We start from the raw sequence: 57671 nt of genomic DNA, 5'->3' as shown, positions 1-57671 counted from the left end.
TCGTCTATTTTGTTGTTCTTTCTACCCATTCCAGTCAGTGATGGAGTTGGTTTCATAGCAAGCTTACTGGAAGCGAAAAACCGATTATTTTATTAGGTATCGAGTAGGGTACGAATCGTACATTTTTTTAAATTCGATAAGTTAAGTAGGAAAAGAGGCACTGATATGTTAAAAGAGGATCGATTTCAAGCAATCATGTCATTATTAGAGACGAGCGGAACTGTTCGGGTCAGCGATATTATGGAAAAATTGTCGGTTTCTGATATGACTGTGCGGCGTGATTTAGATGAATTAGAAAAACAGGGGCTATTGGAACGAGTTCATGGCGGGGCCAAACTGAAGGATTTTTATCGTCATGTAGAGCTTTCTCATACGGAAAAGCAAATCATGCTGCAAGAGGAAAAGCAGCGGATCGTGAAAAAAGCCAATGAGTTGATCAATGATGGGGATACGATTTTTCTTGGTCCGGGCACAACGATCGAGCTGTTATCGGAAATCATTACGGCGGATTCGTTACGGATCGTTACGAATTGTTTGCCGGTGTTTGAAGAGCTGAATAAGCATAAGGGCAACCGAAAAACGTATTTATTGGGCGGTGAGATGCGGGAAACGACGCAGTGCTTCGTTGGTGAAATTACGAATAAATCATTGAATGATATGAATTTCCATAAGGCATTTTTTAGCTGCAATGCGTTAAATGAACAAAAAATCATGACCTCTACTTTTGAAGAAGGGCAAACGCAGCAGATTGCTCTTAATAATTCGATCGAGCGTTTCTTATTGATCGATAGTTCAAAGATCGGTAAACGGGATTTTTCTGTTTATTATAGTTTGAACGACGTCACAGCGGTGATCACAGATAAAGATGAACAGAAGCATTATGAGAAGATCGAAAAAGAAGAGAAATACCTTGTCTAAGTTTGTTGAACAATCCTAAGCTGGAGGCTTTATAATAAGCCTTCAGTTCTTTTATGTCTTCAAAAATAGCGAATTCCACGAACATTTACCCATTTTGAATATTTTCGATAAAAAGATAGAGTTATTTTTAGCGAAATTATGAGGTAAAATAGAGGGGTAGATTTTTTCGTAAATCATAAATCGTGTGCGAACAAGAAGGAGAGGAAACATATGCCAACCAAGCCAGTGACTCAACGAACCCTTTTTACCATGGGGAAGGACAATCTCGAAAAACGTATTCTAAAATCTTACGAGGATTCGCAAGATGCGGATACCGTTCTTCAGTATCTCGTCGCTGTGCTGATTCGTCATTGTTTGTGTGTCAGTGACTTTTCTGGTATTTGTCGCGATCTTGTTAGAGAGATCCTGCTAGCTTCAGAGCCGACAGAGGTGTTGCGTAAATTGGCACCTCTTTTTCATGATGCCTTCAAAGGCGGCAAAGAGTGGGAGCAAGTGATTCATCGCCTGTATAAAAATAAAAAAGAGTATCACCGATATAACAATCGTTTGAGTGACTGTAAGAAATATTTGTTTGATCAAACAACGCCAGTTGAGGATTTGATGGGGCAGCAGTATAAAATTGTTTCAACATTTGAGGATGCTGTTGGGAAGAGTCACACATGGAGTTTAAGGGATGTCGATCCGAATTTATCTACGATGAAATTGGACGCGGTAATGGAGCTGTTATCTTCTTTAACGATTTTTGAAAAAGAGGATATTCGACGGTTTGTGAAGCTGGAAAACGCGGAGATCGCTAATTGTACGCGTCAAGTATTGGTGAAAAAGGGGGAGCACGTGTCAGCGTCTGCCCAAATCGCAGTTGTTCCAGCAGAACAGGCGGAAATGACCTTACATGGAATGAGCGAAGAGGAGAGAGTGGCATTTGTTGCTAGTCTGTTACCTGAAGGGGTCATTTTGACAGACACCCGCGAGTCTGAGGGGCAGGACACAGAAGTCATAGACGAAGTAATTTCAGAGGATTCGCACCAAGCTGTGGCCTCGGCGGAAAAGACAGCAGCGCCCGCTGGATCGGTGCAATCAAAGGAAAGCAGTAATCAATCTGATCCCCAAAAGCAATCGACGTCCACAGAGAAAGAGACTCTCGGACAGCCAGAAAAGAAAAACGGGACTAAAAAGAAGGGAAAGAAAAAGGACCGTAAACGAAAGCGCAGAAAATAGTGTTAAATTGTCTTCCTTGAGATAGGAAAAACATTTCTTTTTCAGGGGTTATTTAGCTTACCCTAAACGAGAATAATGAAATAGCCGTTGAATTCTTTTTTAGAATTCAACGGCTTCTTTTGCGTGATGCAACCTTTTTCTATTTTGCTTCCGCAGCGTAGGCGACGTTGCCTTTTGCAGCGGCTGGTGCAGCTTTTTGTTCTTTTTCCGCAGCATAAGCGGCATTACGTTTCTTCATTTGGCGTGCGTACCAGATAAAGATCAATAGATAAGCAGCTAATGCCAATGCAGCATAGATGACAAATTCGATTTGTCCTTGCGAAGCGTTACCAACTAAGTAGCCCAAGAATTTTTCGATGGGACCTTCCATTGTTGTATGAGAGATCAAGGCAGAGTCGCTCAATCCAGCAGGGAAAGCACCAACGGCTTTTGCTGTTTGAGTAACGAATGGAGCGATCAATGTACCTGACCACAAGAACAGCGGCAATTCGATGGCGCCGATAACGATCATACGGATCAATTTTCCGCGGGTCACGACCAACAAGGCTGGAGTGACACCCATTGCGATGATCCCGCCTAAAGGCAATAATTTGTTTCCTGGTAAAATGATCGCTTCTAATAACATGATCGGTGCTAATACGTTTGCGGCAGCCCAAATTTCTGCGCGGCCGGCTAAGAAAGGCCAGTCCAAACCAATGTTGATCGTGCGACCTTTAAGACGTTTGTTGGCAAAGTCTGTGATTCCTTGAGAGAGTGGTTCGACCGCGGCGATAAACCATGCGCCGATCAAAGAGAACAACTCTAAACAGACGGCAGCAGTAAAGGCCAATGAAAAGATTTGTGTAGGAGTTTGTCCGGCTAACAGCCCAACGAAGATCCCTAAGTAAATCCCGATCGCAAATTTAGATCCCCAGAAGCCGATCTTGCTGTTCAATTTGGCAGCATCGAAATCGTACTTGTCTAACCAAGGGAAAACTTTGTCAAAAATTTTATCAAAGACCATGATGACTGGATTCATCATGTAGTTCATGTGCGTCGTGGTCATCGGGTTGCTGTCCGGTGCATTCAACAGGTCATTGAAGGTTGGTTTCATCAAGTCGGAGTTCCAAATTTTCAACACACCGATGAAGATGACTAAAACAGTCGCAACGAACAAGTTCGCGCCAGAGAAGATAGCGAACAATCCTACGATCGCTAAATGCCAAATATCAAAAATGTCGACATCCAACGTGTTGGTTTTTTTCATCGCCAACATGATGATGTTGACCACGACCATTACTAATAAGAAGTAAAGGGTGTAGGGTGAGCCCCAAGTGATCGTTGCTAATGGCGCCCAGCCGACATCTGTGATGTTTAATGAAATTCCTGTACGTTCAACAAAAGCGGTCATTGCGTCTGAGAAGGCCGTCGTTAAAATACCAATAATAGCTCCGATACCGGTCAAAGCGATCCCTAATTTGATCCCGCCTTCTAGGGCACGGGTAGGTTTTACTTTGAAGAATAAAGCGATAACAGTCAATACGATGGTCATTAATGGTGCCGCCCCTAAGTTGATTAGAGGAGTAAATAGTTGATTGGCGATATCAATAATTGTACTCATTAGCTTTTCCTTTCTTGGTGCTGACTAAATGAATTTTTTTGATTTCTCTGAGTCTGACTTTACGAATGAGCAGCGGCTCTTATAAGAGGCCTCATTCATTCGTAAAGTCTGTCATTTTTTATTTGTTTAAAGATTGGATAGCGCTTTCCATATTTTCGTAAACAGGTTCAGCCATTGCCGGGATACGATAGAGGATGGCACCTGCATCGATGATCGGGATGTTCACATTGAATCCTAAGTCAGTATTGGCGATCTGCGCAAAAATATCGTAGTTAGAAAGCATTTCTTCATTGATGTCTTTGATCATGACCGCGTCACAAGTTACTTGGTAGCCGCGATTGCTCAATTCGGTTTCTAAAGCGCTCTTGATTTGATGACTTGAATTTACCCCTGCGCCACATGCTGCTAAAATTTTGATCATTCGTATTCTCTCCTTAAAAGATTATTTTTTCTCCTGCACTTAGGCAGAAACTTCCATAGTAAAGTGTTTCTCTAAAAACTGATAAATGTCCTCGGTGTTTTCAAGTTCGAAAAACGAACAAAGGTCCTTTTTATCCACTGAATTAATGAAATCCATGATGTCTGCCAGCATTCCTGCTTGGGCTTCCCCATTTTCATTCAAGATCATAAACAGAAAATGAACGGAAATTTGATCACTGGGCGAAATCATATTATGAAACGTAATCGCCTGTTTCAATTTGATCGGAATGATTCGCGTGGTTCGCACATAGTCACTTTCCGTATGGGGAATCGCGATATCTGGCAACAGCTCCGATACAGGGGATAGGTCTAAGCCTGTCGGGTAATTTCGTTCGCGTTCTAATAAACTTCCCAAGAAATCATCAGTAACCAATTTTTTGCTTAATAGATCTAAGTAAACTTCTTCAAAAACTTCTTCTTGTGTGGCCTTTCCCGAAACGTAGGTCGTTTCTTTGAAAAAAAGCTTTTTCAAACAGAACAGCTCCTCTCTAAGTTTGTTTGTGTTTGTTTATATGTTGAGTATAATCGCTTACATCGCCTTTGTCAACATAAAACAAAAATAAATAAACATATTTGTGTTGATTAATGTTTGATAATGTTTTATTATAAGTGTGTGGAGGGACAACATATGCTGAAAACGGAGCGTCAACAATCAATCTTGGCTATGTGCGATCGCTATGGGACGATCACCGTGAAGTTTATTCAAGAGGTATTAGCTGTTTCTGATATGACGATTCGACGGGATCTCGAGGAGCTTTCGCAGAAGAAACAACTGCTGCGGATTCACGGTGGGGCACAACGAATCAACAGTCTGGAAGAAGATCGACTTTCTTCTATAGAAACAAATGAACTTTCCCATAACGAAAAGAAAAAGCTGCATACCGAGGAGAAGGAATACATCGCCAAGCATGCGGCCGCGTATATCAACAAAGAGGATGACACGATCTTTCTCGGATCGGGAACCACGATTGAGTTGATGACGCAATATATAGAACCGTCTTCATTGCGGATCGTGACGAATAGTTTGCCGGTTTTTAACCTATTAAGTGAAGCAAACAGGTTTGAATTGTATTTGATCGGCGGACTCTATCGAGAAAAGACAGGGGCCTTTGTTGGATCGATCGCGAATGAGGCTGTCCAGAAAATCGGAATCAAAAAGGCGTTTGTCGGGGTCAATGGACTAAAGGGCACGGAGGTTTCCAATTTCAGTATTGAGGAAGGGACCTTGCAGAAAATAGTTCTAGACAATGCCGCCGTTAAATGTTTGGTTTCCGATGCCAACAAATTTGATCGCAGTGATTTTTACAATTTTTATGACCTGCGAAAGATCGATGCACTATTTACGGATGCTACTCTTTCAGCCGAGCTGAAGAGTTATTATCAACAATACACAGAGATCATTCAATAACAAATGATTGAAACAATCATAAGGAGGAAATAGCAATGCGTGTAGTAATTGGTTCAGACAGTGATGGCATGAGATTGAAAGAAGTGATCAAGAAAGACTTGATCGACAAGGGAATAACCGTAGTAGACAAAAGTGAGACCGCTTCGGAGGATTTCGTTGAATCGACGTTGGCGGTGGCTAACGATTTGAACGAAAACGAAGGAAGTCTGGGGGTAGCGATCGATGGCTACGGCGCCGGCAGCTTTATCACGGCAGTGAAGGTCAAAGGGATGGTGGCCGCGGAAGTTTCTGATGAACGCAGCGCTTATATGACCCGCGAGCACAATAATTCTCGCATGATCACACTTGGTTCAGAGATCGTCGGAGATGAATTGGCCTTAAATATCGTTCGAGAATTTCTTCAAGCGAATTACGATGGCGGCCGTCATCAAGTTCGGGTAGATATGCTGAATAAAATGGCGTAATAAAAAAACGAGAAGGGATGAATAAAATGAAAATCGCAATTGGCTGTGACCACATCGTCACAGATACAAAAATGGCTGTATCAGATTTCTTAAAATCAAAAGGACATGAAGTGTTGGATATGGGGACGTATGATTTCACACGGACGCATTACCCGATCTATGGAAAAAAAGTTGGCGAAGCTGTGACCAGCGGTGAAGCAGACCTCGGTGTTTGTCTATGTGGGACAGGTGTCGGCATCAACAACGCCGTCAACAAAGTACCCGGCGTGCGCAGTGCGCTGGTTCGAGACATGACGACCGCGATTTATTCAAAAGAACAGTTGAACGCCAATGTGATCGGTTTCGGTGCTCGAATCACAGGGGAATTCTTGATCTGTGATATTTTAGAGGCCTTTATTAACGCGGAATATCAAGAAACCGAAGAAAACAAAAAATTGATCGCTAAAATCGATCACGTGGAAAAAGCCAGTGACGGCCAGTCCGATCCGCATTTCTTTGATGAATTCATCGAAAAATGGGATCGCGGCGAGTACCACGATTAAGAGGGCGATGGCATGATTTTAACCATTACGATGAATCCCTCGATCGATATTTCCTATCCGTTGACGACATTTCAATTGGATACGGTCAACCGCGTGACGAATGTTCGCAAAACTGCTGGCGGAAAAGGGCTGAATGTGACGCGGATCTTAAAGCAATTAGACACTGAGGTGGTTGCTAGCGGGTTGATCGGCGGATTTCTTGGAGAAGAAATCAAAAAAAACCTGGACGAAAACCAGATTCCCCATGACTTTCAACCAATCAGCGGTGAAACACGAAATTGTATCGCGGTGCTGCATGAAGGCAAGCAGACGGAGATTCTAGAGAGCGGCCCAGTAATTTCACCGAAGGAAGCAACGCAATTCTTGCAGCATTTTCAACAATTAGCAGAAAAAGCCGATATTCTCTCCATTTCAGGCAGCTTGCCAGCCGGTCTGCCTGTGGACTTTTATAGTCAAATGCTGACGGTTTGTAAAGAGAAGCCAGTCATATTGGATTGCTCGGGAGACGCGCTGAAGGCAGTATTGAAAGGGAAAGTGAAGCCGAAGCTGATCAAACCCAACACAGAAGAACTGGCGGATTTGTTAGGCAGAAAAGTTTCTTCCAATCTTGACGAGCTGATGGCTGCATTGAAGGAACCTCTTTTTGAAGGCATTGAGTGGATTGTGGTCTCAATGGGGGCGCAAGGGGCTTTTGCGAAGCACTTTGACACCTTTTACCGGGTGACGATCCCTAAAATCGAGGTAGTGAATCCAGTCGGGTCAGGCGATGCCACGGTTGCAGGATTGACCGCTGCGATTGAAGCGGGGCTGTCGGATGAGGCTATTTTAACGCAAGGCAATGTCTTAGGAATGCTAAATGCACAGGAAGCGACAACAGGGCGTGTTGCATTGGCGCATTATCAAAAACTAGCAGACAAAATTCAGGTAGAGAAAGTAGGAGGAACTGGAAATGAACGAAAAAAATCACTATATCAAACAACTGTGTAATGAAGACGGCGTGATCGGCGCGTTGGCGATTGATCAACGAGGCGCATTGAAAAAAATGATCACTAAATTTAAAGGCAGTGAAGCCGAGGACGCGGAGATCATCGCGTTTAAAGAAATCGTTTCTTCACAATTGACGAAGTATGCGTCTTCTATTTTGCTGGACCCTGAATATGGGTTGCCAGCAGCGGATGTTCGGGCAGAAAATGCCGGTCTAATATTGGCTTACGAAAAAACTGGCTACGATGCCTCTACACCGGGTCGTTTACCCGATTTATTGTCCATTTGGTCTGTCAAACGTCTTAAAGAAGCGGGGGCGGACGCTTGCAAGTTCCTGCTTTACTACGATGTCGATGAAGCTGAAGAAATCAACAATCAAAAACACGCGTTTATTGAACGGATCGGCTCTGAATGCCAAGCGGAAAATCTGCCTTTCTTCCTGGAATTAGTATCTTATGACGCAACGATCGCTGATGCGTCCTCCAAGGAATATGCCATCAAAAAACCGCATAAGGTCATCGAGATGATGAAGGAATTTTCCGATCCTCGCTACGGCGTCGATGTACTGAAGGTAGAAGTCCCCGTGAATATGAACTTTGTCAAAGGCTATGCCAGCGGAGAAGTGATCCATACGAAAGCGGAGGCAGCAAACTTCTTCAAAGAACAATCTGAGGCAACCGACTTGCCTTTCATTTTCTTGAGTGCCGGCGTGAAAGCAGAACTTTTCCAAGAGACGCTGCGCTTTGCAAAAGAGGCAGGCTCTACCTTTAATGGCGTGCTTTGCGGTCGTGCGACTTGGGCAGATGGTGTGGAAAGCTACATCACTGAAGGAAAAGAAGCAACGATTGCTTGGATGAACACCCAAGGACGTAAAAACATCGAAGAATTGAATGCCGTATTGAAAGAAACTGCGACCCCCGTTGCTGAATTGGCAGCGACACTATCGTAAAAAAAGGGAGACTATGGGCTGTAAATGGCTCATAGTCTCTTTTTCGCATAGATATCCGCTAAAAATGATACAATGAAATGTAAGGGCATACAAAATAAGAAAGTGAGGGAATACGATGATTTTAGTCACTTCAGCAGCAGGAAATACTGGGCGCGTGATGGTGAAAAAGCTGGTAGAAGCGGGTCTGGATGTATTGGCGGCAGATATCAATCCAAAAGTAAACGAATTACCGGGAATCAAGAAGGCGATGGTAGGTGATTTGACAGACCTTTCCTATATTGATGCACTGATGGAGGAGGCGACGATGGTGGTGCATATCCCACCGCTCTTCTCAGCACAAGAAGCGTTGATCGGTCAGCGGATGGTAGACAAGGCGATCCAGCACAAGATTCAGCATTTTGTCTTCATTTCAGTGACCCATCCGATCCTCACCAGCTTGCTGCAGCATACGGCAAAACGAGATGTAGAAGAATATTTGATCTACAAAGGCATGGAAAAACAATGTTCGTATACGATCCTGCAGCCGATGCATTATATGCACAACTTCAATCCGAAGATGGTAGGAGAGACAGGGGAGTATCAGATATTTTACGACGTGGACAGTAAAATCAGCTATGTCGCGACGGAGGATGTAGGCGAGGTCGTGGTCAAGGTATTGACCGATCCAGCGAAACACGACAAGGCGACCTATGAATTGGTCGGCACAGAAGCCTATTCACCAAAGGAATTAGTCCAAACCTTCAATCAGATCACTGGGAAAAACGCAACAGCCGTTTATATGGAGGTAGAAGAATTTTTGGATCAGATTCATGCAACAGATCTCTATTTCAGAGAGGGCTTCAAACAATTGGCGTATTCCTATTCGACTTGGGGCCTCGATGGCAATACCAATGTGTTAGAGTGGCTGTTAGGTCATGAACCAACGAGCTTTACCGATTACGTGAAGAAAAAAATGAATGAAGACTAGTAGAAAGGCTGAGACGAACACGCGTCTCAGCCTTTTTTGCAGTCAATGCCACTCATCGTATCGTGACGAAGCATTGGGAAAGTTTCTCCACAAAGGTTTCAAAGGAATCTAACTGACTCAAGCGATGGACATTTTGCTCGTCCGTACAGATCATCGCCAGGTCATCGAAAATCTCTCGGAAAATATGACGGTTGTGGTAATTGATCGAAATCAGAAAGACCAAGGTGACGAGTTGTTCGCCCCATTGAATCCCATCCGGTGCAACGACGATAAAGATTCCTGTCTGGTGGGCATCCATCGTTAACGTGTGGGGCAGCGCTACAGGCCCAAAAGCAGTGGAGGAGAGTGCTTCACGTTCCATGATTTGTGTGAAAAAATCCGTGTCTACAAAACCGTCCTGCTGCATTTGCTGACAGATGCGCTTCAAAAGAGCCGTACTTGTGGTCTTCTTCTTCAAATGGAGAAAATGGTCGCTATTGACGAGAGACAAGAGATTTTTGCTGAATTGTTCCTCTCGTTTTTTTTCTTTGATGTCAAAGATTTTTTCGGAGACGTGCTGCCGATCCTCTAAGGTGAAGAAGGGGTTGATCATGACATAGGGAGTAGTGGTCACTTGCTTCAATTTTACGGCTGAAATAATTAGCTCGGTCGACACGTGCCGTAATTCTTTTTCATTCGTCAAGATGTTTTTGATGTCCAAGTCGTCGCCAAAATGCTTCTGCAATTTTTCCATGACTTGGATGTTCATATTGTAATAGAGAGGCACCAGCAGCGCACAATTGATCTTGGTGGTGCGCTGTTTTTGCACTTCTAAGGCATAGCCTAAGTGAAAGGCGATATAGGCGATCTCGTCTTCGTTGATCGTCTGATCGAGTTCTTTTTGAATAATATGTGAGACTTGAACGGCGCAATCGTAGATCAGGGGGCACTCTTTTTTCAAAGTCTCGGTCATCGGGTTTCTACAGGAATACCCGTTGTCTAAACGGAACAACAGGTTTTTGATATGGAGCGTAAAACGGATCAGAAATTCTGGTTCGTTGTTATCAATAAAGTAGATTTCTGAGACCTTGGCTAAGATCGTCGACACGAGATCAATGCAGCGTTGATCGGCGACTTCAGCTAATTCTTCTTTCGAGATTTGGGTAAAATTGACATTCGTCCCGTTGGCGGAGATCAATAAAGCCAGATCCCGAATTTCCTCCTGCGGAAAGTGCAGGTCATAATGAACGGCCAGTTTGCCGGCGATGTCTTCAGCAATCTGATTGATCAGCGGCGGGACCGAGCTGGGGGCAGATGCTCTGCTCCAGAAAATTGAAAATTGCTTTTCATACGGTCGATTGAAATCGCCAAATGAATAATGATATTGGTCAGGGCATAATCGTTGGTGAAAAAATTGTAGTTCGCGAAAATCTCAGCCACGATCTCCTTGATGTAATCCAAATCAAAATCCGTAAAGCTCTCCTGCAGCTTTGAGATGTCGACAAAGTTTTGGTCCAATTCAGAAAGCAAAATCGTATGGATCAGTTGGCGTTTGGCTTTTTCAGTGCCGATCAAACGTAGAGAATCGTTGGATTGCACCAGCTCAAGAGACTGTTCTGCACATTTCTTCTTCACTTTCTTGATGTCCTTCATTAGCGTCGACTCGCTGACGTACAATTCTGCGACTAAGTCTTCGATGGAAAGCGCCTCTTCTGCGGCCGTCAGTTTTAACAGGAGATAGGCGACCCGTTCCGCGGGTGTCTCAGGGATGCCCACTTGGATGCCTTCTTGGACGGCCTTCAAACGAAGAGTGTCCACGCGATAGCCTTTGTTGGAGGAAAGAATCAATCCAGGCTCATTTTGCTGAATCTCAGAAATATAGGATTTAATGGTTCGTTTGGATAGGGAAAACTTCTCAGCCAACTGACTTGAGGGCGTCCACGTTTCCTGTTCGTTCAAATAGCGCAAAAAGGGTAAATATTTAACCTTCAAAAGAAAACCTCCTTCACCGCTGCGGTGCAAATAAATAGTTGTTTCACCGTGGGGATTTTCCTATAGTATACCTATAGATGGTAGCGCTATCAACAAAGCTTTTTAGAAACAAACAGCAAGGAAAACATGAATGGAAATGGGAGGAATCAACGTGGAAAAGTTAAATGTACTACTAGTGTGCGGGTCTGGGGCAAGCTCAGGGTTTATGGCGGCGAATATTAGAAAGGCGGCGTCAGCGAAGGGCATTGAGTTGAAGATCACGGCACGAGGCGAAAGTGAGATCGAAAACTATATTGACGAGATCGATGCCTTGATGGTGGGGCCGCATTTAGCCTACATCTTAGACGAGGTGGAGGAATTTGTTGGGGATGCGCCAGTGAAGGTCATTTTGATGAAGCCGGAATACTATGCGACGTTGGATGGCGAACAAGCGTTGACGCATTTGTTGGAAGAGATGGGCTAGTTCTACAATAGGAGGGTATAAAAATGAATTCTTTGATCCATTGGCTAGAAACAAGCTTTACCCCAAGGATGAACAAAATCAACAACAATGTTTGGATCGTGACATTGAAGGATTCCATCATGCAGGCACTGCCGTTGATTTTCTTAGGGTCGATCTTTTGTATGTTGGCGATATTGAACGACTACTTCCCTTGGCTGCCGAATTTCTGGACGCCATTTGGGTGGACGATGGGGATGATCTCGTTAGTGATCTCTTTCTTGATCCCCTTTAACTTAATGGAAAAGAAACGGTTGCGGAAGCAGCGGATCAACGCGGGGATGGCAGGCATTATTTTATTTCTGATCATTATTACTCCGCAGGTCATCACGGATGGGCAACCGGGGTTCAACCACAGCGCATTAGGCGCTGGCGGGATGTTCGTGGCCATCGTGGCAGGGCTGTTTGCCGGCTTCGTGCTGAATCTATTCGGAAAATTCTCTTTCTTTAGTGAGGAATCCGTGATCCCGGATTTTGTACGCTCGTGGTTTGACGCGATGCTGCCGATCGGGATCGTGGTCGTTGTTGGATGGGTCGTTGTCGATATCGTCGGGTTCGATGTGTACAATTTTGTGTTGGCGCTCTTCATGCCGCTGCAAAATATCGTCGAAACGCCGTGGGGCTTCTCTTTGATGCTGTTTGTGGTGTGCTTCCTTTATTCGCTGGGCATCTCGACGTGGGTATTGACGCCGGTATTGAATCCCGTTTTATTGGCGGCGATCCAAGCGAACATTGACGGAACGGCGACAAATCTAGTGACGGACCCAACGATTTACTCTGCGTATCTGTGGATTGGCGGGATCGGCTGTACGATGCCGTTGGTCTTCATGCTGATGCGCTCCAAATCGAAAAAATTAAAAGCGCTGGGGACGGCATCGGTGGCACCGACTGTGTTTAATATCAATGAACCGATCGTGTTTGGCTGCATTGCGTGGAATCCGCTGTTGATGATTCCGATGTGGCTGCAGGGCATTATTTTACCGCTGATTGTTTGGCTGCTGACTAAGGTGATCGCGTTTGCGCCGATCCCGATGGAGATGTTCCAGATGTGGTACTGTCCGTTTCCGATCGCTACGTGGCTGACAACCCGCTCGGTGTCCGGCTTATTATTGATGGTGTTGATTTTCGTGGTGGCTTCTGCGATTTGGTACCCGTTCTTTAAGGCCTACGAAAAGCAGGAGATGGAAAAAGAGGCAGAGGCTGTGAAAAAGGCCTAAGTTAAATTTGGAAGAAGGGTTGATAAAGAATGAACGAGCAGACAGTTCAAGACGCGATGCAGATCATCTTGCGCGCTGGCGATGCGCGGAAATATTGTATGGAAGCATTAAAGGCGATCGAGACCAGTGATTTTGAGACCGCAGAGAAAAAAATGGTTTTAGCAAACGAAGAGATCGTGCAGGCGCACCATATCCAGACGGATGCGATCACGGCAGAAACTTCCGGCGAGGAAGGTCATTATTCGGTGCTCTTTGCCCATGCGCAGGATACGCTCATGACGATCTATAGTGAATTGAATATTGCCAAACGCATGCTGGCTATTTTTAAAACCTACGATCAGCGAATCCAACAGATCGAACAGCAGATACAAGGGGGAAGCGAAGATGAATAAAGCGCCAAAGGGTTTTCCAAAGGACTTTCTATGGGGCGGTGCGATCGCAGCAAATCAGGCAGAAGGAGCTTGGGATGTGGACGGCAAAGGCTGGTGTGTGGCGGACATCAATGAATTTCGTGACGATGTCGCCTTAGAGAAAAAATCAAACATGGAAACGACGATCGCCTATGTGAAAGACGCGATGGCTAGCGAGGATCGGATCTTTCCCAAACGATGGGGCATCGATTTTTACCATACGTATCAGGATGACCTGAAATTGCTGGCGGAATTAGGCTTAAAAACCTTCCGTACCTCGATCAACTGGTCGCGGATTTTTCCAAACGGCGACGAAACAGAACCCAATGAGGCGGGCTTGAAATTTTATGACGATCTCTTTGATGCCATCTTGGAAAATGGGATGGAGCCGATGATCACGATGTCTCACTACGAGATTCCGCTTCATTTGACGACAGCATACAAGGGCTGGTATTCACGGGAAGTCATTGATTTCTTTGTTCGCTATGGTCAGGTGATCTTAGATCGTTACCATACTAAAGTTAAAAAATGGATCGTGGTCAATCAGATCAATTTGATCATCCATGAATCGTTCAACCACTTAGGGATCGGAGAGGATGTCGTAGACGATTTGCTGTCTGCGAAATACCAAGGCGTTCATAATGAGATGGTCGCAAGCGCTCTGATTACGAAATACGCCCATGAAAATTATCCAGACAACGAGATCGGGATGATGCTGTGCAGCGGACCTTCCTATGCCGCAACCTGTAAGGCGGAGGATGTGTTGGCGACCGTCAAGCTCAATCAAATGGAATATTTTTACGCGGATGTTTTGCTGCGGGGGTATTATCCAGGCTACGCCTTCCGTTATTTTGAAGACAAGGGAATCACGGTCGTCTTTGGAGAGGGCGACGAAGAAGCACTGAAGCATACGGCAGATTTCATGTCCTTCTCTTATTATTATACGCAGATCTGCGATGAGGATTCTTACGCGAAGGACTTAGGACCCCATCGCAACAAGGAGCTCGACGCGAACCCCTGGGGCTGGACGATCGATCCCGTTGGCCTGCGGATCGCATTGAACGAGTTTTATGATCGCTACCAATGCCCGATCTATATCACCGAAAACGGCATCGGCTATTTCGATAAGCTGGAAGAAGGGGCGATCCACGATTCCTATCGCATCGACTATTACCGCGACCACTTGAAGGCGATGAAAGAAGCCATCAAAGACGGCGTAGACCTGCGGGGGTATTATGCTTGGGGTCCGATCGATATTATTAGCTGCTCTTCTAGCGAGATGAGCAAACGGTACGGCTTCATTTATGTGGACCTGGATGATTATGGAAAAGGCAGCGGAAAACGATTGAAGAAAGACAGCTTCGCTTGGTACCAGCAGGTGATCCAAAGCAACGGCGACTCGCTGAACTGATTATTTAAGAGAACTTAACGAGGAGACTCGTTAAGTTTTTTTGTTTCCAACTCCATCTGAAATATGTTGAAAAATGTTTATTATTTACGGATTTGAAAGCAGAATGATTTACTGTAGAAAAGGCATAAAAGCTTCCTAGCAGCACTTAAGGATAGTGGGCTAAGGGCAGTATGAACCAAACGATAACTAGAAAAATGGAAATAAAGGCTATAAACGTATTCGTATAATCGAAACATAAGTATATTTATATCTGCGATAAAATAATTATTTGCATTATAACGATAACTATATTAATATTAAAACAATAGAAAATATCATTTATTTGTATTTTGCAAATGGGGGTTTTTAGCAATGGATGGAACAACTGAGGAACAGGATAAAATTCGCCGAGCGACGTTGATGATCTCGCTCATACTGCTGCTAGTTAGCTGCGTAAGTTTTTTTCTTTACCAATATGCCTATCAGACCAGATTGAATGTGACAGTTACCAGTAAAAAACTACTTCCAGAAACTGAAAAGGTGAAAAAGAATTCAGTGAAGTCCTCTAAGAAACCCGACGAAGACCAAACGGTGACAAATAAGCAAACAACAAATGAAGGGATCAAGGAACTGGAGCAAGACCCGTTAAAGCAATTGCCGGAGACAGCCAACGATCCTTTGCAAAAGAAAAGAGCAGTGATCCCTTCTTCGAAAATTTTTAAGTTAGGGGATACGACGGAATATCTGCCGTAAGCTTTACGGACGATTATCGCTTCAGCTTTTCTAAAGGACAAGAAAATTTAAATAACGAATAAAGTGAAAAAATACGGATTATCCTATGAGGATAAACGCTCAACGCACTAAGAAATGATTGTTCATTTCTTAGTGCGTTGAGTTTTTTTATGGGTTTAAAAACGATATTTCGCTAAGGAGCTGAAACAAAAAGCAATAAATTAAATAACGACTGTTTTTATTTCGATGAAAAGAAATGAAAACGTTTGTATTAAAGAATACTATTAATAAAACGCAAAAACTTATACATTTTACAGTTAGAATTTGATTTGATAAAGGTTTTTTACTTATTTATAGAAAGAAAATTCTAATAAGAGTGACTATTTTATTATTATTTCGGAAAATAAAATTTTGAAAGCACTTCATATGCATCGATAAAGAACATAATGTTCTATAACTGAATAAAAACCCCGTAGCTATCCTGTTTGAACATATTATTTGTGTTATTCACGAGCATATAATAATATTAAATTAACGAATAAAGCTCATTAAGAAAGAGTCATTCTAAAATAATAAAAAAGAAATGAAGTTGAAGGGGGTGGGTGAATTCATGGTATTTGTTAAAAAAGCAACTGGGATCGTCCTTGTGTCTCTGTTATTTATTTGCAACGGCAGCTCGCTAGTAGGCGTTCATGCAGAAGGAACGCCAGAAGGATCGAACCATAATGAAACAACAGCTTCTAATGAACAAAGCTTAAAGACGCTTACCAGTTCTGATGAATTTTTAGAGGACCTGTCCGCGGATGATGACGCTACCAAAAAAACGACCACGTCTACGGAGGCGTCAGCGACCACCGAGTCTGCAGCTGCAAAAAATGAATCGGGAGAGGAGCAGGAGGCAACTGCTTACAGTTCTGAAGCGACAGAGGCATCGACGGAAGAAACGACAGGTTCTTCTGTTGAACAGGCGGAGACTTTCGCAATTGGTGTACAGGCAGCGGGCGAAGGAACAGCAGAAAGCCCGCGTATCGTCGAAAATGAAAGTGAATTAAAAACAGCGATCGAAGTGGATAAGGTCAGTCATATAAAGCTGGCTCCTGCAAGCGAGCCTAATCAAGTGTTTGCTCTCACAAGCAGTGGCAGGATCGGAATCACAAATGACATGACGATCGATGGCAACGGACGAACGGTCTCCTATACGTCTTCACGAGCATTTGAAGTGAATACGGCGGGGATCTACGTGACATTTAAAAATATCACTTTCGGTTCAACCGATTTTACTGTTCCTGCAGACGAATATTATGGCTTTTGCCGAATTTATGGACGAACGAATGTCACGTTGGAAGTTGAGAATGTGAACTATTATTCGAACAGAGGGGCGCAGCCTTTCTTTAATCGAAACACTGGCGGAAAAATTATTTTTTCAGGAACCAACGAATTCATAGTCAGTAATGGTACTTCGGCACAAGAATTTTCGGAGGCGAACAGCTATCTTTTTAGAAAGGATAGTCAGACAACGGTGCGCCACAGCACAGGTTACGCTCGTGCGGTCAGAGCGAATGGCGAACTTATTTTTGAATTAGAAGAAAACGCGCAGGTTGATTTTACGACCAACTCGCCTGATTTTGCTGAAATATCAGCAGACGGTGCAAGGTTCACCGTAGGAAAAAACGCCAATTTAAAAATCAATGGGGAGACGGAGTTTTCCAATAATAACAGTCGAGATGTTTCCTTTGACATCCAAGATCAGGCAAACGTGGCAATGACCTTTGGAAATGCGATCAATATCAGCAGCGATTCCACAATCAAAGTAGGGAAAGGGGCAACGCTCGATTTGAAATCGACGAATGACAGCAGGATTTTTCGCAGTACCATCCCGCCGGAAAACTTTGTCGTGGACAATGCCCTTCGAATGACCTTCAATGTGTCGGGTACTAGAAATGGCGAGCCGTTAAATACCGGTTTTACATTCAGTGACTTTATGGAGGATGTTACAAGCTATGGGATCACAGCGAGTGGCGAGCCGATCGCGAGTACGGTCCAAGCAAGGGACAAGATTACTTCGAATGGCACAAATCTTACATTGTCGAACGCTTCTACTCGAGCGGACTTTACCACAGAGGAAAAAACCGCGATCCGAGGAGCGACCAGCATGATTTTCCAACGACTGCCGAACCCGTCGGTCGTGTTGAATGTGAGAAGTGTCATCAGAGATACGACGGCGACGTTTACTATAAGCGACTACCTCTCAAATAGCAATGCAATAACAAAGGCTATTTTTCGTGTGTACGACAAGGAAAAATCTCCAGATGATTTAAAGCAGGACAGTGATCCGGATTTGGTGGAGGAAAAGACACTCGCAAGCGACGCTCTTACGTCGAAACTCGAATTTACCGATTTGGATGCTGAAACAGATTATTGGCTGTATGTTCAATTAAAAACCAATTTTGATTCCACGGATAGTGAGTGGTACAGCGTGCCATTTGTCACAAAATCCAGTCTGTTGTCCGTGTCGATCCCAACGTCGATGTTTTTCACGACGGAGATGGACGAGTCAGGCAATTTGTATGTGCAATCACCTAGCTATGCCGTAAAAAATAACAGTGCTTATTTTGTCGATGTGTCAATGGCAAGCTTTGAAGAGGAAAGCAATGGAAATGTTGAACTGGTGGACGGTCCTCAAACAAACAATACGAAAGATCTTTGGTTGGAGCTGACTAGAAACAGGGAGCAACTGACGACACTAAAAACGGACCTATCCAATGTTCCCATCAGTAAATTGGATACAGATGAACGCAGCGAGCTCCGATTCGCCGGTGAGTATTACGGACCGGGGGGAAGAGAGGTCAACGTGGCCTATAAAATGACATTGAAATTTGAAAGAGCGGAGGATTAACGCATGGAGGAACTCAATAAACAGCCAGAAAATAAGCGGAAACGACTGCTGTTACTTTTGCTTCTGTTGTTATTGTTGAGTGTTGGCGGCTATTTCGTCTATCAGCACTTTAACCAACCAGATACACCTGTGACCGTGGTCAGCGGTGAATTTTTACCAGACGGGAAAGACGCTTCAAAAATCTCGGAAAAAGAACTTCAAAACATGGCTCAGAAAAAAGTCGACGCGAGTCAATTCAATATGGTGATCGCGCCAACCGCAACAGTCGATCAAGACATGACAAGCGATCTATTTATTCAGAATCCGGCGCATAATGGGCATCCCATCAATGTCGAAATTCGTTTAAAAGGGTCAAATGATTTGGTTTATACCTCGGGGGCGATGCAACCGGGTTATGAAATAAAAGGAGCAACCTTAGAAAAAAAATTGGAGAAGGGGGAACATCAGGCAACTGCACTCTTTAGTATTTATGACGATACTACCAAGGAAAAACGCGGTCAAGTCGCGGCAGCAATCACATTTCATGTAGAATAATACCATTTGGAAGGAAGATGAGAGATGAAAAAATTTATCAGTTTAGTAGCGTTATCAAGTTTGATGTTTTTAGCAGTACCAGTAGGAGCGACGGATATTGTTGGAGAAGAATCCGGCGAAATTCCGATCAACGGAACTTTAGGGATGGACAATACAGATGAAGAGGCAAAAATCGTGGAAGGCGAAGATTCATGGATCAATGTCACATTGCCGACAGAAACGATTTTCTATAGTACGAATACTAAAGCAAATGCGCCGATCAAATCACCAGACTACACGATCACTAATAATTCAGGACGTCCAGTGGACATCAAATTCAGTAAATTGACTAAAGACGCGGGTTCAAGCACTACTGATGTAGATTACGACGTGTCATTACGAGGATTTACTACAAATCCTGCTATCATCACTGGTGGTGAAGAGGTTGATCAATCAGGTTCCCCTACGACGATTCATCGATTAGCCAACAGTAAAGGAAAATTATTAGAAGGAGATACGGACGATTCAAGTCCGAAAACAGTGACTTACGGTTATGAAGGAACGGTCAATGAAGACTTAGCTGCTACCGTCAATCATAACTTTGATATGACACTTGAATTTGAGTCTGTTGGCTGGTAATCAAAGGATAATTTCGGGAGGCCATGCAGATGAATGATACGATCAAAGTTACAGGGACCTTGAACATGCCTGTTGAATCGTCTGTTCCAGAGCCTGAGGCTGCTTCCCCCAGTTCAAAGCCTAAAGAAGTGATCCACGCGACTACGCGAAATGAGTATTACCCTCAAACAGGCGAAAGAATGGAAAATGAGTTTTTGATCTTAGGAATTCTGCTGATCTTACTCGCAATCGTTATTTATATGAGACAGCAGTTGAAGATGGAAGCTCAATAGATAAATTAATAAAAAAACAGCTGGGCCAATGAGTGGCTCAGCTGTTTTTGTCATTCTTATCGTAAATTCGAGAAAGCACCGAATTTGGTCAAGAGTTCATCAAAGCCTGGGACGGTTTCTTCGCGGTTCCAATCTCGTTGCAATTCGCAGGCGAGCTGCGCGATCGAAGTCAGTTGTGCACCGGCTTGTTCGACACGGCGCAACGCCGTTTCGTGGGCAATTGAGGAAGTTCCGCCAACGGCATCAACGATTGGATAGACTTCGTAGCCTTCCTTTAAAGCGTCTAATGTCGGGAACGTCAAGCAAGCTTCTGTCCATAGGGCTAAGATCAAGATTTTTTTGCGGCCGGTCGCTTTGATGGCTTCGTTGTATTCTTTGTCTTCCCATGCGTTGATTGAGCTGCGGTCGTAAGAAGGAACGTCTTCTCCCACGGCTTTTTTCAGTACAGGGATCGTATCTGTGTTCCAGCCTTTTTCAACGTTGACGGTTGAAAGGACGATCGGAATATGATAAAGTTTCGCCAGTTCGATCGCGATCTCCGTGTTGCGGATCAGCTCTGAACGGTTCATCGAATTAATGGAATTAATTTGGGTCGGTTGATAGTCGATCACGGTCAATACTGTATTATCAGGTGAGAGTAGCTCGTCTTCTGTTCGTTTCGCATAACTTGTCATTCTATCCACTCCTAATTTTTATTGAGGCCGTCATTTTTCCTTGCAGAAAATGAGGCACAGCCTGTTTTTGACACACCCATTGTAACGCGGAATGGTGAAAAGCACGAAGATTTCGTTTTGTTAGGAAGTGGGCAAAGCGTCTAGAAAACGTCTTGCGGCATTGGAGAACACCTGCTTCTTTTTCCAAATAATACTGATTTTTGCCGTCAGTTCAGGCGCCAGAGGAACAAATACCAAGCCGTTGTTTTCTGTTGGAATGATCCCATCGAGGCAAAAAGCGGCCGTCGTACCTTCTTTTACGAACAACGACGCGTTATACAGCAAATTGTAGCTGCCGGCGATCTTAAATTGACTCAAATTGCCGCCGAGCCATTCGGAAAGCTGGTGGTTCACCATGGTTTGACTAGAAACCAGTAAGGAGTGATCCTTCAAGTCACTGGGGGATACCCTTTCTTTTTTTGCCAGCGGATGGAAGTCATTGACCAGTACGCCCCAGCGGTCTGAAACAGGAAGAGCAAGGTATTCGTATTTTTGCTTTTCCACCGGATCGATCACCAAGCCAAAATCCAGCAGTCCTTTGTCGAGTTTATCCTTCACATCGTCTGCATTGCCGCTGTACATCTCAACTGTGATGTCAGGATACGTGACCATCAGCTCGTTTAAGGTCTTGGCCAAGTAGCGAAAGGCGGGCGTCTCGCCGCCGCCGATTCGGATGGTTCCGCCGATCACGTCATTTTTCTTCAGGTTTGAGGTGGTCGTGTCCACGAGGGAGAGGATCTCTTGCCCGCGGTTTCGCAAGTAGATGCCGTCTTCCGTGAGCGAAATCTCGCGATTGCCGCGGATAAATAATTGGACGCCTAATTCCTCCTCCAGTTCTTTTAATTGTTTGGAAAGGGTGGGTTGGGATAAATGCAGCACCTCTGCGGCCTTACTGATTGTTTTTTCCCTCGCGACAGTCATAAAATAGGTCAAAACACGAATATCCATTTATTTCCTCCTATAGCTAAAAGCGATAGTTAGCTATTCTATATAAGTATTAGTCATCGCTAGTATAGCGAAGTATACTGGACTCAGCAAGTAAAGGGAGGATGATTCGGATGGAACAGGCATTTTTGGCGAAAATCCAAGGCATGGAGATTTTACCTGGCTCCGAAGTGTATGAGGACATTCATAAATTAAAAGCCGATAATGAGCGGCTCGTCATGGAGATGAACGGCGCTTACCATACGCAGAGGGAGCTGCGAGAGTGTTTAGAAAGGATCACTGGAGACACCATTCATGAATCGGTCACCATTTCTCAACCGTTTTACACGGATTTCGGCAAGCATATCTCCTTTGGGAAGGATATTTTTATCAATCAGAATGTGATGTTTGTCGATTTAGGCGGGATCGTGATTGAGGACCATGTGCTGATCGGTCCCATGTGTCGGATCATTTCGGTGAATCATCTCACGGACCCGAAAAAACGCCGCGGCTTGTCTGTTGCGTCAGTAAAGATCGAAGAAAATGCTTGGCTGGGCGTCAATGTGACGGTTTTACCCGGTGTGACCGTGGGAAAAAACGCGATCGTGGCGGCGGATTCGACAGTCACAAAGGATGTGCCGGAGAATGTGATCGTTGCAGGATCACCAGCCAGAATCATCAAAGAAATAGCTTTTCAGTGAGTTTCCCACAAAATTTAAAAGGAAGGTGGGGAATATCGGATGTCTATTTTGCGAGTGATTTTGTTATTTTATATAACACTGGCAGCCCTGACTGCTTGCGCAAAACCTTCTGTCGATACTGCCTCGATCTCCAGCAATGACACTCAGTGGACAATGAATGGGCATCCGCTACAAATAGAACTGGAGGATACGGCTGCTGGCCGGCAGTTGTCAGAGGTTTTGCCCGATCGATTCGTGATGCAGGATTTGAACGGGAATGAGAAGTATTATACACTCCCGAAACGTTTGCCGACGAGTGAAACGCAAGTCGAAAGGATTGAAGCAGGAGACGTGATGTTGTACGGTAATAGGACCCTCGTTGTCTTTTACCGCTCCTTTTCAACCAATTATTCCTACACACGAATCGGTCGAGTGAAAAATAACGAAAAGTTAGCGGATCAGCTAGGCGAGGGGGACACAATGGTGGAACCACGCAGTGATGAAAGGAAGGAATAAGCATGTTAAAAGAGACGTATACATTAACGAATGGAGTAGAAATTCCTAAGATTGGGTATGGGACCTGGAAAATCGCGAACGACCAGGCGACTGAAAAAGTGCTGGAAGCAATTGAAGCAGGCTATCGCCACATTGATACGGCACAGGCTTATGGCAATGAAGCAGGCGTTGGCGCAGCGATCAAAAAAACAACGGTACCAAGAGAAGAGCTGTTCCTCACCACCAAGCTTGCGGCAGAAATCAAAGAGTATGACGGTGCGGTGAAGGCCATCGATGACTCACTGAAAAAATTAGGCGTAGATGTTATTGATCTAATGATCATTCACAGTCCGAAACCATGGGCAGAATTTCATGGCGAGGAGCACTATTTTGAAGGAAATCTCGCGGCTTGGCGTGCACTTGAAGAAGCCTATCAAGCAGGGAAATTGCGTGCCATCGGCGTCTCCAACTTTGAGATTGTCGACTTGGAAAATCTATTGAAACATTCTAAAACCAAGCCCGCGGTAAATCAGGTGCTTGCCCATATTGGTCAAACCCCATTTGATGTCATCGAGTTTTCCCAGAAGCAGGAGATTCTCGTCGAAGCCTATTCACCCATCGCCCATGGTGCGATGCTGAAAAGCAAGACCATCACTGCCTTAGCGGACAAATACAAGGTCTCCATTCCGCAATTGGCGATTCGCTACTGCTTACAGCTGGGTCTGTTGCCGTTACCAAAAACGGAAAATCCAGCGCACATGAAGAACAACGCCGAGGTAGATTTCGAAATTTCTGCTGAGGACATGGAAAAATTAGCTCGTGTAACAAGCGATTTTGATTATGGCAAGAATAACGACATGCCTGTCTTTCGCAGAGTTTTAGGATAACAAAAAAGCGTCTGTCTCTTACGCGAGGCAGACGATTTTTTTGTTATTTAATGAGTCTTAGGCGGTAGGCAAAACGATCCGTTGATTCGTCACAGGATCAATAATGTCCTCCAATTGAAAACGATCATTTTCGTAGGTCAAGTCGAAAATCGTGCAATTCGGGAAGGGGCGCACCAACACGTGCTCGTCTCCAGACCAGACGGATTGAAGAAAGCTTACACAGGCGCCATTATGAGAGACGGCGAGCACTTTTTGATGATCCTCTTGGCTCATAATATGATGCAAGGCCTGCGTGACGCGCTTTTGAACATCTAAGGTCGATTCTCCGCCGAATTGCAGATAAAAGGATTCAAAATACGCTTTTCCTTCCGGCTGTAAAAACTGCTGCTCCCCCTCAAAAGAACCGAAGTTCATCTCCTTCAACTCTTTCAATCGCTGATAATTTTTACTGTCAGTAACCAGCTCCAAGGTGTCACAGGCCCGCTCTTGGGTCGAAGCATAGAGGTGATCAAAGTGGATACCGGTCTCTTTGAAATAACTTTTTGCTCGCAACGCTTGCTGGATGCCATTTTCAGTCAAGGGCGAATCACAAGCGCCTTGCACTTTTTTTAATTGATTAAAAAGCGTCTCCCCGTGACGCATCAAATATAATTTCTTTTTCATGATGTCCTCCTATTGTTCACTCTCTCCATACTATCAAATTAAAGATGGAAGCGCATCACAAAGTTGGGAAAGGACGCTCTATAGCCCAGAAGCCGGCAGCTTTAAGAGTTTCAAGGACTCCTCCAATAGCTGATCTAATGCCTGCTGATCCGTCATTTCTGGTGTCTCGTTCCATTTCCACAAGGCGGGATAGCCCTTGGTATTTTGACGATTGTTCGGTGAATAGACGGCACCTCCTTGGGCATGGGGATCTGTTGCTGCATAGAGCGTGGGCAATGCACCTTCCGCGGCACTTTGTCGGATGCGGGGGAATACCCGAAACAAAAGCGCCCCCATGCGCATTGCGGTGGAGGTGGCCCCAGCGTTTTTTGTCACTAGATTGGTTGCGGCAACACCAGGATTTGCCGCCATCATTGTGATGGGGTACCTTTTTTCGGTGAAGACTTGGTCTAACTTGCGAGCGATTTGCGCTTGCGCTAATTTGGTCTCTAAGTAAATGGTCCAAGCGTTGTAATTGTGGCCATCTACATTGGTCAAATCGATCCTAGGATGACCAGCCGGCAACGACGTCAAATTCACGACACGAGCGGCTTCGCTCCGCTTCAAAAGAGCCAAAAGCTGGATGGTCAAATAAAGTCCGCCTAAATAGTTTGTAGCCCACATCATTTCGAAACCGTCCACGGTGACAGATCGTTCCGCCGGCATCATCAAACCAGCGCTATTGATCAGAATATCTAGACGATCAAGGGGAATATCTTCGCTGAATTTCTTGATGACAGCTAAGCTGCTCAAATCCAACGTGTGATAATAAATATGGCGGTTTCCTGTAGCTTCGATCAGATGATCCCTGGCGTCTTGACCTCTTTGCGCATTTCGTGCGGAGAGATGGACCTCCGCACCCTTTTCAGCTAATGCTCTGGCTGCTTCAAGACCGATGCCGCTGCTTCCACCGCTGATTAAAGCGATTTTTCCAGTCAAATCAGGGATGTCCTTTGTTGTCCAATGAGTTTTTGGTTGCTGATAGGTTGTCATAAATAGTCTTCCTTTCATAAAAAAAGCGATGCGCCTTTGTAATTTGTACTCCTTTAGTAAGTGGCGATAATGCACAGTTGTGCATTTGAATGAAATGAATTATAGTTTATGGCAAACAAACGAGCAATCAAAGCGGCTTGTATTTGGAAAAGATGCACAAAAAACAAAATGTGTGAAGGGGATAAAAAATGAAGTCAAACAGTCGAGGATATAAGAATTTATCTCAGGAATATATTACGAAGGCTCTTTTAGCGTTAATGAAAGAAAAAGCCTATGACGAAATCAGTATCACTGAAATAACAAAAAAGGCGCAACTGGCACGAAGAACCTTTTATTTGAACTTTTCCTCGAAACAAGAGGTGTTAGACGGCTATTTTGAGGTCCTATTCATGGATTTTATGGATTCATTGCGTCAAACCAAGGAGGCGGACCTTTATCATAAAGCACTCGCCTATTTTAACTTTTGGGAGTCACGACGGAGGTTTGTCCTTCTCCTCGAGAAGAATCAGCTATTTGAAGGACTGATCAAAAAATACACAGAAAAGCTGGCGGATCAGCAATACTTCAATTCGTTTAAAGATCTTGGGAAAGACCTGTCTGAAAAAGAACTCGAAATTTTGATCCTTTTTAACGCGGCGGGGCTATGGAAAATGCTGGAATACTGGGCATTAACGAACAACCAAGAATCTGCTGAAGACATGGCGCGAATCTTTTGTAAAATCGTAAGGAATGAGTAAAATAAAGTATTTTATAGAAAAAAATCTTATTAGAAAAAGAGCGTATACGCACTTTTTTCAATAAGATTTTTCTTTTTTCTTAATGGGGAACTATGAAAAAAAGAAATAAGGCACGTTTTTTTGCGTGTAGGTGTTGAAAACACTGGATTGTTCACTTGTGAAATGTGCTTTCTAGTCGACATAAAAAAATTATTGGATTGACAGCGTTTTCTATTTAGGCATAAACTCTTGGTAAGATCCGTGAGAAATAAAAAGAAGGGCGTTCATGAGGATACCCTAACTGCCTGCTTGTCGATACGCATCACTCACTCCAAAGGCCAAGGAGTCTGATTGATGCCTGTTGAGAAGGACGGGTACAGAGAGAAGTACCTTGAAGGATTCGGCTGCTGGATTCGTGAACGACGTTTCAGTTGCTTGATCCCGAGGCTTATTCCACCGATCGATCACCCATTCATACCTCTCTTGAATCAAAAAGGGAGACTTGTTTTATTGTTTTGCCTATTCTCGTCAATACCGATCCTGCCGATGAGACCCAGATGTGTTTTCACGTTCTTTGTGAACGAGGACCTCGAAGGAGAAAGGATCAGTGACGTTCGTTTTAATAAAAATAGTAATTTTGGAAGGAGAAAAATACATGCGAAGTTTAGTTGTAATTTTTGAAAATAGTGAAGGAAAAAATCATCGATGGGTTTTGAAAGATCCAGACGTTACGAAATCACCAGAAAAGATCCGGGCAGAATTAGAGAAAATGACGCGCTTGAATCTTTTTGAGAAGGACGGCGTGAAGCTGTTCCAGAAGGTGGTGAGTGCGAAATTCGTCGAAACGGTGGTGACACCTATCTTTGACGTGACTACAGATGTTGAGAAGACCGCAGAACCTCTGCGTCAAGAGGAATCCGAAGCTAAATCAGTCCCGCAATCAAAAGAAGGGGCGGTAGAATCAGGGATCACGATCCAAATGACGGATGAAGATGACGAAGGTGTCAAACAGATGGAGTTCGTGATCCCAGAAGGCACAGATATCGAGGCCTTGTCTGATCAGGAGCTGTTAGCGCTCTTTAGGGACATTTTGCCTGAAGGCGCGGAATTAGAGGAGCTGTATTACGAAGCGGAGGAAGAGCCGCCCCAAGATACGCTAGTCGATTTGGAGACGCCAGATCTGGAAGGCGAGGCGAAAAAGGAACCCCAGACAGTGCCGGAGAATATCCCCATAACGACGCCAGAGAAGTCGAAAAAGGGCAGAAGACCGAACAAAACCAATCGAAAGCTATTGGAGCGGTTCAAAAAGCATAACTCCATGTAGCACATACGTGATCGAATCAAAATCCAACGTTGGTATTCGAGAACGCAAAAGAAAAACGTTTTATAACAAAGCCAGCAAGCGCCTTTTCATTTGTAGGAACAGGAAAAGTCTCGCCTATGCGAAAAAGCGCTTGCACAGGCTTGATTTTCAGTGCTATAATTCAGATAAAATAAACACAAACTGGATAGTGATTGCTTTATGCAAGCTAAACCTGTTGACAAAATAACACGTGAGAAACGTGTATTTGTTGACGGGTTTTTCTTTTGGGTAAAGTAAAGACATCTAATTTTACGGAAAAGAGGAACGATACATGGTATTTCCAAAAGGGTTTTTATGGGGCGGCGCAACGGCTGCCAATCAATGTGAAGGCGGCTGGAATGAAGGCGGCAAGGGCGAGAGTATCCCTGACCATATGCGGGCAGGCGGGCTGCATAAACGACGGGTCATGACAGAGGAGATCGATCCGCAAGGCTATTATCCGAACCATGAGGGTATCGACTTTTATCATCGCTACAAAGAAGACATTGCACTATTTGCGGAGATGGGCTTTACTGTTTTTCGCTTGAGTATCGCCTGGTCACGGATTTTTCCGAAGGGGGACGAGACGGAACCGAATGAAGAGGGACTGGCCTTTTATGATCAGGTTTTTGACGAATGTCGGAAGCATGGGATCGAACCGTTAGTGACAATTAGTCATTTTGAGCTGCCCTATGCGCTGGCTGAAAATTACGGCGGCTTCGCGAATCGCCAAACGATCGACTTTTTTGTTCGTTATGCGACGACGCTTTTTGAACGATACAAGGACAAGGTCAAGTATTGGCTGACCTTCAACGAAATCAATTTTGGGACATTGCCATTAGGCGGGCGCAATCTTTTAGGGATCTTGGACAAGGAAGACAATGAGGAACGCCGCTATCAAGCGCTTCACCATATGTTCATCGCAAGCGCTTTGGCAGTAAAAATCGGGCATGAGATCAATCCAGAATTCAACATTGGGTGCATGCTGGCGTATATGACGATGTACCCGTTGACGTGTAAACCGGAGGACGCATTGGCAAATCAGGAATTGGTTAAAAAGCTAAACTGGTTCTGCGGCGATGTTCAAGTCAAAGGGAAATATCCGTATTATATGAAGCATTATTTTGAAAAGCAGAATATTCATCTGGAATTCGCAGCAGACGATGAAAAGATTTTACGAGAAGGCACGGTCGATTTTTACACCTTCTCCTATTATATGACCAGCTGCGTAACGGCAGACCTTGATGAAAATGGGGATCGCGTGGGCGGTAATTTATTCGGCGGCGTGAAGAACAACTATTTGGAAACCAGCGAGTGGGGCTGGCAAATTGATCCTGTCGGTCTGCGCTTCACCTTGAATGAATTGTACGATCGTTATGAGATTCCTTTAATAATCGTGGAAAACGGGCTAGGTGCTGTCGATCACGTGGAAGAAGACGGCACGATCCATGATAGCTATCGCATCGAGTATTTCCGACGCCACATCGAGGAGATGGGTAAAGCAATCGAAGACGGCGTCGATTTGATCGGCTATACGCCTTGGGGCTGCATCGATCTCGTTTCTGGCGGGACAGGCGAAATGTCGAAACGCTACGGCTTCATTTATGTCGATAAAAACGATGAAGGCAAGGGGACTTTTGACCGCAGCCGCAAAGACAGCTTCTATTGGTATAAAAAAGTCATCGCCAGTAATGGGGGAGAGTTGGGGTAGATGCGCTTGTCATTGATGAACAAGCGTAAAAATGGCTCGTTTTAGAAAAACAGCATAAATCAACGGATGAAAGACGAATCAATTTCCTGATTCGTCTTTTTGCTTTGGTCAAAGGAGTTAAAAGTTAGTCCGTACTTTCTAATGGATAAGAAAAAAAGTGAACTGTCTTTCGAAAGAAAACAAGATTTAGTCCTGAGAAAAAGGGGAGGTAGGACACTTGTCTATAGGTAAGGCTGAAAACGGTTCACTTCTTCTCGTTATGCAAAAATAAAGCGAACTGACTTAGCATTGTAGAGGGATGCGTTATCAAATATAGTGAGTGTGTAAAGCAAATGCATAAGAAAGAGGTGAGATACATGTTGCAAGAAAGCATCGAAGAATCCTATATTCAATTAGATGTAGAAGCTGAAAATTTTGAAGAGGCGATCAGAAAATCATTTGATCCGTTGATAGAAAACAAGGCGGTTACAGAAACCTATGTAGAGTCAGTTATTCGAATTTATCACGAAACAGGTCCTTATATCGTAATAACTAAAAATATCGCCTTGCCTCACGCTCCAGTAGAAGACGGAGCCAAAAAATTGGGACTAGGTTTTGTAAGACTGAAGGTGCCAGTCGTTTCAGGTCATACAACGAATGATCCTGTCCGATATTTGTTTCCGCTCAGCGCTAAAGCCAGCAATGAGCACATCGAGCTACTGTCAAAATTAGCTGATTTATTGAGTAAAAAAAGTTTCATCGAATTTTTACAAAACGTATCTTCAAAGGAAGAATTCGTTCATTATTTTAACAATCAATAAGACAAACAAACTAAATTTCATCCGTTTGTCTAAAAAAGGGAGAGAAGAAGTATGTATAAAGCATTAGTCGCGTGTCGAGCAGGAGTAGGATCAAGTTTGATGCTAAAAATAAAAGTATCGGAAGTTGTTAAAATGAATAATTTTCCTATTGAAGTAGAACATTCGTCATTAGATGGTGTCCCAGGATTTGGTGGGCAAATGATCATTACTTTACCAGATGTTGCAGAAGAACTTGCACAAAAAAATCTACCATACAAATTGATTGGGATCAGTAATATCGTGGACAAAGATGAAATCAAGGCAAAATTAGAGGCAGCCTTAGCTGAATTAGGATAAAGAGGGGTTTGGGAGGGAAATAAAAAATGGATTTTTTTATTAGTTTCTTAAGTACACCAGCAGTCATGTTAGGAATGGTGGCATTCATCGGATTGGTTGCTCAAAGAAAGAGCGGGACCGAAGTATTGACGGGCACCTTTAAAACAATTATTGGTTTCTTAGTGTTCAGTGCAGGGGGCTCGATTATGACGGGCGCCTTGCAAAACTTTAACCAATTATTTCAAAAAGGGTTCCATATCCAAGGAGTTGTCGCTTCACCTGAAGCGGCTACTGCGTTGGCTCAAACTGAGTTCGCATTTGTTACAAGTTGTACGTTGATCATCGGTTTCATTATGAACCTTGTAATTGCAAGAATCACACCCTTTAAAAATATTTTCTTTACAACCGGACATAGTCTATTTTTCGCGTGCGTATTATCGTTAATCTTAAAAGCGCATCATGTAGCAGATGTTCCAGCAATTATTATTGGCGGGTTATTATTAGGATTCTTCTCAGCAGCTTTGCCAGAGTTATGTCAGCCATTCATGCGCAGAATCACGAACAGCGATGCTACTGCAATTGGTCACTTCAATATGATTGGGTACGCTTTGTCGGGGTACATTGGCATGCTTTTCAGTAAGCATAAAGATAAAACTACGGAACACATCAACTTCCCTAAGTGGTTGTCTTTTTTCCGAGATTTCTTAATGGGTGTTTCAGTTGTCATGTTGATTTTGTTTTATGTATCTGCATTAAAAGCAGGGCGTCCGGCTGTTGAAGAATTGGCTGGCACACAACATTGGTTAGTATTCCCATTTGTTCAAGCGTTTACGTTTACGGCGGGGATGTCGATCTTAATGACAGGTGTTCGGATGTTTCTATCAGAGATCACCGCGGCCTTTGTTTCGATCTCTGAAAAATTTATTCCAAATTCACGTCCGGCATTGGATGTGCCCACAGTCTTTCCATTCGCTCCAACAGCGGTAATCGTAGGCTTCTTGTCTTCCTACACCGCGGGATTGATCGGAGTATTTTTAATGGTTGCTCTTAAATTTCCAGTAGTTATCATCCCAGCAGCGCACATCTGCTTCTTTTCAGGCGGAACTGCGGGAGTATTTGGAAACTCCACTGGCGGGTGGCGAGGTGCTGTCGTAGGGTCATTCGTCATCGGATTGCTATTGGCATTTTTACCTACTGTTCTTTATCCACTATATGGCACATTAGGCATTGAAGGATCAACATTCCCGAATATTGATTACAACGTGATGGGAATAATGTTAGACAAAATATTGTCACTATTTGGTAGATAGAAGAAACAGACTTAGTGATGAGGCTTCGCTAAGTCTGTTTTTAAAAAAGAGAGGTCAAGAGAATGGAAATTACTACGAAAAAATTGGATGCGTACATTGAGGTCCTTCAACCAGAAATCAACGAATACATCAATCGGTTAGATAAGGAAAAAGTTGTTGAGGCATGTAAAATCATTTCTGAATCAAAAAGAAACCACGGACGAGTTCATATTACAGGTGTAGGAAAACCAAGTCATGTAGCAGAATATATTGCAGCATTGAATTCTTCAGTAGGAACACCTACGTATTATTTGGATACAACAGAAGCAATTCATGGATCAGCTGGGCAGGTTGTTCCTGGAGATGTTGTTATCGCGATCTCCAATAGCGGTCAGACGGAAGAGCTGAAGCGAACGGTTGAATCATTAAAACGATTGGATGCAAAAATTATCGGCGTTAGTGGTGGCGAGAATTCTTGGTTAAAAACGCACTCTACAGTATTTTTGTTAGCCGGCGTTAAGCAAGAAGGAGACGATTTGAACAAACCACCAAGAATCTCGATTTTAGCTGAAATTATTGTTTTGCAATGTTTGTCTATCCTATTGCAACAGGAAGAGCAATTGGATTTAGATAAATATTATCAGTGGCATCCTGGCGGGGCTCTGGGGGCATCTATTAAAGAGTTGAAAGAAGTGGACTCAAAATGAAAATAAAAGGGATTATCACAGCGATGGTCACGCCATTGTCAGAAAATGGAATCAATGAAAAAGCAACGCGAAAATTGGTCAACAAATTGATAGACAGTGGCATCCACGGGTTATTTATTTTAGGCACCAATGGAGAATTTTATGCCTTGAGTGAGGAAGAAAAGCTCGAGTTAGTGAAAATAGTGGTGGATGAGGTTGATGGTCGAGTGCCGGTATTTGCAGGTTCTGGAGGGATTTCCACAGAAGCAGTAATCAAATTGACCAATCAATTTGCAGCACTTGGAGTAGACGCCGTATCTGTCATAACGCCTTATTTGATCAAAGTAAGTGATGACGAATTAATTCAGCACTATAAAAAAATCGCCGAGAATACGAACCTGCCGATCATTCTCTATAATATTCCAGCCAATACAAAAATTTCAATCAGTGAAGCTGTCTTCAAAGAGTTGATAAAAATACCTGAAATCATCGGAATAAAGGACAGCAGCGGTCAAATCGATACAGTCAAAATGTATTTAACGTTGAATGAACGAGATGATTTTTCAGTTTTAGTTGGGTCAGATTCCTTAATTCTTACGGCTCTGAAAGCAGGAGTAGATGGTGCTGTTGCTGCAACCTCAAACGTTCTAACAAAAACAGATCTGGGAATTTATCACGCGTTTCAAAATAATGAGCTCGAAAAAGCAAAAATTCTACAAGAAAGTATTAATGATTTTCGTAGAATTCTAAAATTAGCTACAGTTCCGAGTGTTTTGAAATACAGTCTGGAGGTAACAGGAATACCTGTAGGAAGTCCTAAACGTCCAGTTTGCGATGTGCCGGTAACATTTGACTCCGAGATTCGAACTACACTGGCCCAATACAAAGAAATAGAAGGGATGAACGATTTATCATGAAAAAAATAGCGACACTAACAAGAATCAATGAAGAAAAATTGATGGCGATCATTCGGGTAGAGACGATCGAGCGAGCCGAAGAAATTGTTGATGGATGCCTCGAAGGAGGGGTTTCATGCTTAGAAATCAGCTACACGAATCAAAACGCCGGAACCATTATTGAACAGCTAAAGGACCGTTACCAAGAAAAAGTAGTCATTGGTGCGGGAACAGTACTTGACAGTGAGACAGCTCGTCACGCAATATTGAAAGGTGCGGAATTTATTATTGCACCAAACTTCAGCCATGCGGTCGCGAAACTGTGTAATCGATACCAGATTCCATATATGCCGGGTTGCACATCCATGACGGAAATTGTCGAAGCGCTTGAAGCTGGAGCAGATATGGTCAAAGCTTTTCCTACATCCTCCTTTGTCGGTCCCAAAGTAGTAGCCACGATCAAAACACCGATGCCCTATGTTCCTGTGCTCTCCTCAGGTGGCGTAACCACAGAAAATGTTGCGGAGTGGCTGCATTCAGGGGTAGATTGTATGGGCGTAGGAACCCTATTGTCTAAAGGAAGTAAAACAGAAATAGCAGAGAATGCTCGTTTATTGCGGAAAAAGGTAACTGAAAGTTTGAACTAAGCAAGAACAGGAGGAAACGAGATGCAAAAAGTTGATCAAAGAACACGTCAGATTTTACTCAAGCTGATTGAAAAACCGATTATCTCTTCTAAAAATTTATCCACCCATTTGAAGCTGACGAAAGTTCAAATTGATTATGTCATTACGAAAGTGAATGAATTGTTAGCTGAAGAAACGCTTCCTCCTGTTTGGTTTGATGGAAACTATTTTCACTTATCCGATGACAGTCGTCTATTTTTAGTTGAATTTTTCTCGAATGATCAGATTTATCGTCAATATGAGATGGATATTGACGAACGAAAAAAATACATTTACCTCATGCTTTTTTATCATACTGATGAGTATCTGTCAGTAAATCACTTTTTAGAGGTCCTAGATAAAGGGAAGACGACCTTCATAAACGATCTGAAAAAAGTAGAAAAAGAATTGGAATCTATCTCGATCCAAATAAACTATGATCGTAAGAATGGGTATACTTTGTCAGGAGACGAATCCCTTCTGCGGTATCATCTTATGAAACTAGTGCTGGAAGATTTACGCTCGGATAATGGTAGCTTCTTGTGGGACTACTTTCTATTTAACGAAAGCTCAATTGAAAAAGAACAAACCTTTCGCCAGATTTCTGATGAGCTCGATCGCTACTCGATTTCATTAGTTGAAAACCGCCTTCTTGAATTTAGTTATATGCTGATTTTTTTGTTGCCCCGTCTAAACAAAGAATGGGCAGAATTTTATGACAACTATAGCTTTCAAACTTTTTATCAAATGAAAGAATATGCTTTCTCTGTGAGTTTATTAAAAAAATTTTCAATCGAGAATAAGTACGCTGTCTTGTATATTTGTGGTTGGATGCTGGGAATGGCGATTGGAGATGCATCGGAAAAGACACCAGATTATTCCATCATCAATGAACTTGTTGAACGCATCTTTGATCGATTTGAACAATTGTCTGGTATTCGCTTTAAGGAGAAAAGTAACGTAAGAAAGCAGCTGTACAGCCATTTTCGGCCCGCTTATTATCGCCTGTTTTTCCATCTGCCAATTATCAATCCATTAAACAAGAAAATTATTCAAGAATATCCTGACTTGTTTCAGATCGTTAGAGAAACGATGAAACCAATCGAAAATTTATTTGGTACACGGATTCCAGATGAAGAGATATCTTTTTTAACTATCCATTTCGCTTCATTGATCAATGACAACGATGAGTATCAGGTAAAACGAAAGGTTGGAATCATTGTATGTCCGAATGGCATTGGCAGCTCTGCTATTATTTACAATGAATTAAAAAATTTATTTCCTGAAATGATTTTTATAGGACCCATAGAAACCAATGAAATTTATAAAAAGAAGCAAGACTATGATATGATTTTTACTACGGTTCCAAATATACGTCTGTTTTCATTAAAAAAACCAGTTTATACGGTCAATCCTATCATGTCCATCGATGAGAAATATAGTTTGGTTCAAGAAATTCAAAATAGTACAAGAAATCTATCAAGTGATTATCAATTTGAGGAGCTTATGAGCATCATAAGCAAGTATACGAAGATAGAAGACGAAGCTGTGCTGAGAAAGGAACTTGTTCGACATTTAAGACAGCCGAAAATCAATCACGCAAAACACAAATTGAATGAGAAATCAGAAATAACAGATTTACGGTTATCTGATATTCTTTCACCAGATTACATACAGTTAGGACTTGCAACGAATAGTTGGGAAGAAGCATTTTATGTTGCTGCCACTCCATTGATCGAAGCAGACATCGTTAGTCGTCGGTATATTGATAAAATCATTCAGACGACTTATGAAGAAGGACCCTATATGGTGATTTCTGATCATGTCGCTTTGCCTCACGCTCGACCAGAGGACGGAGTAAAAAAAGTGGGGTTAGGAATAACGGTGTTAAAAAAACCAATAAAAATATTAGGCCTGACAACGATGAAATATATCTTTACATTGGCTGCTGTGGACAATAAAAAACACTTATCAGCGTTAGCTGAACTTGTTTCATTGATTGATCAGCCCGAATTTTTCAAAATGCTTGATCACGCTTCTTCAAGTAACGATGCATACCAATGGATTAAAAAATATATTTACCCATAGTCTTAAAAAGCAGCTTTCAACACAGGTACCAGTATAAAATTTATTTTAACTAATTTGTTTATAAAATGGCTTTTTTTATAATAATCCCTCTCATCTAGAATCAAATATTTCCCAATTTTTTCAGAGTTTAGTATGATTGTTTTACAATTAGGGGGGAAAGTTATGAAGAGAAAGTCAGAGCTATGGGGGAAACTGATCATAAGCTGGATCATTGTCATTGTTTTGTTATTTATTATTCCTGCGATCATCCCCAAGAGCTTGCCAGTTGCTGGCAAATTGGTGATTCAAAATACGATCATGTTGATTGCTACGTATCTTTTAGGAAAATATTTGTTGAAAATTCGTCCGAAGTTCTTTTCTGGCAAACGATTTTTATCACAGATCATCGTGGTGCTTCCTGTTCTTTTATATTTAGCGGTCATGGTATTTGGGACAATGGTCAATCTGTCTAAGAGTCAGGGGAGTGTGGCGTCGATCGTTCTTAGTTCCGCGATTTTGGGGCTGTTTGCTGCATTATTTGAAGAACTTTATTTCCGAGTGGTCATGCAAACAACGATTTTTCGTTCTTATACGGGCAGTCAAGCGATCTACATGTCTGTGATCGTAACCAGTGTCTTGTTTTCTTTGAGTCATTTGATCGTGAACTATTCACCGGGAGATGCGTCCGGCGTATTGATGCAGACGGTCTCTACCTTCGGCTCAGGATTATACATGGGCGCGTTGTTTTTACGGACAAGAAACATCATCTGGCCGCTATTGCTTCATGGCGTCAATGATTTCACGAGTATTGCTGCGTCTGGCGGCAGCATCGCACCGACGAGTTCCACAGGTGGCGGAGGTATACTGGTGCAACTGTTAACGACCGTCGTATTTATCTTAGTGGCGTTATTTATTTTACGAAAAAGCAAGCACGCAGAGATCCTTGATCAGTTCAGTGAGAATGCGGGCTAATAGAGAAGGCGATAGTCTCAGAGACTGTCGCTTTTTTGTTGTTTAAAAACGTTGATGAGGCCCCTTACTTGTTCACTTTATTGCAAGCGATTTCTTTGTTTTATTCGAGGGATTTTTGCATAATAGAAGAAAATTTAAGTAGGGAGGTTAAGAAAAATGTCAACGATGGTATTTGCCAATTACCCAGTGAAAGATATCCAGGCCTCAACGGAATTTTATACGAAATTAGGATTTACAAAAGTAGAGGAAATGTCGAATGAGAATTCCAGTTCTATGCGATGGGACGACAATTTTTGGATCATGCTGTTGAGCCATGAGTTTTACGGGCTGTTCCTTAAAAATAAAGAAATTGCGGATGTCAGAAGTCAAAGCGGTGCATTGACGGCGTTTTCTGTGGAAAGTCCTGAAGTGGTGAAAAAGATCGCGGATGCAGCGAAAGCGAACGGCGGCGATTATTTTGCGGTAGACATGGGAATCCCAGAAGATCAAATGTTTAGTCTAGAGATCACGGATCTCGACGGCAACCAGTTTGAACCTGTTTGGATGGAGATGTAAGGCACCGTTAAAGTCACGGCTTTTTAGGAAGTCGTGACTTTTTTGCATAGGCACACGAGTGAATACCTAGTAAAAATGAGAAGGAAGAACCACTACTGCTTCTTTTTTAAAGGGAAATTATGAGAAACGAAATTTCAATTTTGCAAATCGTCGCTTTATTGGTTGAAATACTTTATTTTTTTTACTTTTTTCGGCGAAAGGATAAAAATACGAGTGTTTTGTTACCCTTTTTTTTATTTATTTACTATGATGCTAGCAATGAAAGAATGAATGAACGATTAGACAGGATCGAAAAAAAGGGATGGATACATGTCATGGAACGGAAAGATTTTTTTGAAAGTTTATTTGATCGGAAGACCTTTTACCAGCGCCGCATGCTGTTATTACTGAATTCGACGAACGGTCGGTGGGTGTCCAGCGAATGGCTTGGGGATCAATTGGGACTGAGTAAGCGCACGACCTTAAATACGATCAATGATCTGGCGAATCAAGTCGCAGTGTTTCGGCCAGATAAATTCACATTTGAACTCTCGAAAAGTCGAGGGGTCTCGTTGAATGTAGAAAATGACGCAGACATTTATGAATTGATCACATTCATAGTGAAGCAATGCGCAACAGTCGGTATGCTGGAGTCGCTGCTGACGGAGGAATTCGAGAGCGTCAAAAGTTACGCGATGCGTCACTTCATCAGTGAGTCGACCGTTCGCAGAGATTTAAACAAGATCCAAGAACTGTTGGCAAATTATTCCATAGAAATTGGTCGGGAGCGTGCGAAGCTGCTGGGGGAAGAACATCAGATCCGTATGTTTATGGGAATCTTTTATTGGAGCGTCTACCGAGGAAGTTCTTGGCCCTTCAAGTATGTCGATGAACGCCTGATGGAAACGTTCGTGGAGGATTTGCTCAACAACGAAGCAACTGTTTATCCGAAAATTCCGCTGGGGCATAAGAAACAAATGGCGTATCTATTTGCGGAAGCGACGATCCGCACGCGAAAAGGAAACTTTGTTCAGATGACCCCAGCGTTTGCGAAGCCGCTGAAGCAAAGCTTTTTATATCCTTGTTTTGAAAGAAGAATCGGAGAGCTTCACGGAATCGTCAACGACAAGCATTCAGAGATTCCGTTCTTTTTTGCCGCATGGCTGGTGCTCCCGGAAACGATGGACATTTTAAAAAAGGAGATTTTGGACCGTTCATTGGCGAAACTGGCAGATGAAAAAGGACCGATCTATTTAGCCACTGATCTCATGATGACACGGTTTCAAGAGGTCTTTCGTCCGATCGAGGAAGAGGAACAGGTTCGATTTCGAGCTTATGTCACAGGAAGTCATTATTTTGCCTACTATTTTAAAGGCTTCAACACGGACGTTACGGGCAACACGTATCGGCATACTTTTTTTAAACGGTACCCGAAGCTCGTTGCGAAGACGAGGCGTTTTATCACGGATCTCTATAGGGAATCTCGCAACCCTATTTTTTTAGAAGTGGATTATTTGCTGATTAGTTATTTGAGAAATATCTTCTTTTTAGACGAGCCTTGCCAGTATGAAGTGCCGATCCATGTCATGATTGAAAGTGACATGTCCGGTCTTTTAATGGAAAAATTCATCCAGCAAATCAATGGCTATTTTAGCTACCTCTACAATTTAAAATTCCATGATGTGTTCGACTGTCACGAGCTGCCGGTGGATGTTCTGCTGACGACGGGCAACATGGCAGAACTCTGCAGGGTCTATCCTGAAGCGGAAACAGTCGTCGTTTCTAAAGCATTGTCTATCGTGGATATGTCTCGGATCAATGACGTGTTAGAGGGAGTTTCGGTCAAGAAATACGGGAGTGATTGTTGAAATTTTCAAAAATGATTCTGAAAAAGCGCGTTTTTTGAAAATAACAGGTGCAATTATTTGTTATAACAGTCAATGGCGCTAGTTATCAAAAAGTAAGGGAGTTAAAGAAGATGACAAACAAAAAACGGGTAGATAAATGGGTCTATGGATTTATGACCTTTTTGATCTTATTGAATTCATTGACGCCTTTAACGTCGTTGGCTGAAGAAAAAGAGTCTCCTTCGCTGAAGTTGGAGAATGTTTCCAAAGGTCAATCAGAGACTCAATTAGAGTTGACGCTTCAAACAACGGAGACAACAGATAAAATACCTGTGAAGATCCGCTCGTCACAAGCAATTATTGATCACGCGGAACTTGAACAGAATGGGCAGACGACTGCACTGACTGTTGAAAATGCTCAGCAGATCGAGATACCAACTGCGGCAAGCGGAAAAGGTATTGTGCACTTGTCGTTGAAGCAAGAGCGTTTGAAGGACCTTCAGCAAGTGGACTTCAGTTATCAAGAGCAGACAGTCAGCTATCAATTTCCAAAAACAGACACAAGTACGTCCGCCTCTTCAACGAGTGCTTCAAGCGATGCACCTGAAGCCAGCAGTGCAGACGACTCAAACACAAGCAGCACAGTGCCTCCTGCAACTACGACCACGTCAACAAGCGAGACGGCGCAAAGTACACAGCCGTCTGCTTCATCTGAACCAAAAAAATCAGATAAAAAAGCCGCCAAAGCAGAAGACGGAACGGACATTCGGACGTATTTTCCCGGAGGAAGCGGGACGATTTTGACAGGGTCAAACCTCGTTTATCTTGACGATGATGGAAATATCATCGAGCCGCCGGTGCCAGCGAACACGCATGTGCGGATTTATTATGCTTGGAGTATTCCAGAGGAGGTTCGCAGCCAGATCAAGGCGGGGGACTATTTCGATTTCAAGCTGCCGGAAGAGCTGCGTCCGTCAAAACCTCTCAATGGGGAATTGAAAAATGCGGATGGCGAAGTGTACGCCACCTATACCGTTGATCAGGACGGCAATGTTCGCTTTACCTTTACGGAGGAAGTTGAAAACCAAAGCGATATTAATGGAAGCTTTTATTTTGATGCACAGTTTGACCAGGAGCATATCGACGGACCGGGAGATATCACGATTCATTATCCTGTGGAGGATGATATTCCGCCAGTCGATGTAGAAATTCGTCCAGATACAGAAACTTCGATCGATAAGAAAGGGCATTTTGATCGTACCCCCAATCCTAACAACGTGGAATGGACCGTCGATGTCAATCAGTCGATGGAGCATTTAACAGATCCAAACGTTACAGAAAACTGGCCTGAGGGGATCAATTACAAATCAGTCAAGGTCTACGAACTGGTCATGAATCTAGACGGGACCGTAAAGGAAGTCGGTCGTGAGCTAAATCCGAGTGACTATACCGTAGACGCAAATGGGAATGTCACAGTCAAAGGCGATACGAACAAAGCCTATCGACTCGTGTATCAAACCGCGATTGATGACTCAGCCAAGCCGGAAAACGGCGGCAAAGTCAGCTTTACGAATCACGCGACCTTGTCGGATAAAAATGACCCTGATGGGATCGACGCGAAGGCTACAGTGACGACAAATTACGGCAAACCCGTGGAAAAAAGTATGACGGGCTACGACCCTAATGGACAAATATTCAATTGGGAGATCAAGTACAACTACGGAGAGAAGCATCTTTCTAAAGATCAAGCAACGATCACAGATACCATCAGTAAGAACATGGACTTGGTGGACGGCTCCGTGAAACTTTACCCGATCACTTTTGATGCGCAGGGACATGAGACAAAGGGCGCACCGTTAGAAGAAGGAAAAGACTACGAATTGGTTCCAAATCCCGATGGTCACGGCTTTAAAATAAACTTTTTGCACGACATCGACCAAGCGATCATCGTGGATTACCAAACAAAGGTCAATGGTATCGTCACAGATCCGACCCAAGTGGATAACAGTGTTGCTACTGGGACGGGAGATACAGGCAGTGATTCAGGGACAGCTCAGCAACAAAACGTCATTAAAAATTTGACAGATGTGGATTACGCGACACGTAAAGCGGGCTGGCAGATTGCTATCAATAAAAATCATTATTACATGGAAAACTTGGAGCTGACAGACACGTATTCACCGACTCCGGGATTAACGATGTCCATGAAGGCAGATGGAAAAACGCCCGATCTTGAAATTCGCGACGTGACTGGCAATAAAGTGTTGGAGCCTGGCAAAGACTATACGCTTGAATTGACCAAAAATGCAGCAGGTGAAGAGACCGGCTTCAAGATCGTCTTTCTTAATTCGTACAATCCGACAAGTTCTGAATTTGTGATCAATTATCACACAGACTTTGATGTGTCATTGTTGGACCCCAACAGCCCAGACAAGGACCGCTTTAAAAACAATATGGGGGCTGATTGGAAAGACAAGTCTGGAAATGACCATCATTCAGATGGCAGTCACGACTTTAAACCCAACGATCCCTATCAATTGAACGCGCAGAAAAGCGGGCAATACAACGCACAAACGAAAGAGATTACTTGGACGATCGCTGTTAATTTAAGCGGGAACCCTTTAAAAGAAGCGCAATTAGTCGATCAGATCCTTAAAAATCAGGCGTATGTGGCAGGTTCAGTGAACGTGTATGAGGCAGAAGTCAAAAAGGATGGATCGGTAGAAAAGAAACAACCGGAAACCTCTGTTAATCAGGACATGAAGACACTCAATGAACCCAGTGAGAAAAACGATCAAACCTTAACGATCGATTTTCCAGAAAACGTGGCAACGACCTATTTGATCGAGTTTAAAACCTCCGTCGCCGGAAAAATCATCGAAGGCTCGAATAAGTATGACAATGTTGCGCAGTATGAAAACGATCATGATGAGCGAGATGTGACTGGAGAAGTCAGCGTAAAAAATGGCGGAAAGTATGTTCAAAAGTCTGGTGAGCAGGATAGCAAGAACCCCGATTACGTTGACTGGAAAGCCGTGATCAATCCTTCGCAGTCCACATTGAGCGATGTGGTGATCAAAGACGAACCCACGGAAAATCAAGTCATTGACCAATCGTCAATCAAGCTTTACGAAACAACTGTTGCCGTTGATGGAACGGTCACGCCAAACTATGATAAGCCACTGACCTTGAATGAAGATTATCAGGTGGCGCTGACAACGGACAATCTGACAGGCAAGCAGGTGTTGACGATCACGATGCTTCATAAGATCGACACCGCCTATCAATTGGAATACAAGAGCTACATCACCTCAAGTGCCAGCGGCAGCAAGGACACCGTCTCAAATAAAATAACTGTCACTGGAGACAATGAACAGACGATCTCTGGTGGAGACGGGGAAGACGTGACGGTCGAGGTGGACCACAGCGGCGGCTCTGCGAATGGGAAAAAAGGCAAGCTGACGATCCAGAAAACAGAAGCCGATGAGAAAACAAAACTGACTGGGGCAAAATTCCAGTTATGGAACACAACCAAAACGCAAATGCTGCGTGAAGGCGAAGTCGACAGTAATGGACAATTGACATTCGGCAGTCTGCCTTATGGTGAATACTTGTTGATCGAGACGCACGCACCAGAAGGCTTCACGATTTCAGATGAGCTCGTCGACGGCCGCAGAATCACGATCAATGAAAAAACGTCTGCAGAAAATGCAGCGCCATTAACGATTCCCAATGAGCGGTACAAGGTGATCCTGCAAAAAACAGACGCGAACGGACAACCGATCAAGCTTGAAAATGGCATCACGGCAGGTGCACGTTTTAAACTAGAGCGATTAGATCCATTGGCGCCAAACGGTTCTTTATGGGACCCGGTAGCCTTAAATCCAGATCGTACGAATAGTGACGGGGTTCTCGAAATCGACAGCCTGCCGCTAGGATTTTATCGGATGACAGAGATTGAAGCACCTACTGGGTATATGATCAACACCGCGCCTAAATACTTCCTGGTATATCGCAACAGTCGGCAGCAGGTGCCGCTGAATAAATTTGATTATCCAAACTATCAAGGCAGTGCCGAATTGATCAAAAAAGACAGTGAAGGCAATCCTTTAGCAGGTGCCGAATTTGATGTGATCGACAGCAAGGGCAAAAAAGTCAATCAGCAGCCGTTGGTTTCACAAGCGGATGGGAAAGTGACAGCGACAGGCTTAGCACCAGGAGATTACAAGTTTGTTGAAACCAAAGCACCTTCAGGATATATCCTCAATTCCACCGAGGTACCCTTTACCATCGCCTCTGGTGCTCAAGACAAACCGAAAACCGTGACCACACAGCCAGATGGCAGCCCATTAGAGCTAACAAATGAGAAGGGTGCTGTCGAATTTGTGAAGAAAGACAACGCTGGCCGTTCGTTGTCAGGTGCCGAGTTTGATCTATTAGACTCAAAAGGCGACAAGGTCAATCAGACACCGCTCACCTCGGACGAGCAAGGGAAAGTTCATGTGGATCATTTAGCGCCCGGCGCGTACACATTTGTGGAAACGAAGGCCCCTGAAGGGTATGTATTGAATGAGAAAAAATTAAGCTTCACGATCGATGCCGCCCATAAAGGGAAGGTTCCAGTCATCGAATTATCAGATTTTATCAATTACAAGGGCGGTTTCCAACTCGTCAAACGCAATACAGATGGCGACGGCTTAGCAGGTGCCGAATTTACTCTTTATGACAAAGATAAAAAACCACTAAACAAAACAGCCGTCAGCGATAAAAACGGGAAAGTGACCTTCAAGGATCTAGCTCCCGGCAGTTATTATTATCAAGAAACCAAAGCGCCAACTGTGACAGAAGGTTCTGATTATGTCATCAATCCGGCGTTGATCCAAGTGACGGTCACTGATCGTGCATACGGTGAACCGGAGATTCAACAAGAAGGCGACTTCCAAAATTTCCGTGGACGAGCACAGATCACGAAAGTCGGAGAAGGCGGATCGATCGCTGGTGCGGAATTTGAACTGTATCACATCGTCAACGGCGACCAAAAGCTTGTACGGACGATCACTGTACCAGAAAATGGTCTTTTGAATATCTCAGGGTTAGGTGCAGGAGAGTATCTCGTCAAAGAAGTAAAACCAGCACCGGGATACATTCTGAATCAGCAGCCGATCTACTTTGTCGTCAAGGAAAATGCGGATCAAGACCCGAACATCGACAACCTTGATTTCAAGAATTACGAATCAGGAGTCATCGGACGTAAAGTCGACGATCAGAAAAAGGCGCTGAAGGACGCAGCCTATCAAGTCTATCGGGCCAACGATCAAAATCAGCCGCAAGGAGATCCGCTTCCTGTGAAGGATCGCGAAGGCGCCGAGTATCCTGACAACACGATTTCTTCAGACGAAAAAGGGGAGATTTACTTCCAAGGCTTAAGTCAAGGACATTATGTGATCGTTGAGACCAAAGCGCCTAAAGGCTACATTTTGGGTACGACGCCGCATCCTTTCGATATAACTGGACAATTAGGAAAACCTGATAAAGTCAATTTGGGCGATTTCGTGAACGAAAAGGGCTCCGTCTCATTGACTAAAAAGAACGACCATGGACAGGTTCTTGCGGGAGCCGAATTTGAAATTCAAGACAGTAAAGGAAAAACACAAACGGTCTTGAACGAAGCAGGAAAGGAAACAGAAAAGCTTGTTTCTAACAAAGAAGGCAAGGTCGTTGCGACAGGATTGGTTCCTGGCAGCTACCAGCTCGTTGAAACGAAAGCACCAGAAAATTACGTGCTCAATGAAGCAAAAATCACCTTTACTGTTCCGACAAAAACGCAAGGCAAGCCAAAAACGATCACTTTAGCAGACGTTATCAATTATCAGGGGTCAGTCAAATTACAAAAGGTTTCTTCATCTAATGCTGCTCTATCAGGAGCTGTTTTCACGCTGCAACACGACAATGGCAAACAAGTCGGAGAATACACCTCTAACAAGCAGGGGCAACTCTCAGTAGACCGCTTGGCGCCGGGAACCTATTACTTTACTGAGAAAAAGGCACCCACTGGGTATGCCCTCAGTAAGGAGAAACGCCGATTTACTATTGCATCTTCAGAAAAAAACAAACCGGCAACCATAGATTTAGGAAAATTTGTAAACACAGAATCACCGAAAGCACCCGACGTTCCCAAATCATCCAATAAACCAACGACCTCCGAAACAGCAAGCGGAAGTTATCCGAAGACAAATGACACACGAAATCCGTGGCTTCTTGTCGCAGGTGTGGGAATCGTGTTAATCGCGGGAATTCTATATTACAGAAAACGAAAGCATTAATAAGAACGACCTAGAGCAGTGACAGGGCTTTAGGTCGTTTTCCTATTGCAGAAACAATGAAAGCGTTATATTCTTGATGGAAGTAGTAAGAAAATGCGAGAGGATGAGTGGATGAAAAAAAGGATTTTTTTTGACTTGGACGGGACCTTGTGTCGCGGCTACGGTTTGGAGCTAGAAACAGAAATAATCGAAGCCTTTGAGCGCTTGCGAGAAACGGATGTCCAGCCGGTCATCGCGACAGGACGCAGCTATTATGAAGTCAAACCTATTTTGCAGGCATTGCAGGTCAACGATTATGTTTTATCAGATGGGTGTTATGCTTTTTTTAATGGAAAGGAGATCGTGAACGAGACGTTTTCTTCGTCTGAAGTTGAAGCGATTCTCTCGGTCGCGGCTGAAATGGGTGTTGCCGCCGGTTATTTTAACCAGCAAGGGTATGCTGTCACAGAAATGACAGAAGAAGTAACCGAACATGGCGCTCTTCTAGGTCAGAAAAATGTTCCGATCGCTCCAACGTTTTATCAAACGCAGCCTGTCAATTTTATGAACCTGTATATGGACAGTAAAAAAGAAGATCAAGTGACGGGAAAACTAGAGAAGATAGCTGATCGTATTCGCTTCTCTCCTTTAGCGGTCAGCCTTTTGCCAAAAAATAGTTCTAAGGGAACGGCGATCAAGAAAGTCTTAGATCACTGCGCCACCTCAGAATCAGTGACCTATGCCTTTGGAGATAACGACAATGACCTGACGATGTTCCAATTAGTGGATCATAGCGTCGCCATGAAGCAAGCGACGGAGGGCTTAAAACAACAAGCAACCTACATTGCGAAATCTGAGCAGGACGTGATAGAAGGATTGAAACATTACGGCTTGATCTCGTAGAAAAATTGCGACGTTTACGGCTTCTATGGTATGCTTCTTAGTGAACTGGAAAATTGGAGCTAGGGTTCCGCTCAAGCGAGGACTGTGACCGAGGGCTTCATCTTTTACCAAATGTAAAAGGCACCTATTGATATAAAAAATCCGAGGGGAAAGGTTCAGTGTATTTGTGATGCACTGACGTTTCTCCTTTTTTTTGTGTTGACGACTCGTCTAGGCATCCAACTACGACAAATTTATTTTGGAGGAACGAGAGGGATATGAAGAAAGTAGTATTTTTTGATTTAGACGGGACGTTATGTTCAGGAGGAAGTCTGCAAGTGGAGCCAGAGGTCTTAACGGCTTTTGAGGTGTTGAGAAAAACCGAGGTTCTACCGATTATCGCGACTGGCCGCAGCTATTATGAAGTCGCAGAGCTGCTGGATCTACTGAAGGTAGAACACTATATTTTATCCAATGGCTGCTTTATTCGTTTCGGAGAGAAAATCCTTCAAAACGTGGGATTTACCCAACAGGAAATAGAGGCTATTTTGGTGATCGCAAGTGAGAATCAGGTTGCCGCCGGTTATTTTAATCAACAGGGATTTGCGGTGAGCCATCTTTCGGAGGTGGTGGAGGCGCACGTGTCCTACATGGGGATCACGGATGTTCCCATCGCGCCGAGGTTCTATCAACAAAACTTCGTCAATTTTATGAATCTGTATTTAAGTGAGGAAGCAGAAGAACGCATTTACCCAAAAATCAAACACCTAGCAGACGTTGTCCGATTTGCCCCATTGGCGATCGATGTGCTGCCAAAAAAGGTCTCAAAGGGAACTGCGATTCAACGCTTGCTAAAGGAGCTGCCTAGCACGGAGCTGGAAATTTATGCTTTTGGCGATCAAATGAACGACCACAGTATGTTTGAACTGGCGGATTACAGCGTCGCCATGAAGCAAGGGTCATCGGCATTAAAACAACAAGCAACCTATGTCGCCAAAACAGAAAAAGGCGTACTCGAAGGTCTGAAGCACTATCATTTGCTTCCTTAAAGATACTAAAGTGTGAGAAGGGAATGAGACTTTAGGCGGATGCCCTTATATTAAGAATTCGTTAAGCTGAATGTATTCAATATGAGGGAGTGGGAAACGTTGTGAAGGGAAATCGAAGAAATATTAGTTATTTGATGTTGGGGCAAGTCATTTCAGTGTTCGGGGGTGCGATCCTGAGATTTGCACTGTCGTTATTTGTATTAGATATTACAGGACGGGCGGATATTTTCGCCACTGTCTTGGCTATCTCAAGTATTCCGGTCTTGTTTGCGCCAATAGGCGGAGCGATCGCTGACCGGTATGACCGTAAAGTGCTGATGGTATTGATGGATGTGTGTAATGCGATCATTGCAGCATTGTTATTTTTAGTTGTTGGGACCTCTCAATCAATTTTTGGCATCGGTCTGCTCATTTTTATTCTCGCGATCATTGGCAGTTTTGATACACCGGTGGTGGGCGCGAGTATTCCTCTATTAGTAGAAGAAAGTGAGCTGGAAAAAATCAACGGGCTATCAAATGGGATTCTGCAATTGTCAAACGTTGTTGCGCCGATCATTGGCGGGATCTTTTATGGATTAATGGGTGCGAAACTATTGGTCGCCAGCAGTGTCGTGTTCTTCGTGATCGCAGCGATTATCGAAAGCTTTTTGAAGATTCCTTTCGAAAAACGCGAGAGCTCTTCAGGGACCGTGATGCAGATTTTGACGGACGATTTAAAGGAGGGCTTCAAGGAAGTCAAGAACAATCAAGTGATCTTTAAGTCGATCCTCATCGCAGCCGCAGTGAATTTTGTTTTGACGTCTTTCTTTATAGTAGGACTTCCTGTTATTTTACGAATGACCTTACAGGTGAATGATACAATGTACGGCGTTGGGATGGGCGTATTTAGTTTGGCTAGTATTCTTGGAGCCATCTTCGCAGGACCCTTGACGAAGAACGTTACGTTTAGTAATTTTTACCGTGTCTTTACGTATTCAGGGATCGTCCTGCTAGTGACCAATATTCTGCTGAGTATGACCAACGCAACGGTCGGCTTCTTCCTTGTACTAGTTATGGAAATCATTATCGGAATGATGGCCAGTGCCATTTCGATCTACTTGATCACGCTGGTCCAACGAATCACGCCGAGGGAAAATTTAGGAAAGGTCATGGCGACCATCGTGGCCGTCGCCCAGTGCGCGGTGCCATTAGGACAATTATTGATGGGCCTCATCTTTAGAAATTCAGCAGCAAGCGTATTTATCCCTGTCCTGCTGATCAGCGTGCTGGTTCTCCTGATCTCAGGCGTCTGTTATTGGCTGTTTAAAGAAACCAAAGAAAGTGACCTGAATCCAGTGAAAAAGTAGCTAGTAATAAAAACAAAAACAAGGTGCGACACCTCGTGCCTTGTTTTTTTTTGCGTTTCCCATGCTTTAACCCCTTGAAGACCGTATAAAGATCGTGTAAAGAAATGGCATCAAGTTTCACACTATCTTTAGGTCTTTTTTTTTATGCTTAGAAGGTAAACAAAGGCCCCTTGATTTAATAAGCGGGGGTAAAAGGAGCGAAATGAAATGACGATTATTTTAGGAATTATCGGACTTCTAGTTATGATCTATCTTTTCTGGTTTTTATTTAAGGGGGAAGAGTTATGAGCAGTATCATCTATCAAGGACTATTTTTCTTGTTTGTTTTATTACTATTAGCGGTGCCGCTGGGCTGGTACATCAAGGAGATCATGCAGGGCGCGATCCCAAAAGGCGTGCGGTTTCTGCAGCCGATCGAGAGAATGTTTTATAAGGTGATCGGCCCCATCAGCAAAAAGGAAATGTCCGCCAAACGCTACGCGATGACTATTTTACTGCTTAGTTTTTTCTCGGTGGTGTTATTGACGGTTCTATTGATGACGCAGCACTTTTTGCCGGGGGGCGCAGCGGTAAAAAACCTTTCATTTCCCTTAGCCGTCAACACGGCTGTAAGTTTTGTGACGAACACGAACTGGCAGGCCTATGCAGGTGAGACGACTTTGTCGAACACGTCTCAAATGTTTGGATTGACTGTACAAAACTTTGTTTCGGCAGGTGTGGGTATCTCCGTTTTAGTGGCGTTGTTGCGAGGAATCTCGCAGGTGAAAAAGAAAGCGTTAGGAAATTTTTGGCAGGATTTGACTCGCAGCTTGGTGTATATTTTGCTTCCGTTGGCGATCGTTTTCGCCGTGTTGCTTATTTCACAGGGAACAGTGCAGTCCTTTCGATCAGGCTTTTCTTATCAAGGACTAGAGGGAGGAAGCGCGTGGTTACATTTAGGACCGGTGGCTAGTCAAGTGGCGATCAAGCAGCTTGGGACCAACGGCGGCGGTTTCTTCGGTGCCAACTCCGCCTATCCCTTTGAGAATCCGACGATTTTCTCAAACTTTTTAGAAACGATCGCGATCCTATTGATTCCAGCCGCCTTGATTTTTACTTTTGGCTTCTGGGTGAAGGATTGGAAGCAGGGCCGGACGATCATGGTCGTTTCCTTGTTCTTCCTGTTACTTGCGTTTATCGGTGTCGCGATGAGTGAATACTATGGACCAGAATTTGCGCGTGTCCTTGGAGCGGCCAATATGGAAGGAAAAGAGGTACGCTTCGGTGTCGGCTGGTCCAGCTTGTGGTCCGTCGCAACGACTGCCGCCTCCAACGGCTCGGTCAATGCGATGCTAGACAGCTTCACACCATTGGGGGGCGCTATCCCAATGTTCTTGATGCAGTTAGGAGAGATCATCTTCGGCGGCGCCGGCAGCGGTCTTTATGGCATGCTCGCATTTCTGCTGCTTGCTGTTTTTATCGCTGGACTACTTGTGGGACGGACGCCAGAATATTTAGGAAAGAAAATCGAAGCCTTTGATATAAAAATGGCGAGTTTAGTTATTTTAACACCCTTGATGCTGACGCTTTTCGGGGCGATGGCCCTAGTCCTGCATCCTGAGGTCATGAGCTGGCTGACCAATCGCGGCCCGCATGCATTCAGTGAATTACTTTATGCTGCAACCTCTTTAGCCAATAACAATGGTAGTGCCTTTGGTGGATTAACCGCAGACACCACATTTTTAAACGGTTTGGGGAGCGTATTGATGACTGTCTCAAGATATCTGCCGATCGTCGCGATCTTGTTCTTGGCTGAAAACATGGGGGGCAAAAAGAAAGCCGCCTCGAGCTCTGGAACCTTGTCGACGGTCAGCCCAACCTTTGTCTCAATGCTGATTATCGTTATTTTAGTGATCGGTTCGTTAAGCTTTTTACCCGCTTTGGCCCTTGGACCAATCGCAGAATTTTTTACACTGAACTAGATGGAGTGAATAAAAATGAAGAAAATCTATCAATGGGCGGTGGGTCAGTCCTTCAAAAAACTAGACCCGCGCCAGCAAATTAAAAATCCGGTGATGTTTGTCGTCTATCTGGGCGCCATCATCACGACCGTATTATGCTTTTACCCCATGCGTGTACCGGTTTGGTTTAGCATCTCTGTGACACTCTTTCTCTGGTTGACCTTGCTCTTTGCCAATTTTGCTGAAGCGGTTGCCGAAGGGCGCGGAAAAGCGCAGGCGGATAGCTTGAAAGAAGCGAAGAAGGAAGTCATGACCTACAAAATCAATCGCTTAGAAGATATTAAGGACGAGAATTTTATCGAGCTTCGTTCCTCTGATTTGAAGCGCGGCGACTTGGTGTACGTCCGTGCCGGAGAACAAATTCCCGCAGACGGTGACGTGATCGAAGGCGCAGCCTCTGTTGATGAAAGTGCCATCACCGGCGAATCGGCACCTGTTATTCGTGAATCTGGCGGCGATAGAAGTGCGGTGACTGGTGGGACAACGGTGGTCTCTGACTATTTGGTGATTCGAGTGACTTCCGAAAATGGGCAATCGTTTTTGGACAAAATGATCGCGATGGTGGAGGGCACCCAACGAAAAAAGACACCGAATGAGATCGGACTGCAAATTTTCTTGATCACACTGACGATCATTTTCTTAACCGTCTCCATCACATTAGTTCCCTTTACGGCTTTTAGCAGTCAGCTATCTGGAAAGGGAGAGGCGCTATCAATGATCATCGTGATCGCGTTATTGATCTGTCTGGCACCAACGACGATCGGCGCCTTGATTTCCTCTATTGGGATCGCTGGCATGAGCCGTTTGACAAAGGAAAATGTGATTGCTATGAGCGGTCGTGCCATTGAGGCGGCGGGGGACGTCGATGTTCTTTTATTGGATAAAACAGGAACCATTACACTGGGCAATCGACGTGCCAGCGAATTCATCCCCGTCCACGGTGTCAGTGAAGAACAGCTTGCAGACGCTGCGCAGTTGTCCTCCTTGGCAGATGAAACGGCAGAAGGACGAAGCATTGTGATCCTAGCCAAAGAGCGATTCAATCTACGGGAAAGAGCGTTCCAGCAGTCTGAAGTGAAATTTATTGATTTCAGTGCGAAGACACGAATGAGCGGTATTGATTACCGCGGAGATGTGATTCGCAAAGGTGCGGCGGATACCATGAAAAAATACGTGCAGTCCAACGGCGAAAGCTACCCCGCTGGATGTGATGAGATCGTTGATAAGATCGCGCGATCAGGGGGAACGCCGCTAGTAGTGGTAAAAAATAATCGGGTGATGGGTGTCGTCTACTTGAAGGACATCGTAAAAAATGGCGTCAAAGAAAAATTTGGCGATATGCGTAAAATGGGCATCAAAACCATTATGATCACCGGAGATAATCCTTTGACGGCTGCTGCGATCGCCGCGGAGGCTGGTGTGGATGATTTTCTGGCAGAAGCAACGCCAGAGAACAAGATGGATCTGATTCGTGAGTACCAAGAAAAGGGACACCTTGTCGCCATGACAGGAGATGGGACCAACGATGCGCCGGCACTGGCACAAGCGGATGTGGCGATGGCGATGAACACTGGAACGCAGGCCGCCAAGGAGGCGGGGAATATGATCGACTTAGATTCAAGCCCCACAAAGCTGCTGCAGGTCGTTCAAATCGGGAAGCAATTGTTGATGACGCGGGGCGCCTTGACCACGTTTAGTATTGCCAACGATATCGCCAAGTATTTCGCGGTGATACCCGTGTTATTTTATAGCATCTATCCGCAACTGGATCGGTTGAATGTCATGGCATTAGGCAGTCCCTTGACGGCGATTTTATCCGCAGTTATCTACAATGCGGTAGTGATCGTGGCGCTGATCCCACTGGCACTAAAAGGCGTGAAATATCAAGAAAAGCCGGCAAGTCAAATCTTGCGGCACAATCTACTCGTCTACGGGCTAGGTGGGATCATCGCGCCATTTATTTTTATCAAACTAATCGATGTGATCCTTTCACTGATCATTTTATAACGAAGGAGCAAGTACAATGAAAAAGAGTATTTTAGGCAGTCTGCGTTTTCTTCTATTGAGTGTGATCGTTTTTGGCGGGCTCTATACGGCGGCTGTTACTGGGATCGGTCAATTGTTTTTTTCAGACCAAGCGAATGGTAGTCAAGTCACAAGGAACAACCAAGTGGTCGGCTCAACACTCATTGGTCAAGAATTCAAGCAAGCCCAGTATTTTTCCGGCCGCAGTGAAAAAGTCAGTCAATTGTCTCCCGTTTCTTCTGAGCAAAAGAACCTAATCGACGCACGGACCAAAGCCGAGCTGGCAAAAAATCCGACAGAAAAGAATGTTCCAAATGATCTTGTAACAGCTTCAGCCAGCGGCGTCGATCCGAATATCAGTCTAGAGGCAGCAGAATTCCAAGTTTCGCGAATCTCCAAAGAACGAAAGGTGAGCCAGCAGAGCATTCGTACTATAATAGAAGAAAACAGTCAAAAAGATTGGTTTTCTGACCGTCATTATGTCAATGTTTTGCAGTTGAACTTGGCATTAGATAAACTGTAAGTAGCAGAACAAGCAATTCTCTGACCGCGATCAATGGTTAGGGAATTGTTGTGGGAGAAAGGGGGACGCTGATGGAAGAGGAAAACAAACAATTAGGAGACGCCCGACGCGGCCGTTTGCGTGTGTTTTTCGGTTTCGCGGCAGGGGTTGGGAAAACCTACGGAATGCTGGCGGAGGCGCATGAATTGCTGCTGATGGGAAAAAATGTGGTGGTGGGCTACGTTGAACCCCATGACCGACCAGATACCAATCGCCTACTAGAAGGATTGCCGCAGATCCCTCCGAAAAAAATTCGTTATAAGGAAATCCTGTTAAATGAGCCGGATATTGATGAAATCATTCGGCAAAAACCGGAGATCGTTTTGATCGATGAATTGGCCCACACGAATGCGATAGGCTCGCGAAACCGCAAACGGTATCAGGACGTAGATGAATTGCTGAATGCGGGAATCGATGTGTTCACGACTGTCAATGTGCAGCACATCGAAAGCTTAAACGATATCGTTGAAGAGGTGACGGGGATCGAAGTGAAAGAGACAGTCCCCGATACCTTTCTACAACAAGCAACGATCAAGGTCATAGATGTGGAGCCGGATGAATTGATCGAGCGTCTCGAGCAGGGAAAAATCTACGCAAACGAAAATGCGAAACGGGCGTTACAAAATTTCTTCATTCCCCAAAAATTAGACCAGCTGCGAGGGCTGGCAATCCAGCGTGCCTCTGACCATATCAATCGGATCAGCGGTAAACGAACCGGAATCCAAAATAAATTACTAACGGTGGTAAATGATACGTTTCCTAAAATGACTGAAAAGTGCATTCGCTGGACCGCTCGTTTGGCGCAAGGACTAGGCGCAGAGTGGACAGTGATCCAAGTACGTTTGCAGGACGATACACCCACCAATATCCCTCTAGCTGAAAAGCTTGGGGCGGAAGTAATCAGCATCGAGGAAGAGGACAGCTTCGAGACCATCGTGGAGTTCGCAAAAATGACCGGTGTGACTGACATCATTATGGGAAAGAATCTGCGGCAGCCTTGGTACGAGAAGCTGTTTACGGAAGCCTTTGATGATCGGTTGCTGCGGCGGTTGAGCGACACGGAATTGCACTTGATCCCCTTTAATGAGGAAAAACATTCCTTGTTTTTTAAAACACGCAAAGTCATTGAAGGCGGCGGAAAAGATCTAGGAATCGCGATCGGCGGTGTTTTTTTAGCAACGATCGTGACGGAGCTGATGAAATACATCCATGTGGGTGATCAAAACTTGATGCTTGTCTATATCTTCTTTATCCTGCTTGTGGCACGCACGACTTCAGGTTATTTTTGGAGTGCCTTGTCCTCGATTTTGAGCGTGCTATCCTTCAACTGGTTTTTTGTCGCACCGCTGTATTCACTGACGGTTTATAAGCAGGGCTACCCCATCACACTCGTCATCATGTTCGTGGTGGCGCTGATGATCAGTAATCTTATGGTTCGATTAAAAAAACAAGCGGAGAGCGCCATGGAGAAAGAACATCAAATGGAGATTCTCTATGAACTAAACAAGCAATATGTTTTGGCGGAGAGCCGGCAGCAGATTCTCGATATTTCTGCGACGTATTTGTCCAGACTGCTTGAACGAGAAGTGATCATTTTTGATCGTCAGGCCAAATTGGAGAGCAATCACCGAGTGGATCAGCGCCCGTCCCTCTTGGATACGAAGGACGAAGCAGCGGTGGCCTTTTGGTCTGCAAAAAATCAAAAGGAAGCCGGTAATGGAACGGACACCTTGATCGGGGCAAAAGGTTTCTATTTACCGATCGTCGCCAGCGGAAAAACATTGGCTGTTTTAGGGATCGAACGAAACGCGGGTCTTGAATTAGAAAACGATCAGTTGAATTATTTGAAGCTTGTTTTGACGCAGATCGCTGTTATTTTAGAACAAACAGAATTGAAGGACGAAAAAGAACAGGTCGAATTAGAGAATGAGCGGGAAAAAGTCCGCAGCAATTTGCTGCGTGCAGTTTCCCATGATTTGAGAACACCGTTAACTGTTATTTCTGGAATTGCCGAAACCTTAGGTGCTGGGAATGAATTAAAAGAAGAAACACGAAAAAAACTGTTAAGTGATATCCAGGAAGAGTCGCAATGGCTGATTCGTATGGTGGAGAATTTGTTATCTATCACGCGTATCAATATGGACACGATGAAGGTGACGAAAACAGCGGAACCGGTAGAGGAAATCATTGAGGCGGTGTATAAGCATCTAAAAAAGGTCTATCCTGAAGGACAGGTGGCGGTCCAATTGCCAGATGACGTGATTTTCATCCAAGCAGATCCTATTTTGATCGAGCAAGCACTCTTCAACCTTGTAGAAAATGCTTTCCGACATGGTGAGAAAGAGCAACCAGTAAAACTGACTGTTTATCAAGAACAGGGGCAAACGGTTTTTGAGATTGAGAATCACGGGGAAATCCCACTGAAGCAATTTCAAAAAATCCAGTCGAATCTTTCCAGCGCAAACGAAGTGTCGGTGGATTCCAAAAATGGGCTGGGGATCGGATTAAGCATCGTAAAGACGATCATTCACGCCCACAACGGAAAAATGACCATCGATGTAAAGGAAGGCAAGACGCTTGTTAGAATTTATTTGAAATGAGGAAAGGCTATGAACCCATCTATTTTACTGATTGAAGATGATCCGAATATCACGGATTTTATGGAAGTCGTTTTGGATCAAGCGAGGTATCAACTGACGATCGCACGTACTGGAATGGAGGCGTTGACGGCTTTTCAGACGACCGCTATTGATTTGGTGCTGCTGGATCTAGGGTTGCCGGACATTGATGGCATGGACCTGCTGAAGATCCTTCGCAAGCGAATGGAGCTGCCGATCGTGATTATCTCAGCTAGGAACAATGAAGAAGAAAAGGTAAAAGCTTTAGATCTAGGCGCGGATGATTATGTCACAAAACCCTTTGGCACCAACGAACTGCTTGCCCGCATTCGTACAGCTCTTCGACATAAAAATACGCAAGCAGCGACTTCTCCAATAATAGAAAATAACACGTTGTCGATTGATTTTGAAAAGCAGCTAGTCTACAAGGACGGACAAGAGATTCATCTGACAAAGAACGAATACCGAATTTTGGCGTTGATGTTTCGTCAATTAGGAAAAGTCGTGACGTACCAAACGCTGATGACAGAAGTCTGGGGGCCTTATAGCAACGACTCTCAAACGCTGCGGGTGAATATGTCGAATATCCGAAAAAAAATCGAGACGGACACATTGAAACCTGAATACTTAGTCACGGAGATCGGTGTAGGATATCGACTCCGAGACCATCGCACCGACCGATAGCCTATTTCAAAAAACAGGGATCTCTGCATGAATGGAGATTCCTTTTTTGTGTAGAGAAAAGTTGGACTTTATTTAAAATTAGAGGATTTCCTATAAAAAAAGCATAATATAAACACCGTTATTCAAGTTATTCTCTTTACAGATATCAAAGAAAAGAGGAATACACTTGAAAAGAACAGCCCTTCTATTTTCCACCTGTTTGCTTTTCGCTGTACCACTGTCACCTGCAATGAACGTAAAAGCAGTGATGACAGAGGAAACACCAATAACTGCTGCGCAAGCAACATGGGCAAATACAAATAACATCACATTTACCGATGCTTTTTCTCTATTTAATTCGGGCGTTGCGAAGTTGCCTTTAGGCAAGCCCGTAAAAGTATCCGCGACCGTCTCTTTTTCAGGAGACATCGAAGCGATCCGTCAGGCGCAGATAGCATTCGAGAATGTTGGCCAAGGTATACAAATCGACTATGATTCAATCCTTCAATTTAACGAAAATCAAAAGCAAGCGCAGTTCAGCTTTTTTATTACGCTGATCGAACCGATCCCCAACGGTGAGACGCGTCTGTTCACTGTAAAAGTAGCCGATAATCGCCCTGGAGATACGAACCATTTAACGCCATACAGCCAACGCCAAACAGTGATTGAAGACAAATCCTACGTTTCGCATGACAGCACTCCGCCTGTACTCGTTCCTCCTACGACCGAGCCGAGCACGGAACCAAGTACCGAGCCGAGTACCGAGCCGAGTACGAAACCAAGTACCGAGCCAAGCGCGGAACCAAGTACAGAACCAAGCACCGAGCCAAGCACGGAACCGAGTACCGAACCGAGTACCGAACCGAGTACCGAACCAAGCACCAAGCCAAGCACGGAACCAAGCACAGAACCAAGTGCCGA

General features: G+C 44.1%; 52 protein-coding genes and 1 pseudogene. 43 read left to right on the top strand and 10 right to left on the bottom strand.

The window, feature by feature from the left end; all coding sequences use genetic code 11:
* The first annotated feature begins 165 nt into the window (after positions 1-165).
* Positions 166-918: a DeoR/GlpR family DNA-binding transcription regulator gene (locus A5868_RS16605; RefSeq protein WP_010779181.1), complete on the top strand. Its 753-nt coding sequence runs from the start codon at positions 166-168 to the stop codon at positions 916-918.
* A gap of 210 nt (positions 919-1128) precedes the next feature.
* A complete protein-coding gene (locus tag A5868_RS16600; RefSeq protein WP_086304994.1) occupies positions 1129-2136 on the top strand; it encodes a DUF2922 family protein in 1008 nt (335 codons plus the stop codon).
* A gap of 139 nt (positions 2137-2275) precedes the next feature.
* On the opposite strand, the gene A5868_RS16595 is transcribed toward A5868_RS16600, so the two are convergent.
* From A5868_RS16595 to A5868_RS16585, 3 genes are all read right to left on the bottom strand, one after another.
* A complete protein-coding gene (locus tag A5868_RS16595) occupies positions 2276-3736 on the bottom strand; it encodes a PTS galactitol transporter subunit IIC (RefSeq protein WP_086304992.1) in 1461 nt (486 codons plus the stop codon).
* A gap of 118 nt (positions 3737-3854) precedes the next feature.
* Entirely contained in the window at positions 3855-4157 is a 303-nt protein-coding gene (locus A5868_RS16590) for a PTS sugar transporter subunit IIB (RefSeq protein ID WP_010779184.1), read from the bottom strand.
* Between the two features lie 39 nt (positions 4158-4196).
* Positions 4197-4688 carry a PTS sugar transporter subunit IIA gene (locus A5868_RS16585; RefSeq protein ID WP_086304990.1) on the bottom strand — a complete coding sequence of 164 codons (492 nt, stop codon included), beginning with the start codon at positions 4686-4688 and terminating at the stop codon, positions 4197-4199.
* 156 nt (positions 4689-4844) lie between these two features.
* Here A5868_RS16585 and A5868_RS16580 point away from each other — a divergent pair, with 156 nt between their 5' ends.
* The 6 genes from A5868_RS16580 (at position 4845) to A5868_RS16555 (ending at position 9530) form a co-directional block, all read left to right on the top strand.
* Positions 4845-5624, top strand: coding sequence for a DeoR/GlpR family DNA-binding transcription regulator (locus A5868_RS16580; RefSeq protein WP_086304988.1), 780 nt, complete (start codon positions 4845-4847; stop codon positions 5622-5624).
* A gap of 35 nt (positions 5625-5659) precedes the next feature.
* Positions 5660-6088: a galactose-6-phosphate isomerase subunit LacA gene (gene lacA, locus A5868_RS16575; RefSeq protein WP_086304986.1), complete on the top strand. Its 429-nt coding sequence runs from the start codon at positions 5660-5662 to the stop codon at positions 6086-6088.
* Positions 6089-6114: 26 nt separating this feature from the next.
* Positions 6115-6630, top strand: coding sequence for a galactose-6-phosphate isomerase subunit LacB (gene lacB / locus A5868_RS16570; protein ID WP_086304984.1), 516 nt, complete (start codon positions 6115-6117; stop codon positions 6628-6630).
* Between the two features lie 12 nt (positions 6631-6642).
* Positions 6643-7617: a tagatose-6-phosphate kinase gene (gene lacC / locus A5868_RS16565; protein ID WP_086304982.1), complete on the top strand. Its 975-nt coding sequence runs from the start codon at positions 6643-6645 to the stop codon at positions 7615-7617.
* On the top strand, positions 7580-8563 hold the full coding sequence (gene lacD / locus A5868_RS16560; RefSeq protein ID WP_086304980.1) for a tagatose-bisphosphate aldolase: 984 nt from the start codon (positions 7580-7582) through the stop codon (positions 8561-8563). Before lacC ends, lacD begins: the two co-directional genes overlap by 38 nt.
* A 115-nt stretch (positions 8564-8678) precedes the next feature.
* The gene (locus A5868_RS16555) at positions 8679-9530 is read left to right on the top strand and encodes an SDR family oxidoreductase (RefSeq protein ID WP_086304978.1); all 852 of its coding nucleotides are present in this window, start codon (positions 8679-8681) and stop codon (positions 9528-9530) included.
* A gap of 52 nt (positions 9531-9582) precedes the next feature.
* Here A5868_RS16555 and A5868_RS19435 read toward each other — a convergent pair whose 3' ends face one another.
* Together A5868_RS19435 and A5868_RS19430 are read right to left on the bottom strand one after the other, a co-directional pair.
* Positions 9583-10707, bottom strand: coding sequence for a BglG family transcription antiterminator (locus tag A5868_RS19435; protein ID WP_254908339.1), 1125 nt, complete (start codon positions 10705-10707; stop codon positions 9583-9585).
* 89 nt (positions 10708-10796) lie between these two features.
* Positions 10797-11501 (bottom strand): BglG family transcription antiterminator, encoded by a 705-nt coding sequence (locus A5868_RS19430; protein WP_254908338.1) that lies wholly within the window; start codon positions 11499-11501, stop codon positions 10797-10799.
* 130 nt (positions 11502-11631) lie between these two features.
* Between A5868_RS19430 and A5868_RS16545 the strand changes: the two genes are divergently transcribed.
* From A5868_RS16545 to A5868_RS16505, 9 genes are all read left to right on the top strand, one after another.
* Positions 11632-11964 (top strand): PTS sugar transporter subunit IIB, encoded by a 333-nt coding sequence (locus A5868_RS16545; protein ID WP_217808907.1) that lies wholly within the window; start codon positions 11632-11634, stop codon positions 11962-11964.
* Between the two features lie 23 nt (positions 11965-11987).
* Positions 11988-13217 carry a PTS sugar transporter subunit IIC gene (locus A5868_RS16540; RefSeq protein ID WP_086304976.1) on the top strand — a complete coding sequence of 410 codons (1230 nt, stop codon included), beginning with the start codon at positions 11988-11990 and terminating at the stop codon, positions 13215-13217.
* Positions 13218-13246: 29 nt separating this feature from the next.
* Positions 13247-13609 (top strand): PTS lactose/cellobiose transporter subunit IIA, encoded by a 363-nt coding sequence (locus tag A5868_RS16535; RefSeq protein WP_086304973.1) that lies wholly within the window; start codon positions 13247-13249, stop codon positions 13607-13609.
* Positions 13602-15038 carry a glycoside hydrolase family 1 protein gene (locus tag A5868_RS16530; protein ID WP_086304971.1) on the top strand — a complete coding sequence of 479 codons (1437 nt, stop codon included), beginning with the start codon at positions 13602-13604 and terminating at the stop codon, positions 15036-15038. Before A5868_RS16535 ends, A5868_RS16530 begins: the two co-directional genes overlap by 8 nt.
* Positions 15039-15389: 351 nt before the next feature.
* Complete coding sequence (locus tag A5868_RS16525) at positions 15390-15770, top strand: hypothetical protein (RefSeq protein WP_086304969.1); 381 nt, start codon at positions 15390-15392, stop codon at positions 15768-15770.
* 589 nt (positions 15771-16359) lie between these two features.
* A complete protein-coding gene (locus A5868_RS16520; protein ID WP_086304967.1) occupies positions 16360-18645 on the top strand; it encodes a hypothetical protein in 2286 nt (761 codons plus the stop codon).
* 3 nt (positions 18646-18648) lie between these two features.
* On the top strand, positions 18649-19179 hold the full coding sequence (locus tag A5868_RS16515; protein ID WP_086304965.1) for a hypothetical protein: 531 nt from the start codon (positions 18649-18651) through the stop codon (positions 19177-19179).
* 24 nt (positions 19180-19203) lie between these two features.
* The gene (locus A5868_RS16510; RefSeq protein ID WP_086304963.1) at positions 19204-19797 is read left to right on the top strand and encodes a hypothetical protein; all 594 of its coding nucleotides are present in this window, start codon (positions 19204-19206) and stop codon (positions 19795-19797) included.
* A 29-nt stretch (positions 19798-19826) separates the two neighbouring features.
* Positions 19827-20069 (top strand): LPXTG cell wall anchor domain-containing protein, encoded by a 243-nt coding sequence (locus tag A5868_RS16505; protein ID WP_176281341.1) that lies wholly within the window; start codon positions 19827-19829, stop codon positions 20067-20069.
* Between the two features lie 56 nt (positions 20070-20125).
* Here A5868_RS16505 and A5868_RS16500 read toward each other — a convergent pair whose 3' ends face one another.
* Together A5868_RS16500 and A5868_RS16495 are read right to left on the bottom strand one after the other, a co-directional pair.
* On the bottom strand, positions 20126-20743 hold the full coding sequence (locus tag A5868_RS16500; protein ID WP_086304959.1) for an isochorismatase family protein: 618 nt from the start codon (positions 20741-20743) through the stop codon (positions 20126-20128).
* A gap of 120 nt (positions 20744-20863) precedes the next feature.
* Positions 20864-21730, bottom strand: a complete 867-nt coding sequence (locus A5868_RS16495) for a LysR family transcriptional regulator (RefSeq protein ID WP_086304957.1) — start codon at positions 21728-21730, stop codon at positions 20864-20866.
* A gap of 110 nt (positions 21731-21840) precedes the next feature.
* On the opposite strand from A5868_RS16495, the gene A5868_RS16490 reads away from it, so the two are divergent.
* The 3 genes from A5868_RS16490 to A5868_RS16480 are packed head-to-tail and all read left to right on the top strand — an operon-like array spanning position 21841 to position 23768.
* A complete protein-coding gene (locus A5868_RS16490; RefSeq protein ID WP_086304955.1) occupies positions 21841-22407 on the top strand; it encodes a DapH/DapD/GlmU-related protein in 567 nt (188 codons plus the stop codon).
* A gap of 39 nt (positions 22408-22446) precedes the next feature.
* Positions 22447-22902: a cyclophilin-like fold protein gene (locus A5868_RS16485; protein WP_086304953.1), complete on the top strand. Its 456-nt coding sequence runs from the start codon at positions 22447-22449 to the stop codon at positions 22900-22902.
* Between the two features lie 2 nt (positions 22903-22904).
* Positions 22905-23768: an aldo/keto reductase gene (locus A5868_RS16480; RefSeq protein WP_086304951.1), complete on the top strand. Its 864-nt coding sequence runs from the start codon at positions 22905-22907 to the stop codon at positions 23766-23768.
* Positions 23769-23825: 57 nt separating this feature from the next.
* On the opposite strand, the gene A5868_RS16475 is transcribed toward A5868_RS16480, so the two are convergent.
* Positions 23826-24431: a histidine phosphatase family protein gene (locus A5868_RS16475; RefSeq protein ID WP_086304949.1), complete on the bottom strand. Its 606-nt coding sequence runs from the start codon at positions 24429-24431 to the stop codon at positions 23826-23828.
* A 78-nt stretch (positions 24432-24509) separates the two neighbouring features.
* Positions 24510-25463, bottom strand: a complete 954-nt coding sequence (locus tag A5868_RS16470; RefSeq protein WP_176281340.1) for an SDR family NAD(P)-dependent oxidoreductase — start codon at positions 25461-25463, stop codon at positions 24510-24512.
* Between the two features lie 188 nt (positions 25464-25651).
* On the opposite strand from A5868_RS16470, the gene A5868_RS16465 reads away from it, so the two are divergent.
* Positions 25652-26200, top strand: a complete 549-nt coding sequence (locus A5868_RS16465; RefSeq protein ID WP_086304945.1) for a TetR/AcrR family transcriptional regulator — start codon at positions 25652-25654, stop codon at positions 26198-26200.
* 276 nt (positions 26201-26476) lie between these two features.
* Here the strand turns inward: A5868_RS16465 and A5868_RS19150 are convergent, their stop codons facing one another.
* Complete coding sequence (locus tag A5868_RS19150) at positions 26477-26647, bottom strand: hypothetical protein (protein WP_176281339.1); 171 nt, start codon at positions 26645-26647, stop codon at positions 26477-26479.
* 187 nt (positions 26648-26834) lie between these two features.
* Between A5868_RS19150 and A5868_RS16455 the strand changes: the two genes are divergently transcribed.
* The 22 genes and pseudogenes from A5868_RS16455 to A5868_RS18845 form a co-directional block, all read left to right on the top strand.
* Positions 26835-27503 (top strand): DUF2922 domain-containing protein, encoded by a 669-nt coding sequence (locus A5868_RS16455; protein ID WP_086304941.1) that lies wholly within the window; start codon positions 26835-26837, stop codon positions 27501-27503.
* A gap of 310 nt (positions 27504-27813) precedes the next feature.
* Positions 27814-29232 carry a 6-phospho-beta-glucosidase gene (locus A5868_RS16450; RefSeq protein WP_086304939.1) on the top strand — a complete coding sequence of 473 codons (1419 nt, stop codon included), beginning with the start codon at positions 27814-27816 and terminating at the stop codon, positions 29230-29232.
* Between the two features lie 356 nt (positions 29233-29588).
* Positions 29589-30032: a PTS sugar transporter subunit IIA gene (locus A5868_RS16445; protein ID WP_086304937.1), complete on the top strand. Its 444-nt coding sequence runs from the start codon at positions 29589-29591 to the stop codon at positions 30030-30032.
* A 51-nt stretch (positions 30033-30083) separates the two neighbouring features.
* Positions 30084-30368 (top strand): PTS sugar transporter subunit IIB, encoded by a 285-nt coding sequence (locus A5868_RS16440; protein WP_010779214.1) that lies wholly within the window; start codon positions 30084-30086, stop codon positions 30366-30368.
* A gap of 26 nt (positions 30369-30394) precedes the next feature.
* Positions 30395-31657 (top strand): PTS ascorbate transporter subunit IIC, encoded by a 1263-nt coding sequence (locus tag A5868_RS16435; protein WP_010779215.1) that lies wholly within the window; start codon positions 30395-30397, stop codon positions 31655-31657.
* Positions 31658-31719: 62 nt separating this feature from the next.
* Positions 31720-32343, top strand: a complete 624-nt coding sequence (locus A5868_RS16430; RefSeq protein WP_010779216.1) for an SIS domain-containing protein — start codon at positions 31720-31722, stop codon at positions 32341-32343.
* The gene (gene dapA / locus A5868_RS16425; RefSeq protein ID WP_086304935.1) at positions 32340-33239 is read left to right on the top strand and encodes a 4-hydroxy-tetrahydrodipicolinate synthase; all 900 of its coding nucleotides are present in this window, start codon (positions 32340-32342) and stop codon (positions 33237-33239) included. The genes A5868_RS16430 and dapA overlap by 4 nt, the downstream gene beginning before the upstream one ends.
* Positions 33236-33865 (top strand): bifunctional 2-keto-4-hydroxyglutarate aldolase/2-keto-3-deoxy-6-phosphogluconate aldolase, encoded by a 630-nt coding sequence (locus A5868_RS16420; protein WP_010779218.1) that lies wholly within the window; start codon positions 33236-33238, stop codon positions 33863-33865. Before dapA ends, A5868_RS16420 begins: the two co-directional genes overlap by 4 nt.
* A 21-nt stretch (positions 33866-33886) precedes the next feature.
* Positions 33887-35971, top strand: coding sequence for a BglG family transcription antiterminator (locus tag A5868_RS16415; protein WP_086304933.1), 2085 nt, complete (start codon positions 33887-33889; stop codon positions 35969-35971).
* A 162-nt stretch (positions 35972-36133) separates the two neighbouring features.
* Complete coding sequence (locus A5868_RS16410; protein ID WP_176281338.1) at positions 36134-36922, top strand: CPBP family intramembrane glutamic endopeptidase; 789 nt, start codon at positions 36134-36136, stop codon at positions 36920-36922.
* Between the two features lie 156 nt (positions 36923-37078).
* On the top strand, positions 37079-37477 hold the full coding sequence (locus A5868_RS16405) for a VOC family protein (protein ID WP_086304929.1): 399 nt from the start codon (positions 37079-37081) through the stop codon (positions 37475-37477).
* 314 nt (positions 37478-37791) lie between these two features.
* Positions 37792-39324 carry a helix-turn-helix domain-containing protein gene (locus A5868_RS16400; protein ID WP_086305407.1) on the top strand — a complete coding sequence of 511 codons (1533 nt, stop codon included), beginning with the start codon at positions 37792-37794 and terminating at the stop codon, positions 39322-39324.
* A gap of 110 nt (positions 39325-39434) precedes the next feature.
* Positions 39435-45626: a SpaA isopeptide-forming pilin-related protein gene (locus A5868_RS16395; RefSeq protein ID WP_086304927.1), complete on the top strand. Its 6192-nt coding sequence runs from the start codon at positions 39435-39437 to the stop codon at positions 45624-45626.
* Between the two features lie 111 nt (positions 45627-45737).
* Positions 45738-46508, top strand: a complete 771-nt coding sequence (locus tag A5868_RS16390; RefSeq protein ID WP_254908336.1) for an HAD family hydrolase — start codon at positions 45738-45740, stop codon at positions 46506-46508.
* 257 nt (positions 46509-46765) lie between these two features.
* A complete protein-coding gene (locus tag A5868_RS16385; RefSeq protein WP_086304923.1) occupies positions 46766-47536 on the top strand; it encodes a Cof-type HAD-IIB family hydrolase in 771 nt (256 codons plus the stop codon).
* 101 nt (positions 47537-47637) lie between these two features.
* Positions 47638-48882 (top strand): MFS transporter, encoded by a 1245-nt coding sequence (locus A5868_RS16380; RefSeq protein WP_086305406.1) that lies wholly within the window; start codon positions 47638-47640, stop codon positions 48880-48882.
* A gap of 284 nt (positions 48883-49166) precedes the next feature.
* Entirely contained in the window at positions 49167-50843 is a 1677-nt protein-coding gene (kdpA, locus tag A5868_RS16375) for a potassium-transporting ATPase subunit KdpA (RefSeq protein WP_086304921.1), read from the top strand.
* 15 nt (positions 50844-50858) lie between these two features.
* A complete protein-coding gene (kdpB, locus tag A5868_RS16370) occupies positions 50859-52889 on the top strand; it encodes a potassium-transporting ATPase subunit KdpB (protein WP_086304919.1) in 2031 nt (676 codons plus the stop codon).
* A 16-nt stretch (positions 52890-52905) separates the two neighbouring features.
* Positions 52906-53430 (top strand): potassium-transporting ATPase subunit C, encoded by a 525-nt coding sequence (locus tag A5868_RS16365; RefSeq protein WP_086304917.1) that lies wholly within the window; start codon positions 52906-52908, stop codon positions 53428-53430.
* A 71-nt stretch (positions 53431-53501) separates the two neighbouring features.
* Positions 53502-56069: a sensor histidine kinase gene (locus tag A5868_RS16360; protein WP_086304916.1), complete on the top strand. Its 2568-nt coding sequence runs from the start codon at positions 53502-53504 to the stop codon at positions 56067-56069.
* Between the two features lie 9 nt (positions 56070-56078).
* A complete protein-coding gene (locus A5868_RS16355; RefSeq protein WP_086304914.1) occupies positions 56079-56771 on the top strand; it encodes a response regulator transcription factor in 693 nt (230 codons plus the stop codon).
* A 166-nt stretch (positions 56772-56937) separates the two neighbouring features.
* Positions 56938-57671 (top strand): annotated as a pseudogene (locus A5868_RS18845) (hypothetical protein); the annotation flags it as partial.

Source organism: Enterococcus sp. 12F9_DIV0723 (genome assembly GCF_002174375.1).
Classification (GTDB): Bacteria; Bacillota; Bacilli; order Lactobacillales; family Enterococcaceae; genus Enterococcus_A; species Enterococcus_A gilvus.
The sequence above is the reverse complement of the archived record's forward strand: the minus strand, read 5'-3'. Positions and strand labels throughout refer to the sequence as shown.

What these genes read in the sequence shown, in the direction of transcription:
- A5868_RS16505 (WP_176281341.1), top strand. Translation starts at nt 19,827, where the DNA reads ATGAATGATACGATCAAAGTTACAGGGACCTTGAACATGCCTGTTGAA.
- dapA (WP_086304935.1), top strand. Translation starts at nt 32,340, where the DNA reads ATGAAAATAAAAGGGATTATCACAGCGATGGTCACGCCATTGTCAGAA.
- lacB (WP_086304984.1), top strand. Translation starts at nt 6,115, where the DNA reads ATGAAAATCGCAATTGGCTGTGACCACATCGTCACAGATACAAAAATG.
- A5868_RS16420 (WP_010779218.1), top strand. Translation starts at nt 33,236, where the DNA reads ATGAAAAAAATAGCGACACTAACAAGAATCAATGAAGAAAAATTGATG.
- A5868_RS16485 (WP_086304953.1), top strand. Translation starts at nt 22,447, where the DNA reads ATGTCTATTTTGCGAGTGATTTTGTTATTTTATATAACACTGGCAGCC.
- A5868_RS16530 (WP_086304971.1), top strand. Translation starts at nt 13,602, where the DNA reads ATGAATAAAGCGCCAAAGGGTTTTCCAAAGGACTTTCTATGGGGCGGT.
- kdpA (WP_086304921.1), top strand. Translation starts at nt 49,167, where the DNA reads ATGAGCAGTATCATCTATCAAGGACTATTTTTCTTGTTTGTTTTATTA.
- A5868_RS16430 (WP_010779216.1), top strand. Translation starts at nt 31,720, where the DNA reads ATGGAAATTACTACGAAAAAATTGGATGCGTACATTGAGGTCCTTCAA.
- A5868_RS16390 (WP_254908336.1), top strand. Translation starts at nt 45,738, where the DNA reads ATGAAAAAAAGGATTTTTTTTGACTTGGACGGGACCTTGTGTCGCGGC.
- A5868_RS16440 (WP_010779214.1), top strand. Translation starts at nt 30,084, where the DNA reads ATGTATAAAGCATTAGTCGCGTGTCGAGCAGGAGTAGGATCAAGTTTG.
- A5868_RS16410 (WP_176281338.1), top strand. Translation starts at nt 36,134, where the DNA reads ATGAAGAGAAAGTCAGAGCTATGGGGGAAACTGATCATAAGCTGGATC.
- A5868_RS16490 (WP_086304955.1), top strand. Translation starts at nt 21,841, where the DNA reads ATGGAACAGGCATTTTTGGCGAAAATCCAAGGCATGGAGATTTTACCT.
- A5868_RS16400 (WP_086305407.1), top strand. Translation starts at nt 37,792, where the DNA reads ATGGAACGGAAAGATTTTTTTGAAAGTTTATTTGATCGGAAGACCTTT.
- A5868_RS16480 (WP_086304951.1), top strand. Translation starts at nt 22,905, where the DNA reads ATGTTAAAAGAGACGTATACATTAACGAATGGAGTAGAAATTCCTAAG.
- A5868_RS16405 (WP_086304929.1), top strand. Translation starts at nt 37,079, where the DNA reads ATGTCAACGATGGTATTTGCCAATTACCCAGTGAAAGATATCCAGGCC.
- A5868_RS16520 (WP_086304967.1), top strand. Translation starts at nt 16,360, where the DNA reads ATGGTATTTGTTAAAAAAGCAACTGGGATCGTCCTTGTGTCTCTGTTA.
- A5868_RS16415 (WP_086304933.1), top strand. Translation starts at nt 33,887, where the DNA reads ATGCAAAAAGTTGATCAAAGAACACGTCAGATTTTACTCAAGCTGATT.
- A5868_RS16395 (WP_086304927.1), top strand. Translation starts at nt 39,435, where the DNA reads ATGACAAACAAAAAACGGGTAGATAAATGGGTCTATGGATTTATGACC.
- A5868_RS16355 (WP_086304914.1), top strand. Translation starts at nt 56,079, where the DNA reads ATGAACCCATCTATTTTACTGATTGAAGATGATCCGAATATCACGGAT.
- A5868_RS16500 (WP_086304959.1), bottom strand. Translation starts at nt 20,743, where the DNA reads ATGACAAGTTATGCGAAACGAACAGAAGACGAGCTACTCTCACCTGAT.
- A5868_RS16445 (WP_086304937.1), top strand. Translation starts at nt 29,589, where the DNA reads ATGTTGCAAGAAAGCATCGAAGAATCCTATATTCAATTAGATGTAGAA.
- A5868_RS16465 (WP_086304945.1), top strand. Translation starts at nt 25,652, where the DNA reads ATGAAGTCAAACAGTCGAGGATATAAGAATTTATCTCAGGAATATATT.
- lacA (WP_086304986.1), top strand. Translation starts at nt 5,660, where the DNA reads ATGCGTGTAGTAATTGGTTCAGACAGTGATGGCATGAGATTGAAAGAA.
- lacD (WP_086304980.1), top strand. Translation starts at nt 7,580, where the DNA reads ATGAACGAAAAAAATCACTATATCAAACAACTGTGTAATGAAGACGGC.
- A5868_RS16535 (WP_086304973.1), top strand. Translation starts at nt 13,247, where the DNA reads ATGAACGAGCAGACAGTTCAAGACGCGATGCAGATCATCTTGCGCGCT.
- A5868_RS16475 (WP_086304949.1), bottom strand. Translation starts at nt 24,431, where the DNA reads ATGAAAAAGAAATTATATTTGATGCGTCACGGGGAGACGCTTTTTAAT.
- A5868_RS16450 (WP_086304939.1), top strand. Translation starts at nt 27,814, where the DNA reads ATGGTATTTCCAAAAGGGTTTTTATGGGGCGGCGCAACGGCTGCCAAT.
- A5868_RS16515 (WP_086304965.1), top strand. Translation starts at nt 18,649, where the DNA reads ATGGAGGAACTCAATAAACAGCCAGAAAATAAGCGGAAACGACTGCTG.
- A5868_RS16545 (WP_217808907.1), top strand. Translation starts at nt 11,632, where the DNA reads ATGGAAATGGGAGGAATCAACGTGGAAAAGTTAAATGTACTACTAGTG.
- A5868_RS16580 (WP_086304988.1), top strand. Translation starts at nt 4,845, where the DNA reads ATGCTGAAAACGGAGCGTCAACAATCAATCTTGGCTATGTGCGATCGC.
- A5868_RS16525 (WP_086304969.1), top strand. Translation starts at nt 15,390, where the DNA reads ATGGATGGAACAACTGAGGAACAGGATAAAATTCGCCGAGCGACGTTG.
- A5868_RS16510 (WP_086304963.1), top strand. Translation starts at nt 19,204, where the DNA reads ATGAAAAAATTTATCAGTTTAGTAGCGTTATCAAGTTTGATGTTTTTA.
- kdpB (WP_086304919.1), top strand. Translation starts at nt 50,859, where the DNA reads ATGAAGAAAATCTATCAATGGGCGGTGGGTCAGTCCTTCAAAAAACTA.
- A5868_RS16360 (WP_086304916.1), top strand. Translation starts at nt 53,502, where the DNA reads ATGGAAGAGGAAAACAAACAATTAGGAGACGCCCGACGCGGCCGTTTG.
- A5868_RS16590 (WP_010779184.1), bottom strand. Translation starts at nt 4,157, where the DNA reads ATGATCAAAATTTTAGCAGCATGTGGCGCAGGGGTAAATTCAAGTCAT.
- A5868_RS16605 (WP_010779181.1), top strand. Translation starts at nt 166, where the DNA reads ATGTTAAAAGAGGATCGATTTCAAGCAATCATGTCATTATTAGAGACG.
- lacC (WP_086304982.1), top strand. Translation starts at nt 6,643, where the DNA reads ATGATTTTAACCATTACGATGAATCCCTCGATCGATATTTCCTATCCG.
- A5868_RS16600 (WP_086304994.1), top strand. Translation starts at nt 1,129, where the DNA reads ATGCCAACCAAGCCAGTGACTCAACGAACCCTTTTTACCATGGGGAAG.
- A5868_RS16595 (WP_086304992.1), bottom strand. Translation starts at nt 3,736, where the DNA reads ATGAGTACAATTATTGATATCGCCAATCAACTATTTACTCCTCTAATC.
- A5868_RS16385 (WP_086304923.1), top strand. Translation starts at nt 46,766, where the DNA reads ATGAAGAAAGTAGTATTTTTTGATTTAGACGGGACGTTATGTTCAGGA.
- A5868_RS16540 (WP_086304976.1), top strand. Translation starts at nt 11,988, where the DNA reads ATGAATTCTTTGATCCATTGGCTAGAAACAAGCTTTACCCCAAGGATG.
- A5868_RS16555 (WP_086304978.1), top strand. Translation starts at nt 8,679, where the DNA reads ATGATTTTAGTCACTTCAGCAGCAGGAAATACTGGGCGCGTGATGGTG.
- A5868_RS16455 (WP_086304941.1), top strand. Translation starts at nt 26,835, where the DNA reads ATGCGAAGTTTAGTTGTAATTTTTGAAAATAGTGAAGGAAAAAATCAT.
- A5868_RS16470 (WP_176281340.1), bottom strand. Translation starts at nt 25,463, where the DNA reads ATGACAACCTATCAGCAACCAAAAACTCATTGGACAACAAAGGACATC.
- A5868_RS16435 (WP_010779215.1), top strand. Translation starts at nt 30,395, where the DNA reads ATGGATTTTTTTATTAGTTTCTTAAGTACACCAGCAGTCATGTTAGGA.
- A5868_RS16495 (WP_086304957.1), bottom strand. Translation starts at nt 21,730, where the DNA reads ATGGATATTCGTGTTTTGACCTATTTTATGACTGTCGCGAGGGAAAAA.
- A5868_RS16365 (WP_086304917.1), top strand. Translation starts at nt 52,906, where the DNA reads ATGAAAAAGAGTATTTTAGGCAGTCTGCGTTTTCTTCTATTGAGTGTG.